The sequence below is a fragment of the Arthrobacter sp. MDT1-48-3 genome, from assembly GCF_054511015.1.
The window spans coordinates 170392-226224 of the sequence record NZ_JBTNDL010000001.1 but is presented as its reverse complement, the minus strand read 5'-3'; the positions used below and the strand labels follow the sequence as shown (position 1 = coordinate 226224).

63 protein-coding genes and 1 tRNA gene (2 of these 64 cut by a window edge) are annotated in these 55833 nt (G+C 67.5%); 53 read left to right on the top strand and 11 right to left on the bottom strand.

What is annotated here, in order from left to right:
* Both ygfZ and ACX80L_RS01110 read left to right on the top strand, forming a co-directional pair.
* Nucleotides 1-368, top strand: partial view of a CAF17-like 4Fe-4S cluster assembly/insertion protein YgfZ gene (gene ygfZ, locus ACX80L_RS01115; protein ID WP_459287139.1) — the 3' portion only. The gene continues 721 nt to the left of window position 1, outside the view; the window shows 368 of its 1089 coding nt (coding positions 722-1089); its start codon lies off the left edge, out of view; it ends in the stop codon at nt 366-368.
* Nucleotides 365-793 carry an ankyrin repeat domain-containing protein gene (locus ACX80L_RS01110; protein ID WP_133082386.1) on the top strand — a complete coding sequence of 143 codons (429 nt, stop codon included), beginning with the start codon at nt 365-367 and terminating at the stop codon, nt 791-793. Before ygfZ ends, ACX80L_RS01110 begins: the two co-directional genes overlap by 4 nt.
* Before the next feature lie 59 nt (nt 794-852).
* On the opposite strand, the gene ACX80L_RS01105 is transcribed toward ACX80L_RS01110, so the two are convergent.
* Nucleotides 853-1575: a GNAT family N-acetyltransferase gene (locus ACX80L_RS01105; protein WP_133082387.1), complete on the bottom strand. Its 723-nt coding sequence runs from the start codon at nt 1573-1575 to the stop codon at nt 853-855.
* A 4-nt stretch (nt 1576-1579) separates the two neighbouring features.
* The gene (locus ACX80L_RS01100; RefSeq protein ID WP_133082388.1) at nt 1580-2605 is read right to left on the bottom strand and encodes a 6-phosphofructokinase; all 1026 of its coding nucleotides are present in this window, start codon (nt 2603-2605) and stop codon (nt 1580-1582) included.
* Nucleotides 2606-2833: 228 nt separating this feature from the next.
* Here ACX80L_RS01100 and ACX80L_RS01095 point away from each other — a divergent pair, with 228 nt between their 5' ends.
* Together ACX80L_RS01095 and ACX80L_RS01090 are read left to right on the top strand one after the other, a co-directional pair.
* Nucleotides 2834-3700 carry a UbiA family prenyltransferase gene (locus tag ACX80L_RS01095; protein ID WP_244185841.1) on the top strand — a complete coding sequence of 289 codons (867 nt, stop codon included), beginning with the start codon at nt 2834-2836 and terminating at the stop codon, nt 3698-3700.
* On the top strand, nt 3697-5124 hold the full coding sequence (locus ACX80L_RS01090; RefSeq protein ID WP_459287136.1) for a phytoene desaturase family protein: 1428 nt from the start codon (nt 3697-3699) through the stop codon (nt 5122-5124). Before ACX80L_RS01095 ends, ACX80L_RS01090 begins: the two co-directional genes overlap by 4 nt.
* A gap of 32 nt (nt 5125-5156) precedes the next feature.
* Here ACX80L_RS01090 and ACX80L_RS01085 read toward each other — a convergent pair whose 3' ends face one another.
* The 4 genes from ACX80L_RS01085 to ACX80L_RS01070 form a co-directional block, all read right to left on the bottom strand.
* Nucleotides 5157-5951: a carotenoid biosynthesis protein gene (locus ACX80L_RS01085; RefSeq protein WP_459287134.1), complete on the bottom strand. Its 795-nt coding sequence runs from the start codon at nt 5949-5951 to the stop codon at nt 5157-5159.
* An 80-nt stretch (nt 5952-6031) separates the two neighbouring features.
* A complete protein-coding gene (locus tag ACX80L_RS01080; RefSeq protein WP_133082391.1) occupies nt 6032-6274 on the bottom strand; it encodes a PspC domain-containing protein in 243 nt (80 codons plus the stop codon).
* A 43-nt stretch (nt 6275-6317) separates the two neighbouring features.
* Complete coding sequence (locus tag ACX80L_RS01075; RefSeq protein ID WP_133082392.1) at nt 6318-6566, bottom strand: hypothetical protein; 249 nt, start codon at nt 6564-6566, stop codon at nt 6318-6320.
* The gene (locus tag ACX80L_RS01070) at nt 6563-8290 is read right to left on the bottom strand and encodes a PspC domain-containing protein (RefSeq protein WP_459287132.1); all 1728 of its coding nucleotides are present in this window, start codon (nt 8288-8290) and stop codon (nt 6563-6565) included. Before ACX80L_RS01070 ends, ACX80L_RS01075 begins: the two co-directional genes overlap by 4 nt.
* A 124-nt stretch (nt 8291-8414) precedes the next feature.
* On the opposite strand from ACX80L_RS01070, the gene ACX80L_RS01065 reads away from it, so the two are divergent.
* Together ACX80L_RS01065 and ACX80L_RS01060 are read left to right on the top strand one after the other, a co-directional pair.
* On the top strand, nt 8415-9746 hold the full coding sequence (locus ACX80L_RS01065) for an ATP-binding protein (RefSeq protein WP_208739027.1): 1332 nt from the start codon (nt 8415-8417) through the stop codon (nt 9744-9746).
* 164 nt (nt 9747-9910) lie between these two features.
* Nucleotides 9911-10591: a LuxR C-terminal-related transcriptional regulator gene (locus ACX80L_RS01060; RefSeq protein WP_133082395.1), complete on the top strand. Its 681-nt coding sequence runs from the start codon at nt 9911-9913 to the stop codon at nt 10589-10591.
* A 25-nt stretch (nt 10592-10616) separates the two neighbouring features.
* Here ACX80L_RS01060 and ACX80L_RS01055 read toward each other — a convergent pair whose 3' ends face one another.
* Nucleotides 10617-11852 (bottom strand): pyridoxal phosphate-dependent aminotransferase, encoded by a 1236-nt coding sequence (locus tag ACX80L_RS01055; protein ID WP_459287129.1) that lies wholly within the window; start codon nt 11850-11852, stop codon nt 10617-10619.
* Between the two features lie 257 nt (nt 11853-12109).
* Here ACX80L_RS01055 and ACX80L_RS01050 point away from each other — a divergent pair.
* From ACX80L_RS01050 to rplL, 8 genes are all read left to right on the top strand, one after another.
* A tRNA-Trp gene (locus ACX80L_RS01050) sits at nt 12110-12182 on the top strand.
* Nucleotides 12183-12335: 153 nt separating this feature from the next.
* Nucleotides 12336-12593, top strand: coding sequence for a preprotein translocase subunit SecE (secE, locus tag ACX80L_RS01045; protein WP_244185840.1), 258 nt, complete (start codon nt 12336-12338; stop codon nt 12591-12593).
* A 107-nt stretch (nt 12594-12700) separates the two neighbouring features.
* A complete protein-coding gene (nusG, locus tag ACX80L_RS01040) occupies nt 12701-13597 on the top strand; it encodes a transcription termination/antitermination protein NusG (RefSeq protein ID WP_459267181.1) in 897 nt (298 codons plus the stop codon).
* A 122-nt stretch (nt 13598-13719) separates the two neighbouring features.
* The gene (gene rplK / locus ACX80L_RS01035; RefSeq protein ID WP_087030133.1) at nt 13720-14151 is read left to right on the top strand and encodes a 50S ribosomal protein L11; all 432 of its coding nucleotides are present in this window, start codon (nt 13720-13722) and stop codon (nt 14149-14151) included.
* 147 nt (nt 14152-14298) lie between these two features.
* Nucleotides 14299-15003 (top strand): 50S ribosomal protein L1, encoded by a 705-nt coding sequence (rplA, locus tag ACX80L_RS01030; RefSeq protein WP_133082398.1) that lies wholly within the window; start codon nt 14299-14301, stop codon nt 15001-15003.
* 102 nt (nt 15004-15105) lie between these two features.
* The gene (locus tag ACX80L_RS01025; RefSeq protein WP_459287127.1) at nt 15106-16191 is read left to right on the top strand and encodes a GNAT family N-acetyltransferase; all 1086 of its coding nucleotides are present in this window, start codon (nt 15106-15108) and stop codon (nt 16189-16191) included.
* Nucleotides 16192-16457: 266 nt separating this feature from the next.
* On the top strand, nt 16458-17057 hold the full coding sequence (gene rplJ / locus ACX80L_RS01020) for a 50S ribosomal protein L10 (RefSeq protein ID WP_133082400.1): 600 nt from the start codon (nt 16458-16460) through the stop codon (nt 17055-17057).
* Nucleotides 17058-17114: 57 nt separating this feature from the next.
* A complete protein-coding gene (gene rplL, locus ACX80L_RS01015; protein WP_133082401.1) occupies nt 17115-17495 on the top strand; it encodes a 50S ribosomal protein L7/L12 in 381 nt (126 codons plus the stop codon).
* Nucleotides 17496-17609: 114 nt separating this feature from the next.
* Here the strand turns inward: rplL and ACX80L_RS01010 are convergent, their stop codons facing one another.
* Nucleotides 17610-18809, bottom strand: coding sequence for an acetyl-CoA C-acetyltransferase (locus ACX80L_RS01010; protein WP_459287125.1), 1200 nt, complete (start codon nt 18807-18809; stop codon nt 17610-17612).
* 79 nt (nt 18810-18888) lie between these two features.
* Nucleotides 18889-19485, bottom strand: coding sequence for an isopentenyl-diphosphate Delta-isomerase (gene idi / locus ACX80L_RS01005; RefSeq protein ID WP_244185839.1), 597 nt, complete (start codon nt 19483-19485; stop codon nt 18889-18891).
* Between the two features lie 121 nt (nt 19486-19606).
* Between idi and ACX80L_RS01000 the strand changes: the two genes are divergently transcribed.
* The 39 genes from ACX80L_RS01000 (at nt 19607) to ACX80L_RS00810 (ending at nt 53819) form a co-directional block, all read left to right on the top strand.
* Entirely contained in the window at nt 19607-20674 is a 1068-nt protein-coding gene (locus ACX80L_RS01000) for a polyprenyl synthetase family protein (RefSeq protein WP_133082403.1), read from the top strand.
* The gene (locus ACX80L_RS00995) at nt 20675-21574 is read left to right on the top strand and encodes a phytoene/squalene synthase family protein (RefSeq protein ID WP_244185837.1); all 900 of its coding nucleotides are present in this window, start codon (nt 20675-20677) and stop codon (nt 21572-21574) included.
* Nucleotides 21571-23187, top strand: a complete 1617-nt coding sequence (gene crtI, locus ACX80L_RS00990) for a phytoene desaturase family protein (RefSeq protein ID WP_459287122.1) — start codon at nt 21571-21573, stop codon at nt 23185-23187. The genes ACX80L_RS00995 and crtI overlap by 4 nt, the downstream gene beginning before the upstream one ends.
* Before the next feature lie 313 nt (nt 23188-23500).
* Nucleotides 23501-27010 carry a DNA-directed RNA polymerase subunit beta gene (rpoB, locus tag ACX80L_RS00985; protein ID WP_133082405.1) on the top strand — a complete coding sequence of 1170 codons (3510 nt, stop codon included), beginning with the start codon at nt 23501-23503 and terminating at the stop codon, nt 27008-27010.
* A gap of 175 nt (nt 27011-27185) precedes the next feature.
* Nucleotides 27186-31079, top strand: coding sequence for a DNA-directed RNA polymerase subunit beta' (locus ACX80L_RS00980; RefSeq protein ID WP_133082406.1), 3894 nt, complete (start codon nt 27186-27188; stop codon nt 31077-31079).
* Nucleotides 31080-31443: 364 nt separating this feature from the next.
* Entirely contained in the window at nt 31444-31818 is a 375-nt protein-coding gene (gene rpsL / locus ACX80L_RS00975) for a 30S ribosomal protein S12 (protein WP_043440593.1), read from the top strand.
* A 1-nt stretch (nt 31819) separates the two neighbouring features.
* The gene (gene rpsG / locus ACX80L_RS00970; protein WP_043440595.1) at nt 31820-32290 is read left to right on the top strand and encodes a 30S ribosomal protein S7; all 471 of its coding nucleotides are present in this window, start codon (nt 31820-31822) and stop codon (nt 32288-32290) included.
* Between the two features lie 87 nt (nt 32291-32377).
* The gene (gene fusA, locus ACX80L_RS00965) at nt 32378-34492 is read left to right on the top strand and encodes an elongation factor G (protein WP_133082407.1); all 2115 of its coding nucleotides are present in this window, start codon (nt 32378-32380) and stop codon (nt 34490-34492) included.
* A 206-nt stretch (nt 34493-34698) separates the two neighbouring features.
* The gene (gene tuf, locus ACX80L_RS00960) at nt 34699-35889 is read left to right on the top strand and encodes an elongation factor Tu (RefSeq protein WP_104118804.1); all 1191 of its coding nucleotides are present in this window, start codon (nt 34699-34701) and stop codon (nt 35887-35889) included.
* A gap of 488 nt (nt 35890-36377) precedes the next feature.
* Complete coding sequence (rpsJ, locus tag ACX80L_RS00955) at nt 36378-36686, top strand: 30S ribosomal protein S10 (RefSeq protein WP_026531952.1); 309 nt, start codon at nt 36378-36380, stop codon at nt 36684-36686.
* A gap of 16 nt (nt 36687-36702) precedes the next feature.
* Nucleotides 36703-37359, top strand: coding sequence for a 50S ribosomal protein L3 (gene rplC, locus ACX80L_RS00950; RefSeq protein ID WP_133082408.1), 657 nt, complete (start codon nt 36703-36705; stop codon nt 37357-37359).
* A 4-nt stretch (nt 37360-37363) separates the two neighbouring features.
* Entirely contained in the window at nt 37364-37987 is a 624-nt protein-coding gene (gene rplD, locus ACX80L_RS00945) for a 50S ribosomal protein L4 (RefSeq protein ID WP_133082409.1), read from the top strand.
* Nucleotides 37984-38289: a 50S ribosomal protein L23 gene (gene rplW, locus ACX80L_RS00940; protein ID WP_026531955.1), complete on the top strand. Its 306-nt coding sequence runs from the start codon at nt 37984-37986 to the stop codon at nt 38287-38289. The genes rplD and rplW overlap by 4 nt, the downstream gene beginning before the upstream one ends.
* 31 nt (nt 38290-38320) lie before the next feature.
* Nucleotides 38321-39160: a 50S ribosomal protein L2 gene (gene rplB / locus ACX80L_RS00935; protein ID WP_104050959.1), complete on the top strand. Its 840-nt coding sequence runs from the start codon at nt 38321-38323 to the stop codon at nt 39158-39160.
* Between the two features lie 12 nt (nt 39161-39172).
* Nucleotides 39173-39454 carry a 30S ribosomal protein S19 gene (gene rpsS / locus ACX80L_RS00930; protein WP_026549122.1) on the top strand — a complete coding sequence of 94 codons (282 nt, stop codon included), beginning with the start codon at nt 39173-39175 and terminating at the stop codon, nt 39452-39454.
* A gap of 37 nt (nt 39455-39491) precedes the next feature.
* Entirely contained in the window at nt 39492-39857 is a 366-nt protein-coding gene (gene rplV / locus ACX80L_RS00925; protein ID WP_055768073.1) for a 50S ribosomal protein L22, read from the top strand.
* A complete protein-coding gene (gene rpsC, locus ACX80L_RS00920; RefSeq protein ID WP_133082410.1) occupies nt 39858-40703 on the top strand; it encodes a 30S ribosomal protein S3 in 846 nt (281 codons plus the stop codon). It abuts the gene before it with no gap.
* Nucleotides 40704-41120, top strand: coding sequence for a 50S ribosomal protein L16 (gene rplP / locus ACX80L_RS00915; RefSeq protein ID WP_049829176.1), 417 nt, complete (start codon nt 40704-40706; stop codon nt 41118-41120). It begins immediately after the preceding gene.
* Nucleotides 41121-41122: 2 nt separating this feature from the next.
* Entirely contained in the window at nt 41123-41467 is a 345-nt protein-coding gene (gene rpmC / locus ACX80L_RS00910; protein ID WP_133082411.1) for a 50S ribosomal protein L29, read from the top strand.
* Nucleotides 41464-41775 carry a 30S ribosomal protein S17 gene (rpsQ, locus tag ACX80L_RS00905; protein WP_133082412.1) on the top strand — a complete coding sequence of 104 codons (312 nt, stop codon included), beginning with the start codon at nt 41464-41466 and terminating at the stop codon, nt 41773-41775. Before rpmC ends, rpsQ begins: the two co-directional genes overlap by 4 nt.
* A gap of 374 nt (nt 41776-42149) precedes the next feature.
* The gene (gene rplN / locus ACX80L_RS00900; RefSeq protein ID WP_049829173.1) at nt 42150-42518 is read left to right on the top strand and encodes a 50S ribosomal protein L14; all 369 of its coding nucleotides are present in this window, start codon (nt 42150-42152) and stop codon (nt 42516-42518) included.
* Between the two features lie 3 nt (nt 42519-42521).
* Nucleotides 42522-42896: a 50S ribosomal protein L24 gene (gene rplX, locus ACX80L_RS00895; RefSeq protein ID WP_133082413.1), complete on the top strand. Its 375-nt coding sequence runs from the start codon at nt 42522-42524 to the stop codon at nt 42894-42896.
* Nucleotides 42896-43471, top strand: coding sequence for a 50S ribosomal protein L5 (gene rplE / locus ACX80L_RS00890; protein WP_133082414.1), 576 nt, complete (start codon nt 42896-42898; stop codon nt 43469-43471). Before rplX ends, rplE begins: the two co-directional genes overlap by 1 nt.
* Nucleotides 43472-43558: 87 nt before the next feature.
* Nucleotides 43559-43957, top strand: coding sequence for a 30S ribosomal protein S8 (gene rpsH, locus ACX80L_RS00885; RefSeq protein ID WP_043440638.1), 399 nt, complete (start codon nt 43559-43561; stop codon nt 43955-43957).
* An 18-nt stretch (nt 43958-43975) separates the two neighbouring features.
* Complete coding sequence (gene rplF / locus ACX80L_RS00880; RefSeq protein WP_133082415.1) at nt 43976-44512, top strand: 50S ribosomal protein L6; 537 nt, start codon at nt 43976-43978, stop codon at nt 44510-44512.
* Between the two features lie 2 nt (nt 44513-44514).
* Nucleotides 44515-44898, top strand: coding sequence for a 50S ribosomal protein L18 (gene rplR / locus ACX80L_RS00875; protein ID WP_087076881.1), 384 nt, complete (start codon nt 44515-44517; stop codon nt 44896-44898).
* A 29-nt stretch (nt 44899-44927) separates the two neighbouring features.
* The gene (gene rpsE, locus ACX80L_RS00870; RefSeq protein ID WP_133082416.1) at nt 44928-45635 is read left to right on the top strand and encodes a 30S ribosomal protein S5; all 708 of its coding nucleotides are present in this window, start codon (nt 44928-44930) and stop codon (nt 45633-45635) included.
* Nucleotides 45635-45853, top strand: coding sequence for a 50S ribosomal protein L30 (gene rpmD, locus ACX80L_RS00865; RefSeq protein WP_133082577.1), 219 nt, complete (start codon nt 45635-45637; stop codon nt 45851-45853). The genes rpsE and rpmD overlap by 1 nt, the downstream gene beginning before the upstream one ends.
* Nucleotides 45853-46350 (top strand): 50S ribosomal protein L15, encoded by a 498-nt coding sequence (rplO, locus tag ACX80L_RS00860; RefSeq protein ID WP_459287119.1) that lies wholly within the window; start codon nt 45853-45855, stop codon nt 46348-46350. Before rpmD ends, rplO begins: the two co-directional genes overlap by 1 nt.
* Before the next feature lie 225 nt (nt 46351-46575).
* Nucleotides 46576-47886, top strand: coding sequence for a preprotein translocase subunit SecY (gene secY, locus ACX80L_RS00855; RefSeq protein ID WP_133082418.1), 1311 nt, complete (start codon nt 46576-46578; stop codon nt 47884-47886).
* 5 nt (nt 47887-47891) lie between these two features.
* Nucleotides 47892-48455 (top strand): adenylate kinase, encoded by a 564-nt coding sequence (locus tag ACX80L_RS00850; protein ID WP_133082578.1) that lies wholly within the window; start codon nt 47892-47894, stop codon nt 48453-48455.
* Between the two features lie 6 nt (nt 48456-48461).
* Nucleotides 48462-49289 carry a type I methionyl aminopeptidase gene (gene map / locus ACX80L_RS00845; RefSeq protein WP_459287117.1) on the top strand — a complete coding sequence of 276 codons (828 nt, stop codon included), beginning with the start codon at nt 48462-48464 and terminating at the stop codon, nt 49287-49289.
* Between the two features lie 279 nt (nt 49290-49568).
* Nucleotides 49569-49790 (top strand): translation initiation factor IF-1, encoded by a 222-nt coding sequence (gene infA / locus ACX80L_RS00840; protein ID WP_019481515.1) that lies wholly within the window; start codon nt 49569-49571, stop codon nt 49788-49790.
* 21 nt (nt 49791-49811) lie between these two features.
* Nucleotides 49812-49925, top strand: coding sequence for a 50S ribosomal protein L36 (gene rpmJ, locus ACX80L_RS00835; protein ID WP_043440658.1), 114 nt, complete (start codon nt 49812-49814; stop codon nt 49923-49925).
* Between the two features lie 163 nt (nt 49926-50088).
* On the top strand, nt 50089-50466 hold the full coding sequence (gene rpsM, locus ACX80L_RS00830; RefSeq protein WP_049829161.1) for a 30S ribosomal protein S13: 378 nt from the start codon (nt 50089-50091) through the stop codon (nt 50464-50466).
* A gap of 137 nt (nt 50467-50603) precedes the next feature.
* Nucleotides 50604-51005, top strand: a complete 402-nt coding sequence (gene rpsK, locus ACX80L_RS00825) for a 30S ribosomal protein S11 (RefSeq protein WP_026531448.1) — start codon at nt 50604-50606, stop codon at nt 51003-51005.
* A 151-nt stretch (nt 51006-51156) separates the two neighbouring features.
* On the top strand, nt 51157-52167 hold the full coding sequence (locus ACX80L_RS00820) for a DNA-directed RNA polymerase subunit alpha (protein ID WP_055769255.1): 1011 nt from the start codon (nt 51157-51159) through the stop codon (nt 52165-52167).
* Between the two features lie 64 nt (nt 52168-52231).
* Nucleotides 52232-52834, top strand: coding sequence for a 50S ribosomal protein L17 (gene rplQ, locus ACX80L_RS00815; protein ID WP_133082420.1), 603 nt, complete (start codon nt 52232-52234; stop codon nt 52832-52834).
* A gap of 22 nt (nt 52835-52856) precedes the next feature.
* The gene (locus ACX80L_RS00810) at nt 52857-53819 is read left to right on the top strand and encodes a tRNA pseudouridine synthase A (RefSeq protein WP_459287115.1); all 963 of its coding nucleotides are present in this window, start codon (nt 52857-52859) and stop codon (nt 53817-53819) included.
* 66 nt (nt 53820-53885) lie between these two features.
* On the opposite strand, the gene ACX80L_RS00805 is transcribed toward ACX80L_RS00810, so the two are convergent.
* Together ACX80L_RS00805 and ACX80L_RS00800 are read right to left on the bottom strand one after the other, a co-directional pair.
* Nucleotides 53886-54518: a prepilin peptidase gene (locus tag ACX80L_RS00805; protein ID WP_459287113.1), complete on the bottom strand. Its 633-nt coding sequence runs from the start codon at nt 54516-54518 to the stop codon at nt 53886-53888.
* A 1-nt stretch (nt 54519) separates the two neighbouring features.
* A protein-coding gene (locus ACX80L_RS00800; protein WP_208739014.1) for an ATP-binding protein crosses the window boundary here: on the bottom strand, nt 54520-55833 show its 3' portion. It continues 378 nt past the right edge of the window; the window shows 1314 of its 1692 coding nt (coding positions 379-1692); its start codon lies off the right edge, out of view; its stop codon occupies nt 54520-54522.

Sequence of the window (55833 nt, the reverse complement as noted above, 5' to 3'; positions counted from 1 at the left end):
GCACGGCCGTGCACCTCGCGAAGGGCTGCTACAAGGGCCAGGAGACCGTGGCGCGTGTCCACAACCTCGGGCACCCGCCGCGCCGCCTGACGTTCCTCCACCTCGACGGCAGCCAGCACACGCTCCCGGCTCCCGGCAGTGCCGTGCTGAGCGAGGGCCGCACGGTCGGCCGGGTGACCTCCGTGGGCCACCACTACGAGATGGGCCCGATCGCCCTGGCCGTGCTCAAGCGATCGGTCGATGCCTCGGCGGACCTCCTCGTGCAGGACGGCGAGGAGGCCTATGCCGCCGCGCAGGAGGTCATCGTCGCACCGGACGCCGGCCAGGTGGTCGGGCGTGCGACCGGTTTCCTGAGGGCGCCGCGATGAGCGCCGGGGACGACGGGGTTCCGGCGGGTACAGCCACGAACGACGACGACGGCGCAGCCGCTGCGATCGCCCTAGCCCATGCACTGTTCGAGGCCGCCCGCTCCGGCGACAGCGCCACCCTGGTGAGGTACCTGGATGCCGGCGTGCCCTTCACCCTGACCAACACCGCGGGCGACAGCCTCCTCATGCTCGCCGCCTACAGCGGGCACCCGGCCATCGTGCGCGACCTCCTCGGTCGGGGCGCCGACGCCGACCAGGCCAACGACCGCGGACAGACACCCCTGGCAGGCGCGGTCTTCAAGGGGCATACCGAGGTGGTCCGGCTCCTCGTCGCGGCGGGCGCGGATCCCGACGCCGGGACGCCCTCCGCCCGTGCCGCCGCGGAGATGTTCGGGCGGACGGACGTCGTCGAACTGTTCGGCTGATTCCGGCTCACGTCACGCAGGGATGCCGGCATGCCGGGTCCACCCCGCAGCGCCGGTCCTCAACCCTCGAGGAGCACCGACGTCTGCGTACCGGCGAAGACGAAGCCCGCACGGCGAGCGGTCCGCTGCGAGGCCGTGTTGTCCGTCCTCGCGCGCCACTGGGGCACCAGGCCCGCGGCCATGGCTTCCTCGATCGCGACGGCGGCGATGCGCCCGCCGTAGCCCCTGCGCCGCTCCTCGGGCGGCGTGAGGACCGCGAGATGCGCGAGGATGCCCTCCCAGATGTCGTAGCCGGCGCCGGACAGGGGAGTGGGCCGGTCCTCCCCGGTCCCGTCCCCCTCAGCGACCAGCACGAACGGATGGTCGACGCCGCCGAGATCGGCCTCCGCGACGTCGTCGGGCGGACACCGCTGCTCGAGCGCACGGACGAGGTCGCGTTCGTCGGAGACGACGGCCGGTGGCCCGTCCAGCTGCGGCAGGGCATCACAGAAGTAGAGCTGGGCCTCGCCGAGCCCGCGGCCGCCGCGCCCATGGCTGAGGGAGAGCAGGGCCGAGGAGCTGCGCAGCTCCGGGGCAGGCAGACCCCGGCCGGCGTCGACCGCCCATCGCGGCCCCCGGAGGACCTCCCGGCCGAACAGCGTCACGAACGAGAGGACGGCGGCATCGTCGTCCACGCTGTACAGGCGGTCGGATCCGCCGTCGCCCAGGGCCCCGTCGTCGAGCCCCAGGAGCCGCGACCAGGCGAGCTGGACGATCGCGATGGTCCCCGGATCGAGTTCCATGGGATCAGCCGAACAGGATGGCGGCTTCTTCGTAGCGGTGCTGCGGAACCCGCTTGAGGTTGCCGAGCGCCGCCTCGAAGCCCACGTGGGCGATCTCCGTGCCGTTGAGCGAGACCATGGTCCCCCAGAGTTCGTCCTTCACGGAGTCCACGGCAGCCATGCCGAGACGGGTGGCGAGGACACGGTCGAACGACGTCGGGACGCCGCCGCGCTGAATGTGGCCGAGGATGGTGGCGCGGGTCTCGATGCCCGTGCGCGACTCGAGCTCGGGTGCGAGCTGGTCGGCGATGCCGCCGAGGCGGGGGCGGCCGAAGGTGTCCAGTCCGCGTTCGGAGTGGGCCTGCTCCATGTGCGAGGGGACGAAGCCCTCCGCAACGACCACGAGGGGCGCGCGGCCTCGGGCGTTGGCGTCGGAGACCCATTCGGCGATCTGCTCGATGCTCGTCTGCTGTTCGGGGATGAGGATGGCGTGGGCACCGGAGGCCATGCCGGCATGCAGGGCGATCCACCCGACATGGCGGCCCATGACCTCGGCGATCATGCAGCGGCTGTGGGACTCACCCGTGGTGCGCAGGCGGTCGATCGCCTCGGTGGCGATCTGCACAGCGGTGTCGAAGCCGAAGGTGTAGTCGGTGGCGTCGAGGTCGTTGTCGACCGTCTTGGGAACGCCCACGATCTTGAGGCCGAGGTCCGTCAGCCGCTTCGCGGCGGCCAGCGTGCCCTCGCCGCCGATCGCGATCACCGCGTCGATGCCGAGGCGATCCAGGTTCTCCTTGATGGCCTCCGCGCCGCCCTTGCCCTCGAAGGGGTTGGTGCGCGACGTGCCCAGGATGGTGCCGCCCTGCTTGGAGATGCCCCTCACCGCATGGCGGGGGAGGTCGATGACATCGCCCTCGACGACGCCACGCCACCCGTCGCGGAATCCGACGAACTCCTGCTCGTGCACCTTGATGCCCTTGAGCACCGCGCCGCGGATGACGGCGTTCAGTCCGGGGCAGTCGCCGCCGCTGGTGAGGATTCCGATCTTCATGGGGGGTGGGGTTCCTTCGACGAGGTGGATGGTGCATCAGGAGCACGCCATCGGGCCCGCCTATGATTCTAGACACACCAGTGTTGCCGCACCCGTCTGCGTCCTCGAGGTCCGTCGCGGCGGCAGACCGAGGGCCGCCGCGCACCCCGTAGGCTGGGACCATCCGGCGCACGACGGGCTCGAGTCCCGTCGGGTGCGCGCCCAGCCGGTCCGAGGAGGATCCCAGCAGTGCCACAGGCAGGATTTGCGCCAGCGGCGCTGCGCATGGTCTCGATCTCCCGGCCGGTGCTCTGGATCAACACGCTCGGCACCGGTGTCGTCGGCATGTGGCTCACCGGGGTGTTCTGGCAGGAGGAGGCCCTCGCGCTCCTCCTCTGGCTCACGCTGCCGTTCAACCTGCTGATCTACGGCGTCAACGACATCTTCGACCAGGACACCGACGCCCTCAATCCCCGCAAGGGATCGCTGGAGGGAGCCCGGATCCGGGCCTCCGAGGTCCGGGCGATCTGGCTCTCCGTCCTGATCACGAACGTGCCCTTCCTTGCCTGGTTCGCCGTCACCCTGCCGCCTCCGGCGCTCGCGTGGATAGCCGCCTACGCCCTGGTCTTCGTGTTCTACTCCGCACCGCCGCTGCGCTTCAAGGCCCGCCCGTACGTGGACTCGCTCAGCAATGCCGCCTACGCCTTCCCCCTCGTGTTCGTGCCCTACGCCCTGGGCGACGACCCGGTATGGGCCGCCGCCCTCGGCCTCATGGCCTGGAGCGCGGCCAAGCACACCTACGACGCCGTCCAGGACATCGACGAGGACCGCAGCGTGGGCATCACGACGACGGCGGTGCGGCTCGGTGCGCGCGGCGTCGTGGCATGGAGCGGGGCATGGTGGGCGGCATCGACCGTGTGCTTCGCGCTCGTCAACATCCCGGTGGCCGTCGTCAATGCGCTGATCGCCGGCTGGCTGCTGGTCGGTCTCTCCCGGGATCCGCGGCCCGCGACGGGGCACCGGCTGTACCGGTACTCGATCGCCTTCCCCTACGTGGCCGGGACCGTCGCGGGCGTGCAGCTCGTCGTCGCACTGACCCTGGGGCTGTACCCGTGAGCCGCGTCGTCGTCGTCGGCGCGGGGATCGGCGGGCTGGCATCGGCAGCGCTGCTCGGACGCGCAGGGCACAGCGTGACCCTGCTCGAGGCCTCCGACTCCGTGGGCGGCAAGAGCCGCCGCATGGAGGTCGCGGGGCAACGCATGGACACCGGGCCGTCGCTCCTCACGTTCCCGGATGTCTGGCAGGAACTCCTGCACAGGCTCGACGACGTCGCGCCGCCCGGGTCCGCCCGGGCGGAGGACGTCGCGGCGCTCCGCCTGGAGCGCCTGCCGGACGTCGGCACGTACTACTACCGGGGCGTCGAAAGCGCCCTGCCCGTCCCCGAGGGGCACCCCTGGCACGAGGCCTGGACGCGTTTCGCCGCGGAGCACGGCATCCTCGGCGGGGACGTCTCGCAGCTGCTCACGACGGGGCCGATGGACAAGGCGGCCTACCCGGCCCTGACCCGGCTGGCCGGACTGTACGGCCGCCGCCTCACCACGCGCAGCTACCTCGACAGCCTGCCGTGGCTGCCCGACGGACTGCGCGAGGTCATCGCGATCCACACGCTCAATGCGGGAGTGAGCCCCACCCGTACGCCCGCGCTGTACGCGAGCATGCCGGCCATCATGGCGCACGACGGCGTCTGGATCCCGGCGGGCGGCATCTACGAACTGGTGCTGGCCCTGGAGCGGCTCGCCCTCGACACGGGCGTCGAGATCCGCACGGGGGAGCCCGCGCAGCGCATCGCCCGACGGCGGGTCGTCACGTCCACGGGCACCTACCCGGCCGACGCCGTCGTCAGCGGCCTCGATGCCCACCGGCTGGCCGGCCTGCTGGCAGGCCGGGCACCGCGCACGCCGCGGAAGCTCACCTGTTCCGCCGTGGGGATCTACGCCGTGCTGTCCCGGCCGCTGCCGGAGGGCACGGCACGTCACGGTGTCCTCATGCCGGATGACCCGGCGGCGCTCTACGCGAGCCTCGAGGCCGGGGACGAGCCCGAGCAGACCATGGCGTTCGCCAACTACTATCCCGCGCACGGCGTGTATCCCAACGAGTCGGCGACCCTCGCCCTGCTCCTCACCGCGCCGGCCAACGGCAGGAGATATTCGCTCCAGGATCCCTTCGTGCAGCGTGAACTGGACCGGGCCACGCGCGTGCTGGGCCTTCCGGAGCCGCTCGAGGACTACTTCGACGCGTACGAGATCCTGGATCCGGGCTACTTCGGCGAGCGCGGCTCGGCCGGTGGTGCTCTGTACGGTGCGGTGCACCCGGCGTGGCTGAGCGGACCGTTCCACCTGCCGCCCTACACGGACCCGCTGCGGCCGTGGTTGTGGCGCGTGGGCGCCTCGGTCCATCCGGGCGGTGGACTGCCCGCCGTGCTCGGGGGTGCGATGATGTCCACCCAGAAGCTGCTGAGCCGGCTGGCCGCCACGGCCTGAACGGCGCTTCGGGCCCGTTCGGGTGACACCGTTCAAGAGTGCGGGGCGGCGACCGCGTCCTGCGCGGGAGTGGTGGCGGGTACGAGCTGCAGCCGGCGCCGGACCACCAGGACGATCAGGGCCGCGGCGAGCACTGCGGGGAACATCAGGCCGGAGAAGACGCACACGCCCAGCCACAGGAACATCGAGACGAGCAGGCTGTCGAGCAGCCCCGGCCGCAGGGCGGTCGCGGTCAGGCGGCGCCCGCCGATCCAGGTGACCAGCGCCGAGGCGATCAGCCCGGAGATGAGCCAGCCGCCGTAGTTGGAGAGCGGGACGCCGTAGTACGGGCCGCCGCCGGGCCAGATCCAGAAGCCGAGCGCCACCGCGCCTGGGTCGAGGACGCCGTCGATCACGACGAGCAGGAGGCCTCCGAGGACCGTCCGGCGCAGGGCACTCCCGCCGGTGGACACGACCGCCACCGCGCCGATCACCAGCGGTACGTAGGAGAGCGGCAGCAGGTACGGGACCAGGCCGAGGATGGTGGGTCCCAGCGGCTCCCCGTAGTAGAACTCGCCGTAGGGGACGCCCGTGGCGACGCCGAACCCCTCGATCAGGTACCCGAAGAGGGACACGGCCACCAGGGCCGCGGTGCCGCGCGCAGCGCCGAACTGCCGCACGAGGGCGATGAACGCAGGCAGCGCGATCAGCAGGTTGAAGCCGTAGGACGCGTAGCTCGCGCCCTCCACGTCGGGGAAGCGCACCACGAAGTAGCCGGAGACGAAGAGGAAGGCACAGGAGGCTGCGAGCAGGCGGGGGAAGCGGCGGGCGGCGGGAGTCTTCGGCACGCCAACCATCCTTGCAGGTCCGCAGCAGCGAAGGGGCATCCGCTGCTGCGGATGCCCCTTCCGGTCGTGCTGTCGGATCCCTAGCCGCGCGGGAGGAGCTGCTCCAGGGCGATGGTGCCGTCGGTCTTCGGCAGCAGCAGCCAGAGCACCCCGTAGAGGGGGAGGCCGATGAACGGGAGCAGGAAGCTCAGGAGCATCGCGATCCGGACGTAGCTCACGCGCCAGCCGTACTGCCGGGCGATGCCGGCGGCGATGCCGCCGAGGATGCCGCCGGGTGCGCGTTTGATGGGGGAGGAGCGGAGGAAGCGGTAGAACGACTGCATGGTGTGCCTTTCGGTTCCGGGAGTGTGGCGTGGGGAGGGCTGGTCAGTAGTCGATGGCATCGGGGTGATCCTGCTCATCGGTCGTCGGCCGGGAGCGCAGCGACAGGATCCCGCCGGCCACGAGGGCGAGGCCGACACCGACGAGCAGGCCGAGGGCCACGACCACCGGGTCGATCGACAGGGCGACGAACTGGCCGACCAGGACGAGCCCGGCGACGACGAGGATCACCGCCCCCCACACGATCGTGGCGACGCGTGGCCGGCGTTTCCGCTCGGTGATCGAGGTGCTCATGGTGTCTCTCCTGTCGGGGTGGTGTCGGTCCGGGGGTCGCTGCCGACGGTGTCGGAGGCGGTGCGGATGGTGACGTCGCTCATCGCGCCCCTCACGTCGAGGATCAGGGCGGCGCCGGTGGCGTCGGGGTTCAGTTCGCCGTCGCTCAACCTGAGGACGCCGCCGTCGCTCCGGAACTCGGGCGACGGGGTACCGATGTCCTCGGCGGTGCCCCGGGCATCGGCGCTGCCCAGGGCCATCCGCGTGCGGACCTCGACGGGCACGTCCTCGGGGACGATCACCGTGACGTCGCTGACCAGCGAGTTCACCGGTACCACGACGTCCCGTGTGGGAGCGGGCAGCCCGGTGAGGTCGATCGTGGTCTCCGCTGCCAGGATGCTGAAGCCGTCCGACGCCGCCTGGAGCGACGCCGGGGTGGTCCTGTTCTCCTGCGCCACGACCCAGGCACCGCCGACGACGGTGAAGGAGGACGCGAGCGCGCCGATCGTCGCCAGGGCTGCGACGAGGCCCACGAGGCCTGAACTCCGGCCCCGTGTACCGAGGGCCACGATGCCGAGGGCCAGGACGATCGCGGCAGCTGCCAGTGCCACCACGGCGGAGTTGACGAGGCCGAGGACCCCCACGTAGTCGAGCGCGAGAAGCACCGCCGCGACGGTGATCGCGCCGCCGATGAGGAGCGCGGTGGCGGAGCCGGAGGGCCGCGTGGAGCAGCGTTGCGGCACGGTCCGCGCGGCTCCGCGGAGCAGATCCGGCTCGACCGGACGCGATCCGAGGTAGGCGGTCGGGGAGCTCGACCATGCCACCTGTCCTGGCTGGTAGGGCAGCGGATAGGACAGGGTGGACCCCACCCGGGCATCGGGCTGGTACGGCAGGGGGACGGTGTGGTGGACGTCCTCCCCGAACGGTGCGTCGCCGTGCATCCGCCCGGCGCCCGGTCCGTCGTCGCCCTGCCGTCCCGTGGGACTGTCGTGCGCTCCGACGGAACCGCCGGCAGCGCGGTCGGCGGGCCCGTCGCCGGAGCTGTCCGACGGCCCGTCGGACGGGCGCTGGGAGGGGCCGGTGCCGCCGGGGGCGGGGCGCTGGGAGGGGCCGGTGCCGCCGGGGGCGGGGCCGGTGGACGAGGGTCCGAAGGGCGCCGGTCCGAAGGGCGCCGGCCCGAAGGGCGCCGGCCCGGACGGGTGCGTGGGTCCGTTCCCGGGTGCGGCAGGGCCTCCGCCCGGCAGGTCCGGACGCGCCCGTCCGCCGCCGGACCGGTTCACGATCCAGTAGACGAAGAGGACGACGGCGCCGATCCAGAACAGCGTCCAGAGCAGTCCGCCGCCACCACCGTCACCGAGGAAGGGGAGGTTCGGCCGCCACAGGCCGATCGCCACGAGGGCGGCGGCACCGCTCAGCCCGGACGTCCAGGAGCCCCGACCGGCCTGCTCCACGTGGATCCGCCCGTCGGGCTCGGGGAGCAGGGCCCACGCGAGTCCGTAGAGCAGCACCCCGATCCCCCCGAAGACCGAGAGGATCACGATCAGTCCCCGGACGAGCGCCAGGTCCAGGCCCGTGCGGCGGGCCACGCCGCCTGCCACCCCTCCGACCCAGCGGTCGGGTGCCCGGGTGATGTCGAGGCCGCGGAGCCAGCGGAAGAACGACGACGAGGCGGGACGATCCGCCGGATGCGGTGTGGCCGGATTCTGCTTCCAGGACGGCCCGCCTGGTGATGGTGCTGAGGTCATGCCTCCATCCTTCCGCCGGCCGTTGCAGCCGACCATCGGGGCCTACCCTGATTGAACCCTGAGTGGGCCCTGATTGTGCTCCGGGAGCACCCCCGAGAGCCCGGCCGCGTGCTTTCATGAGGGTATGAGACCCCCGCTGCTGCGCAGATCCGACGGCGTGATCGCGGGCGTCTGCGCCGGCCTCGCCGTCCATCTCGGCATACCCCGCTCCTGGGTGCGTATCGGCATGGCGGTGCTGACCCTCGCCTCGGGCGCCGGCGTCCTCCTCTATGCCTGGCTCTGGATCTTCGTGCCGACGGCGGCGGACAAGGCCGCCGAGGCGGGGCGGCAGACGGGGCCCGCCGCCTTCATGCACGGGGTCGACACGAAGATCCTGCACGACGGCGGCGCGCAGGCCGGCCGCGGGGACCAGCGGAACGGCTTCGCGGATCCGGCAGGAGCCGGGACGGGTGGCATCCTCGAACCCGACTCCTGGCGGGAACGGACGGTGCGGGCCGGGCGTCGGGAAGTCCTGTTCGGCACGGCACTGCTGCTCGCCGCGGCCGTCTTCGTGGTGCAGCTGCTCGGGGTGCAGGTCAACTGGGGCTTCCTCGTGCCGATCGCCGTCGTCGCCACGGGCGCCGCCCTGGCGTGGTCGCAGCTGGACGACGTGCGGCGGGCCCGGGTCATGAACCGCGCCGGTGCCGGCCGGGCGGGCGGGGCCCTGCGCCTGCTCGCGGGCATCGTGCTGGTGGTCGCCGGCGTCCTCGTCGCGCTGTCCAGCAGCGGCTCGTGGACCCTGACCATGGCGACCCTCGTGGCGGTCCTCGCCGTCCTCGCGGGTGTCGGCCTGGTCCTCGCTCCCTGGGGGCTGAAGTTCTGGCGCGACCTCGAGACGGAGCGCGCGGCGCGTGCACGCGAGACCGAGCGCGCGGAGATCGCCGCCCACCTGCACGACTCGGTCCTGCAGACGCTCGCCCTCATCCAGAACCGGGCGGATTCCGAGACCGACGTGCTGCGCCTCGCACGGGCCCAGGAACGCGAACTGCGCCAGTGGCTCTTCGCCGATCCGGCGAGGGACCCGGGCAGTCTCGCGGAGCGCCTGCGCGCGATGGCCGGCGAGATCGAGGACCTCTACGGTCACCCGGTCGCCGTCGTCGCCGTCGGGGACGCCGCCCTGGGACCCGCAGAGGACGCCCTGGCGCAGGCCGCGCGGGAAGCCATGCTGAACGCGGCGAAGCACGCGGCGGTGGCGGTCTCGGTCTACCTCGAGGCCGGTGCGGATACCGTGGAGGTGTTCGTCCGTGACAGGGGCGACGGATTCGACCCGTCGGCAGTGCCGTCGGACCGCCTCGGCATCCGTGAATCGATCCACAGCAGGATGCTGCGCCACGGCGGCTCGTCGGAACTGCGCAGCGACGGCGACGGCACCGAGGTGCGGCTCCGCCTGCCCAGGACCACGGGGAGCGCCGCCTAGGCCCGGGGCGACCCACCGGGACCGGCCGGAGCGGGACGGCGGCGACGCCGGACGGTGAGGGGCGGGGACGCGAAAGAACGCGAAGGAACGCGAAGGAACGCGAAGGAACGCGAACGAAGGCGAAGGACAGGACCCCGGCAGGACGGCCGGCGAAAGGGACACACGTGGACAGCGAGAACCTCCCCGCGGACGGCGCGGTACCCGGGACAGTGTCCGTGGTCATCGTCGACGACCACGGCATCTTCCGTTCCGGCCTCCGGGCCGCGCTGGGTCCCGTGATCCGCGTCCTCGGCGAGGCTGCGACGGTCGAGGAGGCGGAGTCGGTGATCACCGCGACGGGGCCCGACGTCGTCCTCCTGGACGTGCACCTGCCCGGCGGCCGCGGTGGCGGCGGCGCCGAGGTCATCCACCGCTGTGTCACACGCGGGACGGCCTCGCGGTTCCTCGCCCTGAGCGTCTCGGACTCGGCGGAGGACGTCGTCGCCGTCATCCGCGCGGGTGCCCGCGGCTATGTCACGAAGACCATCTCGGGCCCGGAGATCACCGACGCCGTGCAGCGCATCGCCTCCGGCGACGCCGTGTTCTCCCCGCGCCTGGCCGGCTTCGTCCTCGACGCCTTCGGGACGGCGTCCGTCGCCGTCGACGACGAGCTCGACCGCCTGTCGGCGCGCGAGCTGGAGGTCATGCGGCTCATCGCGCGGGGCTACAGCTACAAGGAGACCGCGAAGGAGCTCTTCATCTCCGTCAAGACCGTCGAGACGCACGTGTCCGCGGTCCTGCGGAAGCTGCAGCTGTCCTCACGGCACGAGCTGACCCGCTGGGCCACGGAGCGCAGGCTGCTCTGAGCCCGGCCGCGGACGGCCGGGACAGCTAGCGTGCGGAGCCGAGGAACTCCTGGAGGCGTCCCACGCCCGTCGCGAGGTCCTCGTCGCCGAGGGCGTAGGACAGGCGCAGGTACCCACTGGGGCCGAAGGCCTCACCCGGCACGACGGCGACCTCCACCTTCTCCAGGATCAGCGCCGCGAGCTCGGCGGAGGTCGCCGGCGTGACGCCGTGGAAGCTCCGGCCGAGCAGCGCCCGCACATCGGCGTAGGCGTAGAAGGCGCCGTGCGGCGTCGGGCACTCGACGCCGTCGATCCCGTTGAGCGCCGACACCATGGCCCGACGGCGGCGGTCGAACGCCACCTTCATCGCGTCGACAGCCGTCAACGGACCCGACACCGCGGCCAGCGCCGCCATCTGGGGGACGTTCGACACGTTCGACGTCGCGTGCGACTGCAGGTTCGTCGCCGCCTTCACGAGGTCCTTCGGCCCGACCATCCAGCCCACACGCCACCCGGTCATCGCATACGTCTTGGCCACGCCGTTGAGGATGACCACCCGGTCGCCGAGGGAGGGGGCTGCCGTGGCGATCGAGGTGAACGGTACGCCGTCGTACGTCAGGTGCTCGTAGATCTCGTCGGTCACCACCCAGAGTCCACGTGCAGCGGCCCATTCGCCGATCTCGCGGACGGCATCGGCGGCGTAGACGGCTCCCGTGGGGTTGGACGGCGAGACGAACAGCAGCACCTTCGTGCGCGGCGTGAGCGCGGCCTCGAGCTGGTCGACGGTCACGAGGTAGCCCTGCTCGGGGCCCGCGAACACCTCGACCGGCACGCCGCCCGCCAGCCGGATGGCCTCGGGGTAGGTGGTCCAGAACGGCGTGGGCACGAGGACCTCGTCCCCGGGATCGAGGAGGGACGCGAAGGATTCGTAGACGGCCTGCTTGCCGCCGTTGGTGACGAGCACCTGCGCGGGGTCCACGGCGTACCCGGAATCGCGCAGGGTCTTCTCGGCGATCGCCTGCTTAAGATCGGGGAGCCCACCGGCGGGGGAGTAGCGGTGGAACCTCGGCTGGCGGGCTGCTGCGATCGCGGCCTCGACGATGTAGTCCGGCGTCGGGAAGTCCGGTTCGCCCGCACCGAAACCGATGACGGGCCGGCCGGCCGCCTTGAGGGCCTTCGCCTTCGCATCCACGGCGAGCGTCGCGGACTCCGCGATGGAATCGATGCGCCGGGAGATCCGGGGGAGGGCTGCGCGGATGGAGTCGTCGGTCGTCGCGTTCATCGGGTCCCGTTCGGTGAGGGTCTTGTGTCGGTTTCCAGCTTAGGCGGTGGCCCCTGTCCGGGTCCGCATCGGGTTCCGGGACGGAGGAGTCGCGGGGCCGCCGAGCGACCGTGGCCACCCGGCGGCGGGGCCGTCGGGACGCCCCGGTTCGACGTTCCGCCGGTGAATGCGTAGACTTGTTCCTCGGTGTTGAAACACCATGATGGTTCGTGCCCTCACCGGGCCGTCCGGAGTGGTAGCTGAACGTTTCGAACCGAAGGGTAGTGGCGCAATTGGTAGCGCAGCGGTCTCCAAAACCGCAGGTTGCAGGTTCGAGTCCTGTCTGCCCTGCGCGTGGCCTTCGCGGAAAGACGGCGAAGGCACGGCAGAAAAAGATCACGAAGCCCCGGCGCAGGCACAGGCCCCGCGCGGCGGTACACATGATCAGCTGGGGGCGCCACTGGTGGTCCTGCTGGAACACCACACAGATTGATGAGGTTGAAGGTGACCGATACGGCTGCGAGCAGCTCCAAGGGAAGCCCCTCCGAGAAGAAGGCTCCCCGGCGCGGCTTCTTCGGACGCATCATGCTGTTCATCCGCCAGGTCCTCGCGGAGCTCGGGAAGGTCGTCACGCCCACCCGTCGGGAACTGGTTCGATTCACCATCACCGTCCTCGCCTTCGTGGTCATCATGATGCTCCTCGTGACCGCCCTGGACCTCCTGTTCGGGGCCGGCGCGGTGTGGGTCTTCGGCGACAGCTGACGCTGACCCTCCCGGGAATGCACGTTCCGGCGCGGCTGTTGTCGTGTCGGGTTGAGTACAGGCAAGCAAGACAGACTTGCGAAGAATGTCAGAAAGCAGGCGGCTAGGTGTCCGAGCAAGAACTCGAACGGCAGATCACTCCCGAAGATGGTCTGGAGAACGAGGAGTACGGGACGGAGGCGGAGGTCGATGCCTCCGACGTCGACGTGCCTGCTGAGGACTCCGACGAGTACCCCGCCGACACCGACGTCGCGGCCGAGGACGGACTCCTCGCGGACGACGCCGAACTCGATGCCGCCGACGGCGAGATCGACGCGACGGCCACCGACGCCGTGGACGAGGCTGCAGCCTCCGAAGCGGACGAGGCCGGCGACGACGCTCCGGCCGAGGACGTCCCGGCCGAGGATCCCGTCGCGGCCTTCAAGGCCCGGCTCCGCCGCCAGGAGGGTGACTGGTACGTCATCCACTCCTACGCCGGCTACGAGAACCGCGTGAAGGCCAACCTCGAGACCCGCATCCAGACCCTGGACATGGAAGATTACATCTTCGAGATCCAGGTGCCGATGGAAGAGGTCGTGGAGATCAAGAACACCACGCGGAAGATCGTCAACCGCGTGCGCATCCCCGGCTACGTGCTGGTCCGCATGGAACTCACCGACGAGTCCTGGGGTGCCGTCCGCCACACCCCCGGTGTCACCGGCTTCGTGGGCAATGCCCACAACCCGGTTCCGCTAAGCCTGTCCGAGGTGTTCTCGATGCTCGAGCACACCATCGTCCACACGGACGCCGAGTCGGGCAAGCCCGTGCAGCCGCAGTTCACCCCCGCCACCGTCAACTTCGAGGTCGGCGAGTCCGTCACCGTCAACGAGGGCCCCTTCGAGACGCTCCCGGCGACGATCTCCGAGATCAAGCACGAGTCGCAGCAGCTCGTCGTGCTCGTGTCGATCTTCGAGCGCGAGACCCCGGTCACGCTCTCCTACAACCAGGTCACCAAGATCCAGTAAAGCTTCGGCGACTCCCCGTCTGCTCGGCGGGGAAGCACCGTTCGGCCGTCACGCCATGATGGCCACCACCCCGCAGGACGCTCCTGTCCCGCGGGAACGCAATGCAAGAGAAGGACCCTTTCATGGCCCCCAAGAAAAAGGTCACCGGCCTCATCAAGCTGCAGATCAATGCAGGCGCCGCCAACCCGGCTCCTCCGATTGGTCCCGCACTTGGCCAGCACGGTGTCAACATCATGGAATTCTGCAAGGCGTACAACGCCGCGACGGAATCCCAGCGCGGAAACGTCATCCCCGTGGAGATCACGGTGTACGAGGACCGCTCGTTCACCTTCATCACCAAGACCCCGCCGGCAGCCGAACTGATCAAGAAGGCAGCAGGAGTCGCCAAGGGCTCGGGCACGCCTCACACGGTCAAGGTCGCGAAGTTGACCAACGCCCAGGTCGAAGAGATCGCCACCATGAAGATGGAAGACCTCAACGCCAACGACGTCCAGGCCGCCGCGAAGATCATCGCCGGCACCGCCCGCTCCATGGGCATCACGGTCGAGGGCTGACCACCTTCACCACCGCCCCGTCCCGCACCGTCGGACGGGCAGACCACCATTTTCACAGCACGACGACGACGCACCCCGCGGACGACGGCGTGAGTGGCAGGGCCCAGCGCGGTCCGCAGACCACGACTGCATAAGGAGAACAAGCAGATGGCACAGCGCAGCAAAGCATACAAGGGAGCTGCCGCGAAGATCGAGGCGGACAAGCAGTACGCCCCCCTCGAAGCGGTAGTCCTCGCGAAGGAGACCAATCCTTCCAAGTTCGACGCCACGGTCGAGGTGTCCTTCCGTCTCGGAGTGGACCCCCGCAAGGCGGACCAGATGGTCCGTGGCACCGTGAACCTCCCTCACGGCACGGGCAAGACCGCCCGCGTCCTGGTCTTCGCCACCGGTGAGAAGGCAGAGGCTGCGATCGCGGCCGGCGCCGACTTCGTCGGTTCCGACGACATGATCGAGAAGGTCTCGGGCGGCTGGACCGACTTCGACGCCGCGGTCGCGACCCCCGACCTCATGGGCAAGGTGGGACGCCTCGGAAAGATCCTCGGCCCCCGCAACCTGATGCCGAACCCGAAGACCGGGACGGTCACGGCGGACGTCGCCAAGGCCGTCACCGACATCAAGGGTGGCAAGATCGATTTCCGCGTCGACAAGCACTCGAACCTCCACTTCATCATCGGCAAGGTCTCCTTCGACGAGCAGAAGCTGGGCGAGAACTACGCCGCAGCGCTCGAGGAGATCCTCCGCCTGAAGCCGTCGGCTTCGAAGGGCCGCTACATCCAGAAGGCAACGGTCTCGACCACCTTCGGTCCCGGCATCTCCGTCGATCCGAGTGTCACGAAGGTCTTCACCGTCTAGGTGGACCTCCGGACAAGCCCCGCGGCCTGCGCCGCGGGGCTTTTTCGTGTCCGAGGGCAACAGTGGTTGAGGTATCCCAATCACTGACCCTATGCTGGACCGATGTTGACGATCGCCATCCGGCAACTCCCGATCCCCGCGACGCTCGACGCGGCCGGGGGCGAGGACTTCGCGCAGAGTGCCGCGGTGAGCAACGCCGTGGAGCGCGCCATCTGGGGGCACGACGACCACAGCGTGGACGCGGAGGAGCGGCTCGTGATGCTCCAGGCGACACCCGACCGCGAGTACGTGCTCGGCGTCGCGCGGGACGGCTCGGAGATCGTCGCGAACGCGCGGCTCAGCATCCCCCTGCGGGACAACCCGCAGACCGCCTTCGTACAGATCGAGGTGGCGCCCTCCCACCGCCGCCGCGGCATCGCCACCTCCCTGCTGTCCTTCGTGGAACAGGAGATGGCACACCGCGGCCGCACCATCATGATGTCCTGGAGCGACGCCCGCGCCGGGGACGAGCCGGCGGCGGATGCGCGGCTCGTCCCGCCCACCGGCGCCGGCTTCTTCCCCGCGTCCGACGCCTCCGCAATCTTCGCGCGGCGGTCCGGCTTCGACCTGGTGCAGGTGGACCGCCAGAGCGTCCTCGCCCTCGAAGACGTCGAGGACGCCCTGCGGCTCGAGCATGCGGCCCGGATCATCGGCTCAGGGCACTACGACCTCGTGGAGTGGGTGGACCGGTGCCCCGACGATCTCGTCGAGGACTACGCCCTCCTGCGCCAGAAGATGAGCACGGATCCGCCCCTCGGTGGGTTCGCGCAGGAGGAGGAGGCGTGGGACGCCGACCGCATCCGACGGGAGGAGCAGCGGACGCTGGCCGGCGGTACCTCGAGCCTCGTGTGCGCCGTGCGGCACGCTGCGAGCGGGCAGCTGGTGGGCCACACCATCCTCGAGCGTTCGGAGGCCCGTCCGGCCGTCGTCTACCAGGAGGACACCCTGGTGCTCGACGAGCACCGGGGGCACCGCCTGGGGACATGGCTCAAGGCGGCCAATCTCCGGCGCGCGCGCGACGCCTGGCCCACTGCGGAGCGCATCTACACCTGGAACGCCGAGGAGAACACGTTCATGCTCGACGTCAATGTGGCCCTCGGATTCAGGGCCTCGGGCCGGACCGCGGGCTGGCAGAAGGTGCTCGCCTGACGCCGATTTGGTCGCGCCGGGTACGTCACGTAGGCTTGAAGCACCAAAGACCGTCGGTCGATCCACCTCCACTTCCCGCGAGCGCACCCGTGCGCGACCAGGAAGAAGGACTCGGATCCGAAAGTTCCCGTGAGGGACGGCCTACGCAGGTGAACGAAGCTCCTCTCCACCGGCCTCCGCCCGTGTCGAGCACAGCCCCGTGCATCTGCGCGGGGCGTTTTTTATTGGGGCTGGAAAGCCGGCGCATATTCCCCGGAAGGAGGGTTATGGCAACGCCAACAAAGGTTTCTGCAGTGGACGAGATCACCACCGATTTCAAGGACTCCACCGCCGCTGTCCTGACCGAATACCGCGGGCTCACTGTTGCTCAGCTCAAGGAACTGCGCCGTGCCCTTGGCGCGGACACCAAGTTCTCCGTCGTCAAGAACACCCTGACCGGCATCGCGGCGAAGGAAGCAGGCATCGACGCGTTCGAAGGCCAGCTGTCCGGACCCACCGCGATCGCCTTCATCAAGGGTGACGCCGTAGCTGCCGCCAAGAGCCTCACGGATTTCGCGAAAGCCAACCCGAAGCTCGTCATCAAGACTGGAATCTTCGAGGGCAAGGCCCTCGACGCATCCGAGGTCGTCGCCCTGGCGGCCCTCGAGTCGCGTGAACTCCAGCTCGCCCGGGTCGCAGGCGTGCTCAAGGCGCCGATGTCGGCCCTGGCCCGCACCGTCGATGCCCTGCGCATCAAGCTCGAGGAGGGAAGCGGCGCTGCACCTGCAGCCGACGCCGACGCTCCTGCTGCCGAGGAAGCCGCTGCTCCTGCAGAAGCTGCCACGGAGGCTCCCGCCGAGGAAGCCGCAGCAACCGAAGCGAACTAGTTTCGCCTCGATCCATACACTCCGGTGCCGTGCACCACTAAAGGAAGGACGCCTCCCATGGCGAAGCTCACCAACGAAGAGCTCATCGAAGCTTTCAAGGAACTGTCCATCATCGAACTCTCGGACTTCGTAAAGCTGTTCGAGGAGACCTTCGATGTCACCGCTGCTGCCGTTGCAGTCGCAGGCCCCGCCGGTGGCGGAGCCGGCGAAGCCGCCGAAGAGGAGCAGACCTCGTTCGACGTCGTCCTCGAGGCTGCAGGCGACAAGAAGATCGCAGTGATCAAGGAAGTTCGCGCGCTCACCTCGCTGGGCCTGAAGGAAGCCAAGGACGTTGTCGACAGCGCCCCCAAGGCCGTCCTCGAGGGCGTCACCAAGGAAGCCGCAGACAAGGCCAAGGAGGCCCTCGAGGCCGCCGGCGCCACCGTCACCCTCAAGTAACACCCGCTGCTCCCGGGTCCGGCACACGCCGGGCCCGTCGCAGACACGAAAAAGCCCCGCTTCCGGTGAAGCGGGGCTTTTTCGTGTCTGCACCCGGATGGCCCGAACGGACCCTCAACGCCAGAGGAGCAGGGCCTCTCCCTGACCGCCGCCGCCACAGAGGCTCACGGCGGATCTCCCCGACCCGCGCCGGGCGAGCTCCATGGCTGCATGCAGCGCCAGGCGCGTCCCCGAAGCGCCGATCGGGTGACCCAGGGCGATGGCTCCGCCGTGGATGTTGCACTGCTCCAGCGGGTAGTCGAGGTCCCTGAGGGACTGGACGGCCACGGACCCGAAGGCCTCGTTGATCTCGATGAAGTCGAGGTCCGACGCCGTCCACCCGGCCCGGTCGAGCGCCTGCTTGATGGCCTCGGACGGCTGGGAGTGCAGGGTGTTGTCCGGGCCCGCGACCTGGCCCGGACGTCCGACGACGGCGAGGACTCCCAAGCCCTTCTCCTCGGCATAGGCGCGCGTGGTGACCACGAGGGCCGCCGCGCCGTCGGACAGGGGCGACGAGTTGCCGGCCGTGATCGCCCCGTCCGGGTTGAACGCCGGCCGGAGCTTCGCAAGCGACTCGACGGTCGTCGCGGGCCGGATGCCCTCGTCCGTGGTGAGGACGACGTCGTCGCCCTTCCGCTGCCGGACGGTGACGGGGACGATCTCCTCGGCGAGGACACCGCTGTCGGTAGCGGCCGCCGCGCGCTGGTGCGAGGCCGCGGCCACCGCATCCTGGGCCGTGCGGTCGATCTCGAGGCGTACGTTGCCGCGTTCCGTCGAGGCACCCATCGAGTCGTGGTCGAAGGCATCGGTCAGTCCGTCGTGGGCCACCGAGTCCAGGGCGGAGATGGAGCCGTAGTTCCAGCCCTGGCGGGAGCCGGGCAGCAGGTGGGGTCCACGCGTCATCGACTCCTGGCCCCCGGCCACCACGACACGCGCCTCACCGCTGCGGATCAGGCGGGCCGCGTCGATCACGGCCGTGAGCCCGGAGAGGCAGACCTTGTTGAGGGTGACGGCCGGGACGTTCCAGGGGATGCCCGCCTTCACGGCCGACTGTCGTGCCGGATTCTGTCCACAGCCCGCCTGCACCACGTGGCCCAGGATGACGGCGTCCACGGCGGCGGGTTCGACACCGGCCCGGTCCAGTGCGCCGGTGATAGCGAGCGCGCCGAGCTCGACGGCGGTGAAGGAGGCGAGTTGTCCGTTGAGGCGTCCGAGGGGTGTGCGGGCGCCGCCGACGAGAACGACGTCGTCGGGGGATGGCGTGGGTGTCGCCATGGCGATACTCTCTTTCGTCGTTGAAATGGTGCCGCTACAAGACTATGGCTCAGAGCTGCGGACCCCGGAGCCGGCGTCGTCAGGGGAGGTCGCGGGGGCCGGGGCCCTCGGCGCCCTGCGGGTAGAGCAGGGGGAGCTGGAGGGTGAGCCAGGGGCTGAACGCCCACGGCGTCGCGGTGACGGCCCGCACGAGTCCGGCGGCGTCGGCCCACTGGTAGTCCATGACCTCGTCGGGCAGCGGATCCACGGCGCTGTCCGCGACCGCCGTGTAGACGGGGCAGATCTCGTTCTCGACGATGCCGGACGCATCGACGGCGCGATACCTGAAGTCGGGGAGCGCGGGCCTGATGTCCCTCACGGCGAAGCCGAGCTCCTGGGCCGCACGCCGGTGGACGGCTGCCTCGAAGGTCTCCCCCGGGGCGGGGTGCCCGCAGAAGGAATTGGTCCAGACCCCGGGCCAGGCCTTCTTCGACAGGGCACGGCGCGTCACGAGGATGCGCCCGGCGTCGTCGAACACGTGCGTGGAGAAGGCGAGGTGGAGCGGGGTGTCGGGTGTGTGGACGGTCGCCTTGTCGTGCGTGCCGAGCGCGGTGCCGTCCTCGGCGAGCAGCACCACCACCTCGTGGCCCGTGCCGTCCGCCGCCGATTGCTGCATGGTGCCCGTCTCGCTGGCCATCGTGGCTCTCCTCCGCTGATCGTCCGCACACTGGGCGGAGTCCGCTGCCCCCGGCCGACCGGCCGGGCAGCCTACGCCCTGTGTTTCGTCAGCGGCGCACTATCCGTTGTTTACTTTACCTATGGACATGGACACTCTGCTGGTCGCGCCCGCCGGGCTCGAGCAGGTGGAGGGCGCCCTCGCCCGGTTCTTCGACGAGTCCAAGGTCCGCGCCGCGAAGATCGGACCCGGGTACCACGCCCTGTGGGAGACCCTCGAGCGGTGCACGGCAGGGGGGAAGCGCTTCCGGCCCCGGCTGGTGATGTCCGCCTACCAGATGCTCGGAGGCACCGACCTCGACAACGCGGCCGAGGTCGGCGCGGCCTTCGAGATGCTGCACACCGCGCTGATCGTGCACGACGACGTGATCGACCGCGACTTCATCCGCCGCGGCATCCCCAACGTCTCCGGCCGGTACCGGGCCATCGCGGAGGACGCGGGACTGTCGCCCGACGGCGCGCGCCACATCGGCTTCTCCGCGGGGGTCATCGCCGGTGACCTCGCGCTGTCCAACGCGTACCGCCTGCTCGAGCGGGCCGACGCGCCGGCTGCGACCAGGCGCCGCCTCGGCGAGATCCTCGACGAAGCGGTCTTCGCATCCGCGGCGGGGGAGTTCCTCGACATCGAGACCTCCCTGACCAGCGCGATGCCGCCGCTCGAGGACATCGTGCAGATGGCGCGACTGAAGACCTCCGTCTACTCCTTCGAGGGGCCGCTGCAGGCCGGCGCCGTGCTGGCGGGCGCGGACGAGGAGGTCATCGGCCGCCTCGGCGACTTCGGGCGCGACGCCGGGATCGCCTACCAGATCGCCGACGACCTGCTCGGTGTGTTCGGCAACGAGACGCGCACCGGGAAGACGAACTGGGGCGACCTGCGCGAGGGCAAGCGGACCGCCCTGATGTCCTATGTCGCGGCCCGTCCCGAGTGGGAGAGCATCTCGTCGCTCGTCGGGGACTCGGGGATGTCCGCATCGGACGCCGACCACGTGCGGCGCGTCCTCGTGGACAGCGGGGCGCGGGACTACTCCGTGGACCTCGCCGCTCAGTACGCCGCCCGGGCCCGCGCCCACCTCGAGTCCGACGCCGTGCCCGCCACCCTGCGCTCCGCCCTCCACCCCGTGGTGACGGCCGTCGTGGACCGGGTGCACTGAGTGGGCATCGACGACTCCCTCGCACGCTACGACGCGGCCGCGCTGAAGACCTCCGCCGAGGTGATCCGCTGCTACTCGACCTCCTTCGGGATGGCCTCGCGCATCCTGGACCGGCCGACCCGCAGCGCCATCGAGGCGGTGTACGCGCTCGTCCGGGTCGCCGATGAGATCGTCGACGGAGCCGCCGCGGGCGCCGGGCTGGCGGCGGCCGACGTCGAGAACCTCCTCGACGGTCTGGAACGCGAGACCGAGAACGCGATGGGCACCGGCTACAGCGCCAACCTCGTGGTGCACGCCTTCGCCATCACCGCCCGCGCGACAGGCATCGGGGTGGACCTCACCAGGCCCTTCTTCGCCTCGATGCGGGCCGACCTCACCCAGCGCGAGCACACCCCGGAATCCTTCGCGCTGTACGTCTACGGGTCCGCCGAGGTGGTCGGGCTGATGTGCCTGCGGGCCTTCCTCGTCGACCGCCCGGTGACGGCGGCGGAGGACGCCGTGCTCGTCGACGGGGCCAGGCACCTCGGCGCCGCATTCCAGAAGATCAACTTCCTGAGGGACCTCGCCGAGGACTTCTCGACCCTCGGGCGCAGCTACTTCCCGGGGATCCGCCCCGGCAGCTTCTCGGAGGCCGACAAGATCAGGCTCCTCGACGACATCGACGAGGACCTGCGCATCTCGGCTGCAGCGCTCCCCGGGCTGCCCCCCACCCCCCGACGGGCCGTGGCGCTGGCGCAGGGCCTGTTCACCGAGCTCGCGGCCAGGCTGCGCCGCACCCCCGCGGAGGACCTCCTCCGGGCGCGGATCCGGGTCCCGAACCCGGTCAAGGTCCGCATTTTTGCCCGAGCTTTCACCGGTCGCGCGGTACCGGAACCTGCCGCGCAGGAGAGGACGGCATGACACCTCAGGACAGCGGTACACGCGTGGGCGCCAGGGACGTCGTCGTGATCGGCGGCGGGATCGGCGGTCTGGCGACGTCGGCCCTGCTGGCACGGGAGGGCCACAGCGTCACCCTGCTCGAGAAGCGCGGACAGGTCGGTGGCCGCGCGGGCTCGTGGGAGCAGGACGGCTTCCGCTTCGACACGGGCCCCTCCTGGTACCTGATGCCGGAGGTGATCGACCACTTCTTCAAACTGATGGGCACGAGCGCCGCCGAGCAGCTTGAGCTCGTGAAGCTCGATCCCGGCTACCGTGTGGTCTTCGAGGCCGGGGGAGCGGTCGACGTCCCGGCCGAGCGCGAGGCCGTGACGAAGCTCTTCGAGTCCCTGGAGGCCGGCGCCGGCGAGCAGCTGTCGAAATACCTCGACTCCGCCGAGGACGCGTACGAGATCGCCAAGCGGCGCTTCCTCTACTCGACCTTCCAGTCCTTCCTCCCGTTCCTCCGGCCGGACGTCCTGCGCAGGCTCCCGAGGATCGGTTCGCTGCTCCTGCAGCCCCTGCAGTCCTTCGTGGAGAAGCGCTTCAAGGACCCACGCATCCAGCAGATCCTCGGCTATCCCGCGGTCTTCCTCGGCAGCTCACCCTTCGACGCGCCGAGCATGTACCACCTCATGAGCCACCTCGACCTCGACGACGGGGTGCTCTACCCGATGGGCGGGTTCACCACGCTCATCGATGCCATGCGCCGCGTCGCGACGTCCGCCGGCGTCGAGATCCGCACGGGCGCCGACGTCGTGTCGATCGACACCGAGGCCCGCACACCCGGGCGGTCCCCGATCGACCGGCGGACGGCGACGGTCCGCGGCGTCACCTACCGCGCGGACGGTACGACGACGTCGATCGGCGCGGACATCGTCGTGTCCGCCGCGGACCTCCACCACACCGAGACCACGCTGCTGCCGGCGGACCTGCAGACCTACCCGGAGACGTACTGGGACAAGCGCGTTCCCGGGCCCAGCGCCCTGCTGCTGTACCTGGGCGTGCGGGGCGGGCTGCCGCAGCTCGAACACCACACGCTGCTGTTCACCACGGACTGGCGCGACAACTTCGGACGCATCTTCGGCAAGGAGACCTCGGTGCCCTCGCCGGCGTCGCTCTACGTCTGCCGCCCCAGCGCGACCGACGGATCCGTGGCCCCCGAGGGACACGAGAACGTCTTCGTGCTCGTGCCCATCCCGGCCGATGTCACGATCGGCAGGGGCGGCGTGGAGCGCGGGGGAGACGCGCGGGTCGAGGAGCTCGCGGACACCGTCATCGGGCAGATCGCCGAGTGGGCCGGCATCCCGGACCTCGCCGAGCGCATCGTGGTCCGTCGCAGCTACGGCCCCCAGGACTTCGCCGACGACCTCAACGCGTGGCGCGGCACCTCCCTCGGGCCGGCGCACATCCTGAAGCAGAGCGCGTTCTTCCGCGGCTCGAACCGCAGCGCCAGGGTGGGGAACCTGTTCTACGCGGGGAGCTCGACCGTCCCCGGCATCGGGATCCCCATGTGCCTCATCAGCGCGGAGCTCATCGTCAAGCGGCTGCGGGGTGACACCAGTACGGGCCCGCTGCCGGAGCCTGCCGCCGGCTAGGAACGGCTCCTGCCGCCGGCTGGTACCGGCCGGTCTTCCTCCCCACCAGGCGTGGCGGGCTTGACGCATGAAGGGGGAGAGGGGTATTGGACTTTTCGCTGCGCGTGCCGTAACGTAGTTCTTTGCGTCTTCCCTCTAAACCTCAGCCTTCATATAGCGGTGGGCTTTGCTCTGCTCTCGTCGTTTAACCTGGCCACATGGTGGGGTTCACGCGGGCGGACTCTGGTGAGCACTGAGATCCCCGCAGCATACTGCGGTGGCGGTGCTGAGGCGAAAGCGCTGACAAGCCTGACGGTCTGTGGAAGGATCCCTCTTGGTCGCCCCGAGCACCTCTAATAATGCAACCGCTACCAGCCAGGTCGACGCCGACGGCGCCGCACCCCGGCTCTCATTCGCAAAGATTCACGAACCGCTTGAAGTTCCCAATCTTCTCGCCCTCCAGACGGACAGCTTCGACTGGCTCGTCGGCAACGAGCGCTGGAAGGCCCGCGTTGAGGAAGCGCTGGAAAAGGGACTGCAGGGTCTGGCCACCACCTCCGGGCTGGCCGACATCTTCGAAGAGATCTCCCCGATCGAGGACTTCCAGGGCACCATGTCCCTGAGCTTCTCCGAGCCGGAGTTCGCCGACCCCAAGTACACGATGGCCGAGTGCAAGGATCGCGACGCGACCTACTCCGCCCCGCTGTACGTCAAGGCCGAGTTCATGAACAACAACACGGGCGAGATCAAGCAGCAGACCGTGTTCATGGGTGACTTCCCCCTCATGACCGACAAGGGCACCTTCGTCATCAACGGCACCGAGCGCGTCGTCGTGTCGCAGCTCGTCCGTTCGCCGGGTGCCTACTTCGAGCGCACCGCCGACAAGACCAGCGACAAGGACATCTTCAGCGCGAAGATCATCCCGTCGCGCGGTGCCTGGTTCGAGCTCGAGATCGACAAGCGCGACCAGGTCGGCGTCCGGCTCGACCGCAAGCGCAAGCAGTCCGTCACCGTGCTCCTCAAGGCGCTCGGCTGGACCGAGGGCCAGATCCTCGAGGAGTTCGGCCAGTACGACTCCATCCGCGCCACCATGGAGAAGGACGCGACGGAGACCCGCGAGGACGCCCTCCTCGACATCTACCGCAAGCTCCGTCCGGGCGAGCCCCCCACGGTCGAGGCTGCCCAGACCCTCCTGGACAACCTGTACTTCAACCCGAAGCGCTACGACCTGGCCAAGGTCGGCCGGTACAAGATCAACCGCAAGCTCGGGATCGACAAGGACCTCACCGATTCCGACGCCTCGGTGCTCAACATCGACGACATCGTCGCGATGATCAAGTTCCTGGTCGCCCTGCACGCCGGTGACAAGACCCTCGGCGGCAAGCGCGACGGCGAGGACGTGGAGCTCCGCGTCGAGGTCGACGACATCGACCACTTCGGCAACCGCCGCATCCGCGCCGTGGGCGAGCTCATCGAGAACCAGGTCCGCACCGGCCTGTCCCGCATGGAGCGCGTCGTCCGCGAGCGGATGACCACCCAGGACGTCGAGGCCATCACGCCGCAGACCCTGATCAACATCCGCCCCGTCGTCGCCGCGATCAAGGAGTTCTTCGGAACCTCCCAGCTGTCGCAGTTCATGGACCAGAACAACCCGCTCGCCGGCCTGACGCACAAGCGTCGCCTGTCCGCGCTGGGCCCGGGTGGCCTGTCCCGTGACCGTGCAGGCATGGAAGTCCGAGACGTCCACCCCTCGCACTACGGCCGCATGTGCCCCATCGAGACCCCTGAAGGCCCGAACATCGGCCTCATCGGTTCGCTCGCCTCGTACGGCCGCATCAACGCGTTCGGCTTCATCGAGACCCCGTACCGCAAGGTCGTCGACGGCATCGTCACCGACCAGATCGACTACCTGACCGCCGACGACGAGGTGGAGCGCCTCATCGCCCAGGCGAACGCGCCCCTCGACGCGAACAGCACGTTCACCGAGGACATGGTCCTCGTGCGGACGCGTGGTGGTTCCGGTGAGCCCGTGCTCGTCGAGCCCGCCGAGGTCGAGTACATGGACGTCTCCCCGCGCCAGATGGTGTCCGTCGCGACCGCGATGATCCCGTTCCTGGAGCACGACGACGCCAACCGCGCCCTCATGGGTGCGAACATGCAGCGCCAGGCCGTGCCCCTGCTCCGTTCCGAGCGTCCCCTCGTGGGCACCGGCATGGAGAAGAACGCAGCCGTCGACGCCGGTGACGCCGTCACCGCGACGAAGGCGGGCGTGGTCAAGGAGGTGTCCGCCGACCTGGTCGGCGTCCTCAACGACGACGGCACGGAGACGAACTACCCGATCATGAAGTTCGCCCGCTCGAACCAGGGCAACGCGTACAACCAGCGCGTCCTGGTCTCCGAGGGCGACCGCGTCGAGTACAACACGATCATTGCCGACGGTCCCTCCACGGACCAGGGCGAGCTCGCGCTCGGCAAGAACATGCTCGTGGCGTTCATGTCCTGGGAAGGTCACAACTTCGAGGACGCGATCATCCTGTCGCAGCGCATCGTCTCCGACGATGTCCTGACGTCCATCCACATCGAGGAGCACGAGGTCGATGCCCGCGACACCAAGCTCGGTGCCGAGGAGATCACCCGCGACATCCCGAACGTCTCCGAGGAGGTCCTCGGCGCGCTCGACGAGCGCGGCATCATCCACATCGGTGCCGAGGTCGAAGCCGGCGACATCCTCGTCGGCCGTGTCACCCCCAAGGGTGAGACCGAGCTGACCCCCGAGGAGCGACTGCTGCGCGCCATCTTCGGCGAAAAGAGCCGCGAAGTCCGCGACACCTCGCTGAAGGTCCCCCACGGCGAGTCCGGCACGGTCATCGGTGTTCGCATCTTCGACCGCGACAACGACGACGAACTGCCCCCGGGCGTCAACCAGCTGGTCCGCGTCTACGTGGCACAGAAGCGCAAGATCACGGACGGTGACAAGCTCGCGGGCCGCCACGGCAACAAGGGCGTCATCTCCAAGATCCTCCCGATCGAGGACATGCCGTTCCTCGAGGACGGCACCCCCGTCGACATCGTCCTGAACCCGCTCGGTGTTCCCGGACGCATGAACGTCGGCCAGGTGCTCGAGATCCACCTCGGCTGGGCAGCCAAGCAGGGCTGGAAGATCGAGGGCGAGCCGGAGTGGCTCAAGAACCTCCCGAACCTCCCCCGGGAGATCTCCTCGACCACCGTCGCAACCCCCGTGTTCGACGGCGCCACCGAGGACGAGATCGTCGGCCTGCTCGGTTCCACGAACGTCACCCGCGACGGAGAGCGCCTCATCGGCGAGTCCGGCAAGGCGCGCCTGTTCGACGGTCGCTCCGGCGAACCCTTCCCGGATCCGATCTCCGTCGGCTACATGTACATCCTGAAGCTCCACCACCTGGTGGACGACAAGATCCATGCGCGCTCCACCGGCCCGTACTCGATGATCACGCAGCAGCCGCTGGGTGGTAAGGCGCAGTTCGGCGGACAGCGCTTCGGTGAGATGGAAGTGTGGGCCCTCGAGGCCTACGGTGCGGCCTACACGCTGCAGGAACTCCTGACCATCAAGTCGGACGACATCCACGGACGCGTCAAGGTGTACGAGGCCATCGTCAAGGGCGAGAACATCCCCGAGCCGGGCGTTCCCGAGTCCTTCAAGGTCCTCATCAAGGAAATGCAGTCGCTCTGCCTGAACGTGGAAGTCCTCTCCACCGACGGCACCACGATCGAGATGCGTGACTCGGATGAAGAAGTCTTCCGGGCCGCGGAGGAACTGGGCATCGACCTCTCACGGGCCGAGCCGAGTTCTGTCGAGGAAGTCTAGGTTTCACCCCGTCGAACCGGTGTTCGAACGCGGCCAACGAAATTTCCGGCGGCCGCGGACGGCCTTGAAATATTGAAGGCCGCTTCCTCGAACACCGGTCCGGCGCAGGGCCTGGACCCCCGCCGCACCCATAAGACTTCAAGAATTTAGAGAACAAAGAGAGAACAGGGACCCTATGTCCAGCGAATCCTCCTTCGGCCTCATGCGAATCGGCCTTGCCACCGCGGACGAAATCCGCGGCTGGTCTTACGGCGAGGTCAAGAAGCCGGAAACCATCAACTACCGCACCCTCAAGCCCGAGAAGGACGGCCTCTTCTGCGAGAAGATCTTCGGCCCTTCCCGTGACTGGGAGTGCTACTGCGGCAAGTACAAGCGCGTGCGCTTCAAGGGCATCATCTGCGAGCGCTGCGGCGTCGAGGTCACCCGTGCCAAGGTGCGCCGCGAGCGCATGGGCCACATCGAGCTCGCCGCTCCCGTGACGCACATCTGGTACTTCAAGGGCGTTCCCTCGCGCCTGGGTTACCTCCTCGACCTGGCACCGAAGGACCTCGAGAAGGTCATCTACTTCGCCGCCTACATGATCACCTCGGTCGACGAGGAGAACCGCCACGCCGAACTGCCGAACCTCCAGGCCGAGCACGACCTCGAGAAGAAGCAGATGACGGACCAGCGCGACGCCGACATCGCCGCGATCGCCAAGGACCTCGAGGACGAGCTCGCCCGTCTCGAGGGTGAAGGCGCCAAGGCTGCCGACAAGAAGAAGGCCCGCGACTCGGCCGACCGCCAGATGGCGAACGTCCGCAAGCGTGCCGACGCCGACATCGAGCGCCTCGTCCAGGTGTGGGACCGCTTCAAGAGCCTCAAGGTCGCAGACCTCGAGGGCGACGAAGGACTCTACCGCGAGCTGCGCGACCGCTACGGACTGTACTTCGAGGGCTCCATGGGCGCCGAGGCGATCAAGAAGCGCCTCGAGAACTTCGACATGCCGGCCGAGGCCGAGCTGCTGCGCGACATCATCCAGAACGGCAAGGGCCAGCGCAAGACGCGTGCCCTGAAGCGCCTCAAGGTGGTCAACGCGTTCCTGACGACGACCAACAGCCCGCTGGGCATGGTCCTCGACGCCGTGCCGGTGATCCCGCCGGAACTGCGCCCCATGGTCCAGCTCGACGGCGGCCGTTTCGCGACGTCTGACCTCAACGACCTGTACCGCCGCGTCATCAACCGCAACAACCGCCTGAAGCGACTGCTCGACCTCGGTGCACCCGAGATCATCGTGAACAACGAGAAGCGCATGCTGCAGGAAGCGGTCGACTCCCTGTTCGACAACGGCCGCCGTGGCCGTCCCGTCACCGGACCGGGCAACCGTCCCCTGAAGTCCCTCTCGGACATGCTCAAGGGCAAGCAGGGTCGCTTCCGCCAGAACCTCCTCGGCAAGCGCGTGGACTACTCGGGCCGTTCGGTCATCGTCGTCGGCCCGCAGCTGAAGCTGCACCAGTGCGGTCTGCCCAAGCAGATGGCCCTGGAGCTCTTCAAGCCGTTCGTGATGAAGCGCCTGGTGGACCTCAACCACGCGCAGAACATCAAGAGCGCCAAGCGCATGGTCGAGCGTTACCGCCCCCAGGTGTGGGACGTCCTCGAAGAGATCATCACCGAGCACCCCGTGCTGCTGAACCGCGCACCCACCCTGCACCGGCTCGGCATCCAGGCGTTCGAGCCGCAGCTGGTCGAAGGCAAGGCCCTCCAGCTGCACCCGCTGGTCTGTGGTGCGTTCAACGCGGACTTCGACGGCGACCAGATGGCAGTCCACCTGCCGCTGAGCCCCGAGGCCCAGGCCGAGGCGCGCATCCTGATGCTCTCCTCGAACAACATCCTGAAGCCGTCCGACGGCCGTCCGGTCACCCTGCCCTCGCAGGACATGATCATCGGTCTGCACCACCTCACCACCAAGCGTGAGGGGAGTGCCGGCGAAGGCCGCGTCTTCACCAGCCCGTCCGAGGCCATCATGGCCCACGACTCCGGTGAGCTGCACCTGAACTCGGTCGTCCGGATCCGCGTCCCCAACTTCGTACCCAGCGCCGACATCGCTGCGCCCGAGGGCTGGGAGCCCGGTACCCCTGCACTGATCGAGACCTCCCTCGGACAGGTCCTGTTCAACGACACCCTCCCCGAGGACTACCCCTGGGTGGAGAAGGTCGCCGACAAGGGCCAGCTCTCGACGATCGTCAACGATCTCGCGGAGCGCTACCCGAAGGTCGTCACGGCCGCCACGCTGGACAACCTGAAGGACGCCGGTTTCTACTGGGCCACCCGCTCGGGCGTCACCGTCGCCATCTCGGACATCTCCGCGCCGATCAACAAGGCCGGCATCATGGAGGGCTACGAGACGCAGGCCGCCAAGGTCCAGTCGCAGTTCGACAAGGGCCTCATCGCCGACGAGGAGCGCCGCCAGGAGCTCATCGACATCTGGAACAAGGCGACCAACGAGGTCGCCGCGTCCATGCGCGCCGCGATGCCGAAGGACAACACCATCAACCGCATGGTGTCCTCCGGTGCCCGTGGTAACTGGCTGCAGGTCCGCCAGATCGCCGGTATCCGTGGCCTCGTGGCCAACCCCAAGGGTGAGATCATCCCTCGTCCGATCAAGTCCTCGTACCGCGAGGGCCTGTCGGTCCTGGAGTACTTCATCGCGACGCACGGTGCCCGTAAGGGCCTCGCCGACACCGCCCTGCGTACGGCCAACTCGGGTTACCTGACCCGACGCCTGGTCGACGTCTCGCAGGACGTCATCGTCCGCGAGGACGACTGCGGCACCGAGCGCGGCCTGAAGGTCACGATCGCCGTACCGAACGCCGACGGCGAGCTGGTGCTGCACGAGGAGGTCGAGAACTCGGCATACGCCCGTACGCTGGCCACCGACGTCGTCGACTCCAAGGGCGAGGTGCTCGCTGCCGCGGGCTCCGACGTCGGAGACGTGCTCATCGGTGAACTGTTCGAGGCCGGTATCTCGGACATCAAGGTGCGTTCCGTGCTCACCTGCGAGTCCAGTGTCGGAACGTGTGCGCTCTGCTACGGCCGGTCGCTCGCGACAGGCAAGACCGTGGACATCGGAGAGGCCGTCGGCATCATCGCCGCGCAGTCGATCGGTGAGCCCGGCACGCAGCTCACCATGCGTACCTTCCACACCGGCGGTGTCGCCTCCGCGGAGGACATCACCCAGGGTCTGCCCCGTATCCAGGAGCTCTTCGAGGCGCGTACACCCAAGGGTGTCGCCCCGATCTCCGAGGTCGCAGGGCGCGTCACCATCGAGGATGCCGAGAAGCAGCTTCGCCTGGTGGTCACCCCCGACGACGGCTCCGAGGAGATCGCGTACCCGGTCCTGCGCCGTGCGCGCCTGCTGGTCGCCGACGGCGAGCACGTCGAGGTCGGGCAGCAGCTCGTCTTCGGCGCGGTCGACCCGAAGCAGATCCTGCGCATCCTCGGCCCCCGCAAGGCCCAGGAGTTCCTGGTCGACGAGGTGCAGCGCGTGTACCGCAGCCAGGGTGTGGGCATCCACGACAAGCACGTGGAGGTCATCGTCCGCCAGATGCTGCGTCGCGTCACCGTGATCGAGTCCGGCGAGTCGGACCTGCTCCCCGGTGAGCTCGCCGAGCGTCGCCGCTTCGAGGACGAGAACCGCCGCGTGGTGTCCGAGGGCAAGAAGCCGGCCTCAGGCCGGCCCGAGCTCATGGGTATCACCAAGGCGTCGCTCGCCACCGAGTCGTGGCTGTCGGCCGCTTCCTTCCAGGAGACCACGCGTGTCCTCACGCAGGCCGCCATGGAAGGCAAGAGCGATCCGCTGCTCGGCCTCAAGGAGAACGTGATCATCGGCAAGCTCATCCCGGCCGGTACCGGTCTGGACCGCTACACGAAGGTCACGGTCGAGCCCACCGAGGAAGCCAAGGCGAACCTGTTCACCGGTCCGAGCGCGTTCAGCGACTTCGACTACGCCGGTGTCGAGGGCGGCCTGAGCCCCGAGTTCCACGCCATCCCGCTGGACGACTACGACATGGGCAACAGCGACTTCCGCTGATCCCGACTGTCGACGGAAAGGCCCCGGACCTCCTGGTCCGGGGCCTTTCCCGTCCCCTCGCGGGGTCCCCACCATGCGGGGGAGCGGCCGGCGGGAGGGCCCTCCGCCGATCTCTGGTAGACTTGACAGCAATTGTTTGTGTGGCAGTGGATCGGCGTTGAGAAACGTATCTCCGTGTTGTACGTAAGTTGTACAGCGAATGCCACATTTTCGCACGCCTACAGTCGTTCTGCGGCAGTTCGTTGGTAGGCGAAGCGCCAAACGACTGATGATCCCGATCCCCGGACGGAGCGGCCCTGCGAAGGCGCCGCGACCGCGGATTCGGGCGACAGAGAACACTTCAGACATTACGGAGAACACGAAAGTGCCTACGATCAACCAGCTGGTCCGTAAGGGCCGGACACCTAAGGTCTCCAAGACCAAGGCGCCCGCACTGAAGGGCAGCCCCATGAAGCGCGGCGTCTGCACCCGCGTCTACACGACCACCCCCAAGAAGCCGAACTCGGCTCTCCGCAAGGTCGCCCGCGTGCGCCTCAACGGTGGCATCGAAGTCACCGCCTACATCCCCGGCGTAGGTCACAACCTTCAGGAACACTCCATCGTGCTCGTGCGCGGCGGTCGTGTGAAGGACCTCCCCGGTGTCCGCTACAAGATCGTCCGTGGCGCACTGGATACCCAGGGCGTGAAGAACCGCAAGCAGGCTCGCAGCCGCTACGGCGCAAAGATGGAGAAGAAGTAATATGCCACGTAAGGGCCCGGCCCCGAAGCGGCCGCTCGTTGTAGATCCCGTCTACGGCTCACCCCTGGTCACGCAGCTGATCAACAAGGTGCTCGTCGACGGCAAGAAGTCCACCGCAGAGCGCATCGTCTACGGTGCCCTCGAAGGTGCTCGCGCCAAGTCCGGCGGCGACCCCGTCGCAGCCCTCAAGAAGGCCATGGACAACGTGAAGCCGACCCTCGAGGTCCGCTCACGCCGTGTCGGTGGAGCCACCTACCAGGTCCCCGTCGAGGTCAAGCCCGGTCGTTCGACCGCCCTGGCCCTTCGCTGGCTCGTCGGCTACTCCAAGGCCCGTCGCGAGAAGACGATGACGGAGCGCCTCCAGAACGAGATCCTCGACGCTTCCAACGGTCTCGGTGCCGCAGTCAAGCGCCGCGAGGACACGCACAAGATGGCCGAGTCGAACAAGGCCTTCGCACACTACCGCTGGTAGCAGATCTGCCGGCCGGACCGTCACCCCACCAGGGCCGGCCCGGCCGGCGGTCCAGCAGAACTCCATTCTCGTCATAAGGGAGACACCGTGGCACAGGACGTGCTTACCGACCTCAACAAGGTCCGCAACATCGGCATCATGGCCCACATCGATGCCGGCAAGACCACTACTACCGAGCGCATCCTGTTCTACACGGGTGTCAACCACAAGATCGGCGAGACGCACGACGGCGCCTCCACCACCGACTGGATGGAACAGGAGAAGGAGCGCGGCATCACGATCACGTCCGCCGCCGTCACCTGCTTCTGGGAGAACAACCAGATCAACATCATCGACACCCCCGGGCACGTCGACTTCACCGTCGAGGTCGAGCGCTCACTGCGCGTCCTCGACGGCGCCGTCGCCGTGTTCGACGGCAAGGAGGGCGTCGAGCCCCAGTCGGAGACCGTCTGGCGTCAGGCCGACAAGTACGAGGTCCCCCGCATCTGCTTCGTCAACAAGATGGACAAGCTGGGCGCGGACTTCTACTTCACCGTCGACACGATCATCAGCCGCCTGGGCGCCAAGCCCCTCGTGCTGCAGCTCCCCATCGGTGCCGAGAACGACTTCATCGGCGTCGTCGACCTGCTCTACATGCGTGCCCTCGTGTGGCCCGGCGATGCCAAGGGTGACGTGACCATGGGTGCGAAGTACGAGATCCAGGAAATTCCGGCGGACCTCCAGGCGAAGGCCGAGGAGTACCGCGCGACGCTCGTCGAGACCGTCGCCGAGTCGTCCGACGAGCTCATGAACAAGTACCTCGAGGGTGAGGAGATCACCATCGAGGAGCTGAAGGCCGGCATCCGCAAGATGACGATCAACTCAGAGCTCTACCCGATCCTCTGCGGCTCCGCGTTCAAGAACCGCGGTGTGCAGCCGATGCTCGACGCCGTCATCGACTACCTGCCCTCGCCCCTCGACGTCCCCCCGATGATCGGCCACGATCCCCGGAACGAAGAGGTCGAGCTGACGCGCAAGCCCAGCACGGAGGAGCCCTTCTCCGCACTCGCGTTCAAGGTCGCCACGCACCCCTTCTTCGGGCAGCTGACCTTCATCCGCGTGTACTCCGGCCAGATCTCGGCCGGCACGCAGGTGACGAACTCCACGAAGACCAAGAAGGAGCGCATCGGCAAGCTCTTCCAGATGCACGCCAACAAGGAGATTCCCGTCGAGGAAGCCCTTGCCGGCCACATCTATGCCGCGATCGGCCTGAAGGACACCACCACCGGTGACACCCTGTCCGACTCGGCGAACCAGATCGTCCTCGAGTCCATGAGCTTCCCGGAGCCCGTGATCTCGGTGGCCATCGAGCCGAAGACCAAGGGTGACCAGGAGAAGCTCTCCACCGCCATCCAGAAGCTCTCGGCCGAGGATCCCACCTTCCAGGTGTCCCTCAACGAGGACACCGGGCAGACGATCATCGCCGGCATGGGCGAGCTCCACCTGGACATCCTGGTGGACCGCATGCGCCGCGAGTTCAAGGTCGAGGCGAACGTCGGCAAGCCCCAGGTGGCCTACCGCGAGACCATCAAGCGCGCCGTCGCCAAGCACGACTACACGCACAAGAAGCAGACCGGTGGTTCGGGCCAGTTCGCGAAGATCCAGATCGCGATCGAACCGCTGGACACCGCCGAGGGCGAGCTCTACTCGTTCGACAACAAGGTCACCGGTGGACGCGTGCCCCGCGAGTACATCCCGAGTGTCGATGCAGGCATCCAGGACGCGCTCAACGACGGCGTCCTCGCCGGCTACCCCGTGGTCGGCATCAAGGCGACGCTGCTCGACGGCGCGTACCACGACGTCGACTCCTCCGAGATGGCCTTCAAGATCGCCGGTCGCATGGCGTTCAAGGAAGCCGCCCGGATGGCTCAGCCCGTACTGCTCGAGCCGCTCATGGACGTCGAGGTCCGCACCCCTGAGGAATACATGGGTGAAGTCATCGGTGACCTGAACTCCCGCCGTGGCCAGATGCAGTCCATGGAGGATGCAAGCGGCGTCAAGGTCATCCGCGCCCACGTGCCCCTCTCGGGCATGTTCGGCTACATCGGTGACCTGCGGTCGAAGACCCAGGGTCGTGCCGTGTACTCGATGCAGTTCGACAGCTACTCGGAGGTCCCGAAGGCAGTGGCCGACGAGATCATCCAGAAGACGCGCGGCGAGTAGTACCCCTCCCGGAAGCGGGACCACGGGGAGCGAGGGCCGGCCTGTCCCAGGGCAGGCCGGCCCTCCTCCCCAGCTGCAGGACCAGTCGGACCGGCAGTGCAGAGCAATTTCATCAAAACCAAAAGCCCCCAGTAGACTTGCATGAGTTTCAGCTGCGAAAAGCGCGGCTGGGAAGCAGATCTTCTCAAACGTTCTAGGAGGAACCCGTGGCGAAGGCAAAGTTCGAGCGGACTAAGCCGCACGTTAACATCGGCACCATCGGTCACGTCGACCATGGAAAGACCACGTTGACGGCTGCCATTTCCAAGGTGCTGTACGACAAGTACCCCACCCTCAACGAGCAGCGTGACTTCGCGTCGATCGACTCGGCTCCCGAGGAGAAGCAGCGCGGCATCACGATCAACATCTCGCACGTCGAGTACCAGACCGAGAAGCGCCACTACGCACACGTAGACGCCCCCGGTCACGCCGACTACATCAAGAACATGATCACCGGTGCGGCCCAGATGGATGGTGCCATCCTCGTTGTCGCCGCCACCGACGGTCCCATGGCCCAGACCCGCGAGCACGTCCTGCTCGCCCGCCAGGTCGGTGTCCCCTACCTGCTGGTCGCCCTGAACAAGTCCGACATGGTCGACGACGAAGAGCTCCTCGACCTCGTGGAGATGGAAGTTCGCGAGCTGCTCAGCTCGCAGGGCTTCGACGGTGACGACGCTCCTGTCGTCCGCGTCTCCGGCCTGAAGGCCCTCGAAGGCGACCCCGAGTGGGTCAAGTCCGTCGAGGAACTGATGGAAGCTGTCGACAACAACGTGCCGGACCCCGTGCGCGACAAGGACAAGCCCTTCCTCATGCCCGTCGAGGACGTCTTCACGATCACCGGTCGTGGAACCGTCGTCACCGGCCGCGCCGAGCGCGGAACCCTCGCGATCAACTCCGAGGTCGAGATCGTCGGTATCCGTCCGGTCCAGAAGACCACGGTCACCGGTATCGAGATGTTCCACAAGCAGCTCGACGAGGCCTGGGCCGGCGAGAACTGTGGCCTGCTCCTCCGCGGCATCAAGCGCGAGGACGTAGAGCGCGGACAGGTCATCGTGAAGCCGGGTTCCATCACCCCTCACACCGACTTCGAGGCCAACGTCTACATCCTGGCCAAGGACGAGGGTGGGCGTCACAACCCGTTCTACTCGAACTACCGCCCGCAGTTCTACTTCCGCACCACGGACGTGACCGGCGTCATCACCCTCCCCGAGGGCACCGAGATGGTCATGCCCGGCGACAACACTGAGATGACCGTCGAGCTCATCCAGCCCATCGCCATGGAAGAGGGCCTCGGCTTCGCGATCCGCGAAGGCGGCCGCACCGTCGGTTCGGGACGTGTCACCAAGATCCTGAAGTAATTCGGTATCACCCAGCCACCGGGCTCTGACCGGTAGGCGACGAGAGGGCCCCCGCCGTATCCACGGCGGGGGCCTTCCTGTCGCCGGGGTGGGGGAGAGGCGTCCCAGTAGCACAGATCACCCCTACCCCGCTGGACCCCGGTTCGCAATCATCGCGGTAATCTGCCACACTGGATAAGTTGTTCAAGCGCCGGCGCGCGCGGTTCGAGACTTCTTCCCGGTCAGGATAATGCCTGATGCAGGGATCGAGTCCGCCGAGGCGCAGGGCCCAAATATAGTCCACCCCGTTCGGCTCGTCCGAAATCAGCGGACCGTGCGTGTCAGGAAGTGCGACACGCCCGAGCGCGGGGGTCGGAGCCCTGGCAGGGTGAGGAACCCGGATCTGTCCGGATTCAGTCTGCTCAGGAAGCGTCGTACAACGGACGCAGGAAATGTACGTACGTACCGGAACTGCCCAGGCAGTTATGTAGAGAGAGAGTCGAGACGCCATGGCGGGACAAAAAATCCGCATCCGGCTGAAGTCATATGACCACGAGGTCATCGATGTTTCAGCACGGAAGATCGTTGAGACGGTGACGCGCGCAGGCGCAACGGTAGTGGGCCCCGTGCCCCTGCCCACGGAGAAGAACGTTTTCGTTGTCATCCGGTCCCCGCACAAGTACAAGGACAGCCGTGAGCACTTCGAAATGCGTACTCACAAGCGTCTGATCGACATCATTGATCCCACGCCCAAGGCCGTCGATTCGCTGATGCGTCTCGACCTGCCTGCGGACGTGAACATCGAAATCAAGCTGTAAGGGAGAGCGGATACCTATGTCTACTTCACTTACGCGCCAGGTCAAGGGCCTGCTGGGCATCAAGCTCGGCATGACCCAGGTCTGGGACGAGAACAACATCCTCATCCCCGTGACCGTCGTCCAGGCGGACTCGAACGTCATCACGCAGCTCCTCAGCGAGGACAAGGACGGCTACACCGCTGTCCAGATCGGCTTCGGCCAGATCGATCCCCGCAAGGTCACCAAGCCGCTCGCCGGCCACTTCGACAAGGCAGGCGTCACGCCCCGCCGTCACGTGGTCGAACTGCGTACGTCCGACGCCGACACCTACTCGCTCGGCCAGGAACTCTCCGTCGAGATGTTCGAGGCCGGCCAGACCGTCGACGTCATCGGCACCACCAAGGGCAAGGGCTTCGCCGGTGTCATGAAGCGCCACGGGTTCCACGGTGTTGGAGCCTCACACGGTGCACACAAGAACCACCGCAAGCCCGGTTCCATCGGTGGAGCATCCACCCCCAGCCGCGTCTTCCGTGGAATGAAAATGGCAGGCCGCATGGGCGCCGTTCGTCAGACCACGCTGAACCTCCGGGTCCACGCCGTCGACGCCGAGAAGTCGCTGCTGCTGATCAAGGGTGCCGTCCCCGGCGCCCGCGGCCAGGTCGTCCTCGTACGCACCGCCGTGAAGGGAGCATAGCCAAATGGCTGCCAACACCGTAAACGTCGATCTCCCCGCGGAGATCTTCGACGCACAGACCAACGTGCCGCTGCTGCACCAGGTCGTCGTGGCTCAGCTTGCCGCCGCCCGCCAGGGTACGCACAAGACGAAGACCCGCGCCGAGGTCAGTGGCGCAGGCCGCAAGCCGTTCAAGCAGAAGGGAACCGGTCGTGCCCGCCAGGGTTCGATCCGCGCCCCCCACATGACCGGCGGCGGTGTCGTCCACGGACCCACCCCCCGCGACTACAGCCAGCGCACCCCCAAGAAGATGATCGCCGCCGCCCTGCGCGGAGCGCTCTCGGACCGGGCACGCAACGGCCGTATCCACGTCCTCGAGTCCCTCGTTCCCGGCGGCAAGCCGTCGACCAAGGGTGCCATCGAGACCCTGCGTGCGATCTCCGAGCGGCCCCGCCTGCTCGTCGTGATCGAGCGTGCCAACGACGTCGCAGCACTGTCGGTGCGCAACGTCCCCGAGGTACACGTCCTCTATGTAGACCAGCTCAACACGTACGACGTGCTGGTGTCCGACGACGTGATCTTCACCAAGGCCGCCTACGACCAGTTCGTCGGTACGCCTGCTGTCATCACCGAGGAGGATGCCAAGTGAGCGGCACCATCGCAAAGGATCCGCGCGACGTCGTCATTGCACCCGTCGTCTCGGAGAAGAGCTACGGCCTGATCGACGAAGGCAAGTACACCTTCCTGGTCGACCCCCGCTCGAACAAGGAAGAAATCAAACTGGCGGTCGAGAAGATCTTCTCCGTGAAGGTCGACTCCATCAACACCATCAACCGGGTTGGCAAGCGCAAGCGCACCAAGTTCGGCTGGGGCCAGCGCAAGGGCACCAAGCGTGCCATCGTGTCCCTCAAAGAGGGCTCGATCGACATCTTCGGCGGTCCGCTCTCCTAGAGCGGAGACCACTTTAACGAGGAATTGAGTTATGGGAATCCGTAAATACAAGCCGACAACCCCGGGCCGTCGTGGCTCGAGCGTTGCCGACTTCGCTGAAATCACCCGATCGACGCCGGAGAAGTCGCTGGTACGTCCCCTTCCCAAGAAGGGTGGACGCAACAACACCGGTAAGATCACGACCCGCCACAAGGGCGGTGGACACAAGCGTCAGTACCGCCTGATCGACTTCCGCCGCCACGACAAGGACGGCGTCGACGCCCGCGTCGCAGAGATCGAGTACGATCCCAACCGCACCGCGCGCATCGCCCTCCTGCACTACGTCGACGGCACCAAGCGCTACATCATCGCGCCGAACAAGCTCAAGCAGGGCGACTTCGTCGAGGCCGGGGCCGGGGCCGACATCAAGCCCGGCAACAACCTGCCGCTGCGCAACATCCCCGTGGGTACCGTCATCCACGCCGTCGAGCTCCGCCCGGGTGGCGGCGCGAAGATGGCGCGTTCCGCCGGTGCATCGGTCCAGCTCGTCGCCAAGGAAGGCCGCTTCGCCCAGCTGCGACTGCCCTCCGGCGAGATCCGCAACGTCGACGTCCGCTGCCGCGCGACGATCGGCGAGGTCGGCAACGCCGAGCAGTCGAACATCAACTGGGGCAAGGCCGGCCGTAACCGCTGGAAGGGCATCCGCCCGACCGTCCGCGGTGTCGCCATGAACCCGGTCGACCACCCGCACGGTGGTGGCGAGGGCAAGACCTCCGGTGGACGCCACCCGGTCAACCCGAACGGTAAGGCCGAAGGCCGTACCCGTCGCCCCAACAAAGAGAGCGATTCACTCATCGTGCGTCGCCGTCGTTCCGGCAAGAACAAGCGATAGGAGCCTGGAGACATGCCACGCAGCCTGAAGAAAGGCCCCTTCGTCGATCAGCACCTTTATGTAAAGGTCGCTCGCGAGAACGAATCGGGCACGAAGAACGTCATCAAGACGTGGTCCCGCCGCTCCATGATCGTCCCCGACATGCTCGGGCACACGATCGCGGTGCACGACGGACGCAAGCACATCCCGGTGTTCGTCACCGAGTCGATGGTCGGGCACAAGCTCGGCGAATTCGCTCCCACGCGGACTTTCCGCGGCCATGTTAAGGACGACCGCAAGGGCAAGCGCCGCTAGGCGCTGCTCTTACGGCTAAGACGAGAGAAGGAAAGCAATGGAAGCCAAGGCTATTGCGCGTCATATCCGCGTAACGCCTATGAAGGCCCGGCGCGTCGTCAACCTTGTTCGTGGTAAGCAGGCGAATGAGGCTCTGGCTATTCTGAAGTTTGCCCCACAGGTTGCTTCGGAGCCGGTTTTCAAGGTGGTCCAGTCGGCGATGGCCAACGCACGAGTCCTCGCGGACCGTGACGGCGTCGCCTTCGACGAGGACAACCTCATCATCAGCGAAGCATTCGTTGACGAAGGCCCCACGATGAAGCGGTTCCGTCCGCGAGCCCAGGGCCGCGCGTTCCGCATCAACAAGCGGACCAGCCACATCACGGTTGTCGTCGCTACCCCTGAGAAAGTGGAGGTCCGCTAAGTGGGACAGAAAGTAAACCCGCACGGGTTCCGACTCGGCATCACCACCGACCACAGGTCACACTGGTTCGCCGACAGCAACAAGCCGGGCCAGCGCTACCGTGACTTCGTCCGCGAAGACATCAAGATCCGCCAGCTCATGTCGACCGGCATGGACCGTGCCGGCATCGCCAAGGTCGAGATCGAGCGCACCCGCGACCGCGTCCGCGTGGACATCCACACGGCACGTCCGGGCATCGTCATCGGCCGCCGTGGAGCAGAGGCGGACCGCATCCGCGGCGAGCTCGAGAAGCTCACCGGCAAGCAGGTGCAGCTGAACATCCTCGAGGTCAAGAACCCCGAGATCGAGGCACAGCTCGTCGCACAGGGCATCGCCGAGCAGCTTTCCTCCCGCGTGGCGTTCCGTCGTGCGATGAAGAAGGCCATGCAGTCCGCACAGCGTGCCGGCGCGAAGGGCATCCGTGTCCAGTGCTCCGGTCGCCTGGGTGGCGCCGAAATGAGCCGCTCGGAGTTCTACCGCGAGGGACGCGTTCCCCTGCACACGCTCCGCGCCAACATCGACTACGGCTTCTTCGAAGCGAAGACCACCTTCGGCCGCATCGGCGTGAAGGTCTGGATCTACAAGGGTGACGTCACGGCGAAGGAACTCGCAGCCCAGGCTGCAGCAGCTCCGTCCCGTGGCCGCGGTGGAGACCGTCCGGGCCGTGGCCCCGCCGGCGCCGACCGTGGTGGAGACCGCGGAGGCGACCGTCGTCGCCGCGCCCCCGAGCGCTCCGAGGGCCAGGGTGCTGCGGCACCCGCCGAGACCGCCGCAGCTCCCGCTGCGACTGAAGGAGGACAGGCTTAAATGCTTATCCCACGTCGAGTCAAGTTCCGTAAGCAGCACCACCCGGGTCGTTCCGGCGCTGCTACCGGCGGTACCGAGGTCAGCTTTGGCGAGTGGGGTATCCAGGCTCTGAGCCCGGCATACGTCACCAACCGCCAGATCGAGTCCGCTCGTATCGCCATGACCCGCCACATCAAGCGTGGCGGCAAGGTCTGGATCAACATCTATCCGGACCGCCCGTTGACCAAGAAGCCTGCCGAGACCCGCATGGGTTCCGGTAAGGGTTCGCCCGAGTGGTGGGTGGCCAACGTCAAGCCGGGACGGGTTCTGTTCGAACTGTCCGGTGTTTCCGAAGAGGTAGCCCGCGAAGCCCTGCGCCTCGCGATCCACAAGCTGCCGTTGAAGGCACGCATCGTGCGTCGTGAGGGTGGTGAATAGTTATGGCTCTGGGTTCAAAGGAACTGGCAACAGACCAGCTGGACGGCTTCGATAAGGACCGCCTGGTGGAAGAACTGCGCAAGGCCAAGGAGGAGCTGTTCAACCTCCGTTTCCAGTCGGCCACCGGCCAGCTCGAAAGCCACGGTCGCCTTCGTTCGGTCAAGCGCGACATCGCACGCATCTACACGGTGCTGCGTGAGCGTGAACTGGGTATCCGCCCCGAGGTCGTCGCTCCCGTCGAGGAAGCGAAGCCCGCGAAGGCGGACAAGCCCAAGAAAGCCAAGAAGGCCTCCACGAAGGACGAACCTTCCGTGGACACCGAGGCTTCTGAGGAGGACGCCAAATGAGTGAGCAGCAGAGCGAGACGACCGTAGGAACCGAGAAGGCCGTCCACGGCGCCGACTCGCGCGGCTACCGCAAGGTACGCCGTGGGTACGTCGTCTCCGACAAGATGGAGAAGACCATCGTGGTCGAGGTCGAGGACCGCGTGAAGCACGGCCTGTACGGCAAGGTGCTTCGTCGCAGCTCTAAGGTCAAGGCGCACGACGAGCAGAACGTCGCCGGTATCGGTGACATGGTCCTGATCAGCGAGACCCGGCCCCTGTCCGCCACCAAGCGGTGGCGCCTGGTCGAGGTCATCGAGAAGGCCAAGTAGCAGCACAGTACGACCCGGAGCCGGCCGCCGGCTCCACCGACGATGCCCCGGACGCGATTTCGCGTCCGGGGCATTGTCGCGATACGATTAGTACCTTGTCTGTCTGGTGGGCTGGCGCATGCCCTCACGAGGTATCTCCGCAGGATCTCCTGCCCAGGACCTCGGCTTGCGGGGCATCCCTCACGGGTTTCCTTCACACCGGGCAAATAGGCAAAAGCCCGATAATCTTGTTCATCACGAAATCCACTGTGCAGAAGATCGACGCGCAGCAGCGCGCCCAGGCGTGCACGTGCTGAGTACCAGTATTACGGGGCCCACCCATATCCGTTCCGCAAGGCTCGACAAGAGAACCGGCGCGACGACAGGAGTAATAAGTGATTCAGCAGGAGTCGCGGCTAAAGGTCGCCGACAACACGGGGGCCAAGGAAATCTTGACCATCCGCGTTCTCGGAGGATCCGGGCGCCGCTACGCAGGCATCGGCGACGTCATCGTCGCCACCGTGAAGGACGCGATCCCCGGCGGAAACGTCAAGAAGGGCGACGTCGTCAAGGCGGTCATCGTCCGCACCAAGAAGGAACGCCGCCGCGCGGACGGTTCCTACATCAAGTTCGACGAGAACGCAGCAGTGATCCTGAAGAACGACGGCGACCCCCGCGGTACCCGTATCTTCGGCCCTGTCGGTCGCGAGCTCCGCGACAAGCGTTTCATGAAGATCATCTCGCTGGCGCCGGAGGTGCTGTAGTCCATGGCACAGAAGACAAAGCTCAAGATCAAGAAGGGTGACCTCGTGCAGGTCATCACCGGAGCCAAGCAGGAACGCGGCGGAGACCGCGGCAAGCAGGGCAAGGTACTGAAGGTGTTCCCCGAGACCAACCGCGTCCTCGTGGAAGGCATCAACCGGATCACGAAGCACACCAAGGTCGGGCAGTCGCAGCGCGGCACCAAGACCGGTGGCATCGAGGTCGTCGAGGCGCCCGTGCACATCAGCAACGTCGCGGTCGTCGACCCCGAGACCAAGAAGCCGACCCGCGTCGGATACCGCACCGAGACCGTCGAGCGCGACGGCCGCGAGCGTGTCGTCCGCATCCGCGTGGCCAAGTCATCAGGGAAGGATCTGTAATGACTGTCGAAACCACAGGGACCAAGGTTCTTCCCCGCCTCAAGGCACGCTACGCGTCCGAGATCAAGGCCACCCTGCAGGAAGAGTTCAACTACGCCAACGTGAACCAGGTCCCGCGCCTGGTGAAGGTCGTCGTGAACATGGGTGTCGGCGACGCCGCCAAGGACTCCAAGCTGATCGACGGGGCCGTCAAGGACCTCACCGCGATCACCGGCCAGAAGCCACAGGTCACCAAGGCACGCAAGTCCATCGCGCAGTTCAAGCTCCGCGAAGGAATGCCCATCGGCGCACACGCCACCCTCCGTGGCGACCGCATGTGGGAATTCACGGACCGCCTGATCTCCCTCGCCCTGCCCCGTATCCGCGACTTCCGCGGCCTCAACGGCAAGCAGTTCGACGGCAACGGCAACTACACGTTCGGTCTCACCGAGCAGTCGATGTTCCACGAGATCGACCAGGACCGGATCGACCGCGTACGTGGCATGGACATCACCGTCGTCACCACCGCCAAGACCGACGCCGAGGGCCGCGCGCTCCTCAAGGCGCTTGGCTTCCCCTTCAAATCCGAAGATTAATCTAACTACGTTGCAGGTCCGCTCCAGCCGGCACCCTGAGTGCCGACCGGAATCCGGAAACCGTTTCGAGGAAGGGCAAGAGCCCACATGACAATGACAGATCCTGTCGCAGACATGCTCACGCGTCTGCGCAACGCAAACTCGGCTTACCACGACTCCGTGTCCATGCCGTACAGCAAGCTCAAGGCCCGCGTCGCGGACATCCTGAAGGCCGAAGGCTACATCGCCGGCTGGAAGGAAGAGGAAGCGGAGGTCGGCAAGAAGCTGACCATCGACCTCAAGTTCGGACCGGACCGCCAGCGCTCCATCGCCGGCATCCGCCGCATCTCCAAGCCCGGCCTGCGCGTGTACGCCAAGTCCACGAACCTGCCCCACGTGCTCGGCGGCCTCGGCATCGCCATCCTGTCCACGTCCTCCGGTCTGCTCACGGACCGCCAGGCATCCAAGAAGGGTGTAGGTGGGGAAGTCCTCGCCTACGTCTGGTAACGGGAAAGGGAAAGAAAAATGTCACGTATTGGACGTCTCCCCATCACCGTTCCCGCCGGTGTCGAGGTCAATGTCAACGGCAGCGAGGTCACCGTCAAGGGCTCGAAGGGCGAGCTGAGCCACACGGTTCCCAGCCCCATCGAGATCTCCCTGAACGAGGGCACGCTCACCGTCAGCCGCCCGAACGACGAGCGCGAGTCGCGGTCGCTCCACGGCCTCACCCGCACGCTGATCTCCAACATGATCGTCGGAGTCACCGAGGGCTACAAGAAGAACCTCGAGATCGTGGGCACGGGTTACCGTGTGCAGGCCAAGGGCAGCGACCTCGAGTTCGCCCTGGGTTACAGCCACCCGGTCGCCGTCAAGGCTCCCGAGGGCATCACGCTGACCGTCGACAGCCCCACCAAGCTCTCGGTCGCCGGCATCAACAAGCAGCAGGTCGGCGAGGTCGCTGCAACCATCCGCAAGCTGCGCAGGCCTGACCCCTACAAGGGCAAGGGCATCCGCTACGCAGGCGAGATCATCCGCCGCAAGGTCGGAAAGGCTGGTAAGTAACCATGGGTCTGAGCATCAACAAGAAGCGCAGCTCGAAGAGCAAGTCCGCCTCGCGTGGACGCCGCCACCTCCGGGTACGCAAGCGCGTCTCCGGGACGGCCGTCCGTCCGCGCCTGGTCGTCAACCGTTCGGCCCGCCACGTATTCGTGCAGGTCGTCGACGACACCAAGGGCGTGACCGTAGCATCAGCCTCCACCCTCGAAGCGGACCTCCGTGCATTCGACGGTGACAAGACCGCCAAGGCCAAGCGCGTTGGCGAACTCGTTGCAGAGCGTGCCAAGGCCGTCGGCGTCGAAGCAGTCGTCTTCGACCGCGGCGGCAACAAGTACCACGGTCGCGTTGCAGCAATCGCAGACGGCGCACGTGAAGGTGGGCTGGCACTGTGACCGAGGAGAACAAGGCAAAGGAAGCCCCATTGAATACGGCTACAGAGCAGCCCGCAGCCGAAGCTCCGGCTGCAGGCGCAACTGAGAACGCGTCGGCCGACGCGAACCGTGGCCGCGGCAACACCCGCGGTGGCGAGCGTGGCGGCAACTCCCGCGGTGGCGAGCGTGGCGGCCGTGGTGGCCGTGACGGGCGCGACGGCGGCCGCAACGACGACAAGGACAAGTTCATCGAACGCGTCGTCACCATCAACCGTGTCGCAAAGGTCGTCAAGGGCGGCCGCCGCTTCAGCTTCACCGCCCTCGTGGTGGTCGGCGACGGCAACGGCATGGTCGGCGTCGGCTACGGAAAGGCGAAGGAAGTCCCCTCCGCCATCCAGAAGGCCGTCGAGGAAGCCAAGAAGACGATGTTCCGCGTCCCGCGCATCGGTGGCACCGTCCCGCACCTGGTGCAGGGCGAGGCAGCAGCCGGCGTCGTCCTGCTCCGTCCCGCCTCCCCGGGTACCGGCGTCATCGCCGGCGGTCCGGTGCGTGCGGTACTGGAGTGCGTCGGCATCCACGACGTCCTCTCGAAGTCGCTCGGTTCCGCGAACGCCATCAACATCGTTCACGCGACCGTTGACGCGCTGAAGCGCCTCGAAGAGCCCCAGGCAGTCGCGGCCCGCCGCGGCCTGCCCCTCGACGAGGTCGCATCCCACCAGATGCTGCGCGCGATCGCAGCTCAGAAGGCAGGTGCGTGATGACCGCGATCACTCCGAAGAACGTGCTCGTGAGCTCGGCGAAGCTCGAGATCACACAGATCAAGTCCGCCATCGGCGGCAAGCAGAACCAGCGCGACACGCTGCGGTCGCTCGGTCTCAAGCGGATCGGCCACACCGTGGTCCGTGAAGCAGATGCCGTGACTGTCGGCATGATCAACACGGTTCCGCACCTCTTGAAGGTTGAGGAGGCCAAGTAATGGCAGAGAACAACACTGCGGCTCCCGCCGCAGCCGAGGAAAAAGCAGAGCGCGTCCACGCACTGAAGGTCCACCACCTGCGTCCCGCACCCGGAGCCAAGACGGCGAAGACCCGTGTCGGCCGTGGTGAGGGATCGAAGGGTAAGACCGCCGGCCGTGGAACCAAGGGAACTGCAGCCCGCTACCAGGTGAAGGCAGGATTTGCCGGCGGCCAGCTGCCGCTGCACATGCGCCTCCCCAAGCTGCGCGGCTTCAAGAACCCGTTCCGCATCGAGTTCCAGGTCGTGAACCTGGACAAGCTCTCCGAGCTCTACCCCGACGGCGGCGACGTCACGGTGGAGAGCCTGGTGGCGAACGGTGCCGTCCGCAAGAACCAGCCCGTCAAGGTGCTCGGCACCGGTGAGCTGACCGTGGCCGTCAACGTCTCGGTCGACGCCTTCTCCGCATCCGCTGCGGAGAAGATCGTCGCCGCAGGCGGGACCGTCACCGAGCTGTAGGTTCCTGGTCGGCCCTTCCCCGGCGGGACCGGGGGAGGGCCGGCTGTGATCCACGGCACTTTGGAACTAGACTCTTGGTGGGCAGGCTCGACCTGCCCACCGAGGGTCTTTTTTCGGCTGAGGCCACCCCTGCTCCACGCCGGTTCTCTCACACCGGTGACCAACCGTTAGACTCGGTTGTTGTGTACGGTCCGCGTCAGGACCAACAGACCTTCAGGAGGACGCTTGCTTAGCGCTATTGGCCGGGCATTCCGGACGCCAGACTTGCGGCGCAAGCTGTTGTTCACGCTGGGAATCATCACCATCTTCCGTCTCGGGGCCTTCATCCCCGCTCCCGGGGTCGACTACGGCAACGTGCAGCAGTGCCTCGAACTCGGCAACACCGAGGGCGGCCTCTACCAGTTCGTGAACCTCTTCAGCGGCGGAGCCCTCCTGCAGGTCTCCATCTTCGCGTTGGGCATCATGCCGTACATCACGGCGAGCATCATCACGCAGCTGCTCCGGGTGGTCATCCCCCGTTTCCAGGAGCTGCACCAGGAAGGCGCGCAGGGCCAGTCCCGGCTCACCCAGTACACGCGCTACCTGACGATCGCGCTCGGCCTGCTCAACGCGACCACCCTCGTATCGCTCGCCCGCTCCGGCGCACTGCTCGGCAACTGCCCCGTGCCCCTGATCCCGGACGACTCCATCATCACGATCATCCTCCTGATCATCACGCTGACCGCCGGTACCGGCCTCATCATGTGGATGGGCGAACTCATCACCGAGAAGGGCGTGGGCAACGGTATGTCGCTGCTCATCTTCACCGCCATCGCCGCCGGCTTCCCGACCTCGCTCGGTGAGATCCTCCGCACCCAGGGCGCCACGGTGTTCGCCTTCGTCCTCGCCATGGGCGTCGTCGTCGTCGCGCTGGTCATCTTCGTGGAGCAGTCGCAGCGACGCATCCCGGTGCAGTACGCCAAGCGCATGGTCGGCCGCCGCACGCTGGGCGGCAGCAGCACCTACATCCCGATCAAGGTCAACATGGCCGGTGTCATCCCCGTGATCTTCGCGTCCTCGATGCTCTACCTGCCCAGCCTGATCGCACAGTTCAACACCCCCCAAGACGGCACCGCTCCCGCCGAGTGGGTCAACTGGATCACCACGTACCTGACCAGTGGCGACCACCCGCTGTACATGGCGCTGTACTTCCTCCTGATCGTGTTCTTCACCTACTTCTACGTAGCCATCACGTTCAATCCGGACGAGGTGTCCGAGAACATGAAGAAGTACGGCGGGTTCATCCCCGGCATCCGTGCGGGCCGTCCCACCGCCGAGTACCTCCAGTACGTGCTGTCGCGCATTACGCTGCCCGGCGCCATCTACCTGGGACTCGTCGCCCTGATCCCGCTGATCGCCCTGGTGGCCATCGGTGCGAACCAGAACTTCCCGTTCGGTGGCACCTCGATCCTGATCATGGTGGGCGTGGGACTCGAGACCGTAAAGCAGATCGACGCACAGCTCCAGCAGCGTCACTACGAAGGGTTGTTGCGTTGACGAGAATGCTGATCATCGGTCCCCCCGGATCGGGCAAGGGCACCCAGGCCGCACGGATCTCCGAGCGCCTCGGCGTCGTGGCGATCTCGACCGGCGACATCTTCCGCGACAACGTGAAGCGGGAGACCCCGCTCGGCGTCGAGGCGAAGAAGTTCATGGACGCGGGTGACTTCGTCCCCGACAGCGTCACCAACAGCATGGTGCGGGACCGCCTCGCGGCCGACGACGTACGGGAGGGCTTCCTCCTCGACGGTTACCCGCGCACGGCCTCGCAGGTGGCGGAGCTCGACGACATCCTCCGCGAGAACGACCTCGAGCTCGACGTCGTGCTCCAGCTGACCGCGGACGACGAGGAGCTCGTCAAGCGGCTCCTCGGCCGTGCGAAGCTCGACGGCCGTTCGGACGACAACGAACTGGTCATCCGCCACCGCCTCGGCCTCTACCACGACCAGACCGAGGTGGTGGTGTCGCGGTACGACGAGCGCGGCATCGTCACGAAGGTCGACGGCATCGGCAGCATCGACGACGTCACCGAGCGCGTCATGGCCGCCCTCAAGGTCGCGAGCTAACCCCGCATGTTCCGCCAGCCCAAGGTCGAATACAAGACCACCAGCCAGATGCTCGTGATGCGCGAGGCCGGTCTCGTGCTCTCCGAAGCATTGGACCGGACGGTCGCAGCCGCAGCGATCGGTGTCACCACCGCGCAGCTCAACGAGGTGTTCGAGGGCGTCCTGCGGGAGAAGGGTGCGACGTCGAACTTCCTCGGCTACCACGGGTTCCCGGCGAGCATCTGCACGTCGGTGAACCACGAGGTGGTGCACGGCATCCCGGGTGGGTACACCCTGCAGGACGGCGACATCATCTCGATCGACGGCGGTGCAGTGGTCCGTGGATGGCACTCCGATTCGGCGCGCACGGTGATCGTCGGATCGGCGCGGCCGGAGGACGTGCGCCTGTCGGACGTCACCGAGGAAGCCATGTGGCGCGGCATCGCGGCGCTCGCATCGGCCCGGTTCGTGGGTGACATCGGAGCGGCGATCGACGACTACGTCTCGTCGGTGCCCGGCCCCGCACTCGGGATCCTCGAGGACTACGTGGGCCACGGCATCGGGACGCAGATGCACCAGGCGCCCGACGTCCTCAACTACCGCAGTTCGAACCGCGGCCCGAAGGTCCGGCCGGGACTGTGCGTCGCCATCGAGCCGATGCTCGTGCAGGGGGAGCTGGAGACAGCCGTGCTCGACGACGATTGGACGGTCGTCACCACCGACGGCCGGCGTGCCTCCCAGTGGGAACACAGTGTCGCGGTGCACGACGGTGGCATCTGGGTCCTGTCCGCACCCGACGGGGGAGCCTCGCGGCTGGAACTCCTCGGTGTGACCCCGGTTCCCCTGGCAGCCTGACGGCAGGAGCTCCCAGCGCCACCGACGAGGAAGGTCCCGCACGGATGTGCGGGACCTTCCTCGTCGGTGCCTTGCAGGACTGCGGGGCCGGCTTCCGCCCCGATTTAACTATCAGGGGACAGTAGCGTAGAGTTGTCTGTTGGTTGTCTCTGCTTTTCGTGCCCAATTGGGCTCTGGAGACGTCCCCGCGCGAGGAGCTCCGGCCGTCCGCGGGCCTGACAATCAAAACCCCAAACCCGTCCGCCACGCAAGTGGCGGGCATAGACGTTAGCGGAGGATATGGCCAAGAAAGACGGTGTCATTGAGATTGAAGGCACTGTGAACGAGGCGCTGCCCAACGCGATGTTCCGCGTTGAGTTGGCCAACGGTCACATTGTCCTCGCCCACATCTCGGGAAAGATGCGCCAGCACTACATTCGAATCCTTCCTGAGGACCGGGTCGTAGTGGAACTCAGCCCGTACGACCTCACCCGGGGCCGTATTGTCTACCGCTACAAATAAGAATCAACTCGAAGGAAAACCATGAAGGTCAACCCGAGCGTGAAGCGGATCTGCGAGAAGTGCCAGGTGGTTCGCCGCAAAGGCAACGTTCTCGTCATCTGCGAGAACCCGCGCCACAAGCAGCGCCAGGGCTGAGAACCTCTCCCAGAGGCTCTTCCCGCGCGTAGAAGTACATTCAACGGCAGGACAGCATCCCTGAGGGGATGTACACCCCCGGCTCGGAGGCCGGGGACCGGAACACCTGTTCCGGGGACGTCCTGCTTCAGACCTCCGGTATCACCAAAGGAGCACCGCCACCATGGCACGTCTCGCTGGCGTAGACATCCCCCGCGAAAAGCGGGTAGTCATCGCGCTTACCTATATCTACGGCGTGGGCAAGACCCGTGCAGAGAAGACGATCGTCGACACGGGGATCTCCCCGAACACGCGCGTCAAGGACCTCACCGACGCCGAGCTGGTCCAGCTCCGCGACTACATCGAAGGCAACTTCAAGGTCGAGGGTGACCTCCGCCGTGAGGTCGCAGCCGACATCCGCCGCAAGGTGGAGATCGGCAGCTACGAAGGCATTCGGCACCGCCGCGGCCTTCCCGTACGTGGACAGCGTACGAAGACAAACGCACGTACCCGCAAGGGTCCGAAGCGTACGGTCGCAGGCAAGAAGAAGGTCGGACGCTAGTCCCTAGCCGCTCCCTCACGTGAGTCGCTAGCGCTCCTCACGCCAGGGAACCCGGCGGCCAGGGGCCCAAGTCCCTGGCTCGGATCACCTCCGACCAGCCGAATCATGCTTTACCCAATACCTTCGTAGGAGAAGTAATGCCCCCCAAGACTCGTGGAGCGGTTCGTAAGCCGCGTCGCAAGGACAAGAAGAACATCGCGCTCGGTCAGGCGCACATCAAGAGCACCTTCAACAACACGATCGTGTCCATCACGGACCCCAGCGGAGCTGTCATCTCCTGGGCCTCCGCCGGTGAGGTCGGCTTCAAGGGCTCACGCAAGTCGACTCCGTTCGCTGCGCAGATGGCTGCAGAAGCTGCTGCCAAGCGCGCCCAGGAGCACGGCGTCAAGAAGGTCGACGTCTTCGTCAAGGGTCCGGGATCGGGACGCGAGACCGCCATCCGCTCGCTGCAGGCCACCGGCCTCGAGGTCGGCTCCATCTCCGACGTCACCCCGAGCGCGCACAACGGCTGCCGCCCGCCCAAGCGCCGCCGCGTCTAGTCCGCTCTTCGGCCACCGCACCGCCTTGCAGGAACCACCTGTTCCGGCAGGGCGGTTCGGTGCCGTTCCGAGCAGCTTTTGAGCCGGCTCACCAGCAGTCCCGCCCATACAGAAGCGTCATATAGCGGATGCTTCCTGAAAGGAAATGTAAGTGCTCATTGCACAGCGCCCCACCCTGACTGAAGAAGTAGTCGCCGACAACCGCTCACGGTTCGTCATCGAACCCCTCGAGCCCGGCTTCGGCTACACCCTCGGCAACTCGCTCCGCCGCACGCTGCTCTCCTCGATCCCCGGTGCCGCCGTCACCAGCATCCGCATCGACGGCGTGCTGCACGAATTCACCACGGTCCCCGGGGTGAAGGAGGATGTCACCGAGATCATCCTGAACATCAAGAACCTCGCCGTCTCCTCGGAGCACGACGAGCCCGTCGTCGCCTACCTGCGCAAGCAGGGCCCCGGCGTCGTCACCGCCGCGGACATCGCGCCCCCCGCCGGTGTCGAGTTCCACAACCCGGACCTCCACATCGCGACCCTGAACTCGAAGGGCAAGTTCGAGCTCGAACTGACCATCGAGCGCGGCCGCGGCTACGTGTCCGCCTCGCAGAACAAGTCCGGCGACTCCGAGATCGGCCGTATCCCGGTCGACTCGATCTACTCGCCGGTCCTGAAGGTGACCTTCCGCGTGGAAGCGACCCGTGTCGAGCAGCGCACCGACTTCGACAAGCTGATCGTCGATGTCGAGACGAAGGACGCCATCGCCCCGCGCGACGCCGTCGCGTCCGCCGGCACCACCCTGGTCGAACTGTTCGGCCTCGCCCGCGAGCTGAACACCGCCGCCGAGGGCATCGAGATCGGCCCGTCGCCGACGGACGCAGCGCTCGCTGCCGACATGGCACTGCCGATCGAGGACCTCGAACTGACGGTCCGCTCGTACAACTGCCTCAAGCGTGAGGGCATCCACTCCGTGGGTGAACTCGTTGCGCGCTCCGAGGCGGACCTCATGGACATCCGCAACTTCGGTGCGAAGTCCATCGACGAGGTCAAGGCGAAGCTCGTCGAGCTCGGTCTCTCCCTGAAGGATTCCCCTCCAGGGTTCGACCTTGCCGCCCGCGCTGCTGCCATCGAAGAGGACGACGCCGCCTACGGCGACGAAGAGCTCTAAAACGCTATCTGTCCGCCCGCCGCTGGGAAGCGGCGGGACGGACACCTAATGAGGAGAAATAACCATGCCCACACCCACCAAGGGCCCACGTCTCGGAGGCGGTCCGGCGCACGAACGCCTGATGCTCGCCAACCTGGCCGCCTCACTGTTCGAGCACAAGCGCATCACCACCACGGTGACGAAGGCGAAGCGCCTCCGCCCCTACGCCGAGCGTCTCATCACGTTCGCGAAGAAGGGTGACCTCGCGTCGCGTCGCCGCGTCCTCGGCGTCATCAGCAGCAAGAGCATCGTCCACGAGCTGTTCACGGACATCGCACCGGCTGTCGCCAACCGCGAGGGTGGCTACACCCGCATCACCAAGATCGGCAACCGCAAGGGCGACAACGCCCCCATGGCCGTCATCGAACTGGTGCTGGAGCCCATGTCCGCGAAGCAGTCCGTCGTCGCCGAGGCCGAGCAGGCCAAGGCTCCCGCCGCTGCAGCCGCGCCCGTCGCCGAGTCCGTGGACTCGCCCGAGTCGGCAGACTCCGTAGATTCGGCCGAGTCGGCCGAGTCGGCGGCTTCCGCCGAGGAGGTCGCCGCCGAGGAGACCACGGTCGACGCCGAAGCAGGCTCCACCGACGAGGTCGTCGTCGTCGAAGGTTCCGTCGAGGACGAGAAGAAGTAATTCTTCACTCCTGACGCACACCATGACCACGCCTGAGCCCGCCGTCCCCCCAGGGGGCGGCGGGCTTCTGCGTGTCCGCCTCGACATCTCCTACGACGGCGGGCCGTTCTCGGGATGGGCCCTCCAGCCCGGGTTCACCACGGTGCAGGGCATCCTCGAGGACGCCCTCTTCACGCTCCTGCGCCGCCCTGCCCGGCTCACGGTGGGCGGACGGACCGACGCCGGTGTCCACGCCCGCGGCCAGGTGGCCCACGTGGACCTCACGCTGGCCGAATGGGAGGGGATGGCGCGTGGCCATGCGGTCGATCCGGCGGATGCCTTCCTGCGCCGCCTGACAGGCACGATCAACCGGGTGCTGACCGACGGCACGACCGGCCGTGGCCGATCCGTGCGGAACTCCGTCCCCGCCGTTGTCGTGCGATCCGCCACGCCTGCACCGGCAGGGTTCGACGCACGCTTCTCCGCGCTCTGGCGCCGCTACAGCTACGCGATCGCGGACACCACGTCGGGGCAGGATCCCCTCCGCCGGCACACGACGCTCTGGTATCCGGCGCCGCTGGACGTGCGGCTGCTCAATGAGGGAGCCGGGCACCTGCTCGGGATGCAGGACTTCGCTGCGTTCTGCAAGCCCCGCGAGGGCGCCACCACCATCCGGGAGCTGCAGCGCTACGAGTTCGTCCGGGGGCACGACGGCGTGATCACGGCGACGGTGCAGGCGGACGCGTTCTGCCACAACATGGTCCGCGCGCTCGTCGGGTCGACGCTGCGCGTGGGGTCGGGGGAGATGCCGCCGACGTGGCTGGCCGAGCGGCTCGCGGCGCGGGTCAAGGACGCCCGATCGATCCTGGCCGCTCCGCATCCGCTCGTGCTCGAGGAGATCGCCTATCCCGGCGACGACCAGGTGGGCGAACGCGCAGCCCTGACCCGGTCCCGACGCACGGCCGCGCACCTCCCGGCGTCGCAGGATCCGACCGCCGACGACTGAGACCTCCTGCCCGATGATCCGGGGAGGACCCCCACCGGAGGAGAACCCTCGGTCGGCCGCTGTCACTCACCCGAGCAGCACGAAACTCCCGAAGCAAGCGAGCAGCATCCCCGGCCCGAAGGGGAAGGTGGAGCCGCGTGATCCGCGCCGCAGCAGCAGCACGGCGATACCCGCCAGTCCGCCCAGGAGGAACCCGCCGAGGAGGGTGCCCATCCAGGCGGCAGCGCCCGCCCAGCCGCCGTAGACGCCGAGGACGGCGGCGAGCTTGACGTCGCCCATGCCCATGCCGGCCGGGGAGATGAGCGCGAGGACGAGATAGACCGTGAAGAGTCCGGCACCACCCATCGCGGCGCCCAGCAGGCCGCTCCAACGGCCGCTGCCGACCGCGGCAAGGACCACCAGGGGGGCGGTAGCGGCCGTGAACCGCAGCAGGACCGCGTTGGGCAGGAGTTTCGAGCGCGCGTCGATCGCCCCGAGCAGCACGCCGAACGCCGCGAGGACCGCCACGAGCGGGAGATTCCAGGACGGCCCGACGAGCGCGGCGCCTCCTCCCGCCAGCACTGCCGCCAGAAGCGCGAGGGGCAGGCGGAGGGAGCCGGGCAGGTCGATGCGGGCATCCCTGCCGGCGAGGGGGAACAGCGCGTAGGCCAGTGCCGCGGCGACGACGGCAGCGGCTACGGCCGTCAGAGCGGGGACCACCTTAGACGGACTCCTCGAGGGAATCCTGGTGCATGCGGCTCACTTCGCCGTTGGCCGGCAGCGTCACCGTGAAGCGGCTGCCCTTGCCCGGTGCGCTGACGCAGTCGATCGAGCCGCCGTGGCTCTCCACGATCGATTTCGTGATGGCCAGCCCGAGCCCGGCTCCGTCGATGTCGGCCCGGCGGGCGGCCGGTGTCCGGTAGAAGCGTGAGAACACCTGCCGGGCTTCCTGCTCCGTCATGCCCATGCCGCGGTCCTCGACGTGGAGGTCGATCGTCGACTCCGTCTCCTCCGCGCGGACGTTCACCACGCCGCCGTCGGGGGAGTACTTGATGGCGTTGGAGAGCAGGTTGTCCAGCACCTGGGAGATCCGGAGGGGATCGATCAGGGTCCAGAGGGGGCTCTGCACGTCGGACTTGAGTTTGACGTTGTTCTTCTGTGCGCGCAGCCGGTTCGACCTGACGCTCATCTCGATCAGGGCTGCCAGGTCCACGGGACGCGGATGCACCCTCACGCGGTCTCCCGCGGTGGAGAGGAGGTCGGCGACGAGGTGCAGCACCCGCTCGGCATTGCGTCCGGCCACGTCGACGTAGCCCTTGAGGTGGGAGGGCAGGGGATGCTCGTCCTCCATGACCAGCTCCAGGTAGCCGAGCACGGAGGTGAGCGGGGCATGGAACTCGTGGGAGATGTTGGAGATGAAGGCGTCCTTCGCGGAGACCGCCTCCACCAGTTCGGTCACGTCGCTGCAGGCGATGAGGGCACCGGTGATGCGGCCGTCGGCGTTCTTGATGGGCCGTGCGGCGGTCGAGAGAGCGCGCTGCGCGTCACCGTCGCCCACCCAGATCAGCTGGTCCGCGAAGGTCTCACCCGTCAGCGCACGGTAGATCGGCCGCCGGTCCACGGTCAGGGGGGTGGTCCGGTCCGGCCCGAAGAGCAGGCTGCCGTGCTCCTCGTCGTCGTCGTGGCCGGCGGCCAGCCTGTTGAAGAGTTCCTGCTGCCGGTTTGTGAGCGTGGTGTTGCCGTGGGCGTCCACGGCGGTGAGCCCGACGTCGACCGTGTTGAGGATCGCGGTCAGGACGCGTTCGCGGTCGATGGCGGCCCGCAGGAGGTCGTTGAGTTCCCGGTCCTTGCGTTCGATCTCAACCTCACGTGTCTGCGCGTTCAGGCTCATCACGCGGATCGTGACGCCGATGCAGAGCATGACGATCGGCAGCAGCAGGATCCCCAGGTACGAGCGGATGAGCGCCGGGTCGAAGGTGCCCCACAACGGCCACGCCGTGATGAGCAGGGAACCGAGCACGGTGAGTGTCAGGGA

Bases quoted from the DNA above. Each gene is read 5' to 3' on its own strand.
- ACX80L_RS01000 (WP_133082403.1), top strand. From the start codon at position 19,607: ATGGACATGGACACTCTGCTGGTCGCGCCCGCCGGGCTCGAGCAGGTG.
- rplC (WP_133082408.1), top strand. From the start codon at position 36,703: ATGTCTACTTCACTTACGCGCCAGGTCAAGGGCCTGCTGGGCATCAAG.
- ACX80L_RS01010 (WP_459287125.1), bottom strand. From the start codon at position 18,809: ATGGCGACACCCACGCCATCCCCCGACGACGTCGTTCTCGTCGGCGGC.
- rpsH (WP_043440638.1), top strand. From the start codon at position 43,559: ATGACAATGACAGATCCTGTCGCAGACATGCTCACGCGTCTGCGCAAC.
- rpsG (WP_043440595.1), top strand. From the start codon at position 31,820: ATGCCACGTAAGGGCCCGGCCCCGAAGCGGCCGCTCGTTGTAGATCCC.
- ACX80L_RS01065 (WP_208739027.1), top strand. From the start codon at position 8,415: ATGAGACCCCCGCTGCTGCGCAGATCCGACGGCGTGATCGCGGGCGTC.
- rpsQ (WP_133082412.1), top strand. From the start codon at position 41,464: ATGAGTGAGCAGCAGAGCGAGACGACCGTAGGAACCGAGAAGGCCGTC.
- rplD (WP_133082409.1), top strand. From the start codon at position 37,364: ATGGCTGCCAACACCGTAAACGTCGATCTCCCCGCGGAGATCTTCGAC.
- ACX80L_RS01055 (WP_459287129.1), bottom strand. From the start codon at position 11,852: ATGAACGCGACGACCGACGACTCCATCCGCGCAGCCCTCCCCCGGATC.
- crtI (WP_459287122.1), top strand. From the start codon at position 21,571: ATGACACCTCAGGACAGCGGTACACGCGTGGGCGCCAGGGACGTCGTC.
- rpmJ (WP_043440658.1), top strand. From the start codon at position 49,812: ATGAAGGTCAACCCGAGCGTGAAGCGGATCTGCGAGAAGTGCCAGGTG.
- rplO (WP_459287119.1), top strand. From the start codon at position 45,853: ATGGCAGAGAACAACACTGCGGCTCCCGCCGCAGCCGAGGAAAAAGCA.
- rplL (WP_133082401.1), top strand. From the start codon at position 17,115: ATGGCGAAGCTCACCAACGAAGAGCTCATCGAAGCTTTCAAGGAACTG.
- rpsK (WP_026531448.1), top strand. From the start codon at position 50,604: ATGCCCCCCAAGACTCGTGGAGCGGTTCGTAAGCCGCGTCGCAAGGAC.
- rpmC (WP_133082411.1), top strand. From the start codon at position 41,123: ATGGCTCTGGGTTCAAAGGAACTGGCAACAGACCAGCTGGACGGCTTC.
- idi (WP_244185839.1), bottom strand. From the start codon at position 19,485: ATGGCCAGCGAGACGGGCACCATGCAGCAATCGGCGGCGGACGGCACG.
- rplF (WP_133082415.1), top strand. From the start codon at position 43,976: ATGTCACGTATTGGACGTCTCCCCATCACCGTTCCCGCCGGTGTCGAG.
- map (WP_459287117.1), top strand. From the start codon at position 48,462: ATGTTCCGCCAGCCCAAGGTCGAATACAAGACCACCAGCCAGATGCTC.
- ACX80L_RS01105 (WP_133082387.1), bottom strand. From the start codon at position 1,575: ATGGAACTCGATCCGGGGACCATCGCGATCGTCCAGCTCGCCTGGTCG.
- ACX80L_RS01025 (WP_459287127.1), top strand. From the start codon at position 15,106: ATGTTGACGATCGCCATCCGGCAACTCCCGATCCCCGCGACGCTCGAC.
- rpsJ (WP_026531952.1), top strand. From the start codon at position 36,378: ATGGCGGGACAAAAAATCCGCATCCGGCTGAAGTCATATGACCACGAG.
- rpsM (WP_049829161.1), top strand. From the start codon at position 50,089: ATGGCACGTCTCGCTGGCGTAGACATCCCCCGCGAAAAGCGGGTAGTC.
- rplX (WP_133082413.1), top strand. From the start codon at position 42,522: ATGGCACAGAAGACAAAGCTCAAGATCAAGAAGGGTGACCTCGTGCAG.
- ACX80L_RS01075 (WP_133082392.1), bottom strand. From the start codon at position 6,566: ATGAGCACCTCGATCACCGAGCGGAAACGCCGGCCACGCGTCGCCACG.
- ACX80L_RS00850 (WP_133082578.1), top strand. From the start codon at position 47,892: ATGCTGATCATCGGTCCCCCCGGATCGGGCAAGGGCACCCAGGCCGCA.
- rpsS (WP_026549122.1), top strand. From the start codon at position 39,173: ATGCCACGCAGCCTGAAGAAAGGCCCCTTCGTCGATCAGCACCTTTAT.
- ACX80L_RS01100 (WP_133082388.1), bottom strand. From the start codon at position 2,605: ATGAAGATCGGAATCCTCACCAGCGGCGGCGACTGCCCCGGACTGAAC.
- rplR (WP_087076881.1), top strand. From the start codon at position 44,515: ATGGGTCTGAGCATCAACAAGAAGCGCAGCTCGAAGAGCAAGTCCGCC.
- rplJ (WP_133082400.1), top strand. From the start codon at position 16,458: ATGGCAACGCCAACAAAGGTTTCTGCAGTGGACGAGATCACCACCGAT.
- rplV (WP_055768073.1), top strand. From the start codon at position 39,492: ATGGAAGCCAAGGCTATTGCGCGTCATATCCGCGTAACGCCTATGAAG.
- infA (WP_019481515.1), top strand. From the start codon at position 49,569: ATGGCCAAGAAAGACGGTGTCATTGAGATTGAAGGCACTGTGAACGAG.
- ACX80L_RS00810 (WP_459287115.1), top strand. From the start codon at position 52,857: ATGACCACGCCTGAGCCCGCCGTCCCCCCAGGGGGCGGCGGGCTTCTG.
- rplQ (WP_133082420.1), top strand. From the start codon at position 52,232: ATGCCCACACCCACCAAGGGCCCACGTCTCGGAGGCGGTCCGGCGCAC.
- ACX80L_RS00980 (WP_133082406.1), top strand. From the start codon at position 27,186: ATGTCCAGCGAATCCTCCTTCGGCCTCATGCGAATCGGCCTTGCCACC.
- rplA (WP_133082398.1), top strand. From the start codon at position 14,299: ATGGCACAGCGCAGCAAAGCATACAAGGGAGCTGCCGCGAAGATCGAG.
- ACX80L_RS01110 (WP_133082386.1), top strand. From the start codon at position 365: ATGAGCGCCGGGGACGACGGGGTTCCGGCGGGTACAGCCACGAACGAC.
- ACX80L_RS01070 (WP_459287132.1), bottom strand. From the start codon at position 8,290: ATGACCTCAGCACCATCACCAGGCGGGCCGTCCTGGAAGCAGAATCCG.
- rplK (WP_087030133.1), top strand. From the start codon at position 13,720: ATGGCCCCCAAGAAAAAGGTCACCGGCCTCATCAAGCTGCAGATCAAT.
- rplB (WP_104050959.1), top strand. From the start codon at position 38,321: ATGGGAATCCGTAAATACAAGCCGACAACCCCGGGCCGTCGTGGCTCG.
- ACX80L_RS01080 (WP_133082391.1), bottom strand. From the start codon at position 6,274: ATGCAGTCGTTCTACCGCTTCCTCCGCTCCTCCCCCATCAAACGCGCA.
- rpmD (WP_133082577.1), top strand. From the start codon at position 45,635: ATGACCGCGATCACTCCGAAGAACGTGCTCGTGAGCTCGGCGAAGCTC.
- rplP (WP_049829176.1), top strand. From the start codon at position 40,704: ATGCTTATCCCACGTCGAGTCAAGTTCCGTAAGCAGCACCACCCGGGT.
- rplE (WP_133082414.1), top strand. From the start codon at position 42,896: ATGACTGTCGAAACCACAGGGACCAAGGTTCTTCCCCGCCTCAAGGCA.